This window comes from Gilliamella sp. HK2 (assembly GCF_001690265.1).
In the GTDB taxonomy this organism is placed as follows: domain Bacteria; phylum Pseudomonadota; class Gammaproteobacteria; order Enterobacterales; family Orbaceae; genus Gilliamella; species Gilliamella apicola_C.
The window spans coordinates 1-57,671 of the sequence record NZ_LZGV01000043.1; the positions used below are offsets into that span (position 1 = coordinate 1).

Genomic DNA, 57,671 nt, shown 5'->3' on the forward strand with positions numbered 1-57,671 from the left:
TCATCGTAATAGTGACTGAATGATTTTTTTGTAGTTGCTGCGCCCACGTTTTACGTACCTTTGTGGGCACTAAAGCTTTTTTATGATTTCTTCCTGAAGCTGGGATTTTAAGCTCAGTTCGGCAAACATCTGCTTAAGCTTGCGGTTTTCCGCTTCGAGTTCTTTTAGACGTTTGATGTCTGAAGTTTCCATACCGCCATATTTTCCCGCCATTTATAAAAAGTTGAATTACCCATGCCATATTTACGGCACAACTCTTTAACGGGAATACCTGCCTCTGCTTCTTTTAAAATAGCGACGATTTGATGTTCAGTCATTTTTTTCATCATTAAATCCTCTTTTACTTTTATCATAGAGAATTTTCTACTTTTTTGCTGTACTATTTTAGGGGATAGTTACACGTATAATGAATACAGCAATCCAATCGGGTATGGAAGTAGACTGTTTTTTCCATCTCCACTGCCTCTTTTGCCTATGCGTGCCTGTGGTTTGTAGTTGCTTCCGGTCTGTGTAGATATACTGGCTGCTGTGCTGATTCTAGCTGGTTTTCTGAATCATTTTTAAGCTATTCCATGGGAAGCGAGTACGGTTGTAGGGTTGGTCTTCGTTGTGCCTAGCTGATGTTTTCGATACAGAGGCATAAAGTGTCGTAGGTATAATCGTAACGCTAGCTGTGATCGGATTGTTTGATGTGTGTTTCACTTAAGCTTAATTTTATCTATTATAAGCTAGTGGCCGATTTTATTATTTGGTGTCGATATTCTTTGCTTTTATTAACAGTTAATAGCATTGGAATATTATGTAATTCAATATCTTCATTGCTCTACCCTTATCACTGTTGATAAATTTTCAACTTCAATTAATAATTTAGTATCTTTATACAAATATTTTTATTTTTTAATAAGGTATATGTGTTTTATTAATTGGAACAAAATCACTTAATCCTATTCTCCATCGTTGTTCAATATATTCTAATAATTCATCGAAATTAGAAAAAACATATTGTTCAAATGAAGTTATTGATTGATTGAATGCATTATCATTATCAGTTAATGCAGGATCTGCATAATATGTACGGAGCTTATATAAAAAAAACACTTCTTTCTCATCTATTATTGGTCTTATAAGTTGATCTATATAAAGCGAATACAAGGAAAATTCCCATTCGTCGTCATCCCCAGGTTTTGCATATTCAATAGAATAAATCTCAATAAAACGAGTTTTATTTTCTTCTAATCTTTCAAAGAATTGCCCTTTCATTTCATAGGGAAATGGATGGTAAGGATTATTGTATTTTTTCTTATTCATAAAATATTCTAATAATTCGACTGTTATAGATGTGAATTAGCAAATGCGCACTTTCAGAAGCATGATCTCTAATTTTCTCATTTGGATTAAATTCATCCCAATGATAAGCTCCTTTTTCTACTAAATGGACGAGGTAATCAGTCAGATGCATCTTTTTGTGGGCAAAATGTTCTTGATTTAGTGGTATCCATATATCCTTTGTGTTGAGGATGTTTTTCGTTCGCGGAAATTAACGCTCTCAATATTTCTTCTGCATCAGCTTTATTTCGTACTCTTATAAGAGCTTATTTTCCTTTAGTTAGCTGCTTTTTAATGTGCTTAATTGCCTGTAATAAATTGCAATTCCTCCTACGGAACGGTCTAAGCCAACCCATTAGGCGCATACTGATACCGATTAAAGCCACCTAGTAACCCAATCAGGTCTGGCTGGGTAAATCTACTATATCCGAATCATAGCTCCTGAACATATTGTAATATAAACCAGTTTCCCTGTCTAAATATTGTTCCTGATATCTGTGATTTTGCTCTATTGATTCTTGCTCAATTTCCTGAAATCATTTACCCCATAGCTGACAGCTACATTTCCACAATATTTCACCGTTTGCATCGTTAAGCTCTTCCGAGAACGGTTAAGGTCGGTGTGGTAGTAGGCTATTTCTTCATCTTCGCTGCCTCTTTTATCTATGCTTGCTCGTGGTTTGCAGTTGTTTCTGGTCTGTGTAGATATACTAGCTACTGTGCTGGTTCTGGCTGGTTTCCTGATCATTGTTAAGCCATTCCACAGGAAGTGGGTACGGTTGTAGGGTTGATCTCCACTTGTGTCTAGCTGATGTTTTTCGATACGTCGACCTAAGGCGTCGTAGACATAGCCGTAACGCTGGTTGTGGCCTGAATGTTCGATGCGTGCTTTGCTTAGGCGATGTTCGGCATTGTAAGCTGTAGTGCTGGTTACGTCGTTGTTTTGTTTGCTTTTGACGCTGCCATACGGGTGATAGCTATAGCTCTGATCTCTGAATTTAAGTAGATGATTAAAACGCATCAGGTTGTGGTTGCGGCAGTCTTAATTTACGTCCGTAAGTTTACATATTCTTCAAAAAAACATCTGAATGACGGTGCAAGGACGTTTGATATTTTTCTTGAGAAGAGATCATAATTAACTATTTGTCCATAAGTATTTTTCCTACAATCAACACAGCAACATACATCGTCATCTTTAAAATAAATAACTGCCATATCTAATGGTAATGAGTATTCATTTCGACATTGACAAGTATCATAATAGATAGCTCCTCCAGACTCAGCCAAGGCATTATTATCAACTATGCCTGATATTTCTTCACCAACAACCCCTCCGCCACCAACCAATAAAATAAATTCTTTTAATTCATTTGGTAATGACAAATTTAGCTTATTTTCAAGTATATTAATTTGTGATTCATCACAAGCTCCAAGCCAATATACTTCGTCTTGAGCGCCATGATTTAAACGCGTAACAAGATTTTTAATATCACCCATATAGCTATTACCTCACATAAAATCCAATGCCTTAATTTACAATATTCTTTTATTTTTCATCATTAAAAAATAATTAAAATTCTGCTGACATTATATTCTTTAATCTTTATGATTCCAGATAGATAAAGCCGAAAAATACTTTAGCTTTCTTATGTCAATATGAGCAAAGGTAATTTAGATATGACAGGTTTGTTGAAAAATTTTAATTATAAACTAAATTGATAATAAGTATCTGATAATATTATCTTTTGTTACCTTTTTAAGGATTACCGCATATTCATCTTTAAAATACCCTATATCAGATATTTGATCTTCTGCATCTTGAATAAACCGTATCGGATCATAAAAATTGAATGTGTATGTATTTCCATTTACTGTAACTTCAAAATTTAATACAACTCCTTTAGATTCGCATTCAAGTTGAAACAAATTGTCATACCAATCAGGAAATATAATATTCATTAATCTAATACCTGTATTTTTGATAGCGCAACCTGATAATTTTCAAATTATCGCTAATAGTAGTCATATCATATTTTATGAGGAATAAACCCTTTACTAGATACACTAGTAGGATTATCAAAAACAGAAATACCGCGTGTTGTCTTTACTAAACGCTGATTTACCAATTTTATACTCTCCTAGTTTTGCTTTAAAAGAAACAGGTTCCCCTTTTTTGAACCCCTGAAATAACAAACAACTCCACCCAAGAGGATCAACCTAAGCCAATCCATTTGGTGCATAGTGACACAGATTAAAGTCACCAGCTAATCCTATTGGATCCAGTTGGGTAAAGCGTCCTATATCCGGATCATAGTACCTGAAGATACTATAGAGTAATTTAATTTATTTTTAGAACATCAATTTTTCCATTTTTCACCTCTGACATAACTTATTAGTTCATTTTTATTTTTTGGTTCATTAGGAAATTTCAAAATTGAATCATAACTACAATGACCAATAATCGATGATTTTATGTCATCCAAATAGTCAAAAGCGGCCTCGGGAATGTTATCGTAATCTGAATCGGATAAATTATTTTTTATATATAAAAATGCAAATTTATATATCTTTTCTCTATCCCATTTAGATTGTATTAATTTCCTTAAAAATAAATCTATTAATTTCTGTGATGTATTGTTTTCATTCACATCCCATGATTGCATTATTCTTTTCAAATCTGCAAATGCCTCTTTTTCATTAACAATAAGTTTTGTCATTTATAAGCTAATCCCATTTAATTTGATTAAGCAATTTCTGATATTCATCAAATGTCATGTTTTTGCTTGAATATATGAGAACCATGATCATTAATCGCTGCAAGTCTATTAGGCAATTTATCCAAGTTTGTAATAGTATTTACAAATACCTCGTTTGGGTCAACAGGTAAAGGAACTTGACTGCCACTTAAACTTTGTTTGCCTGTTTAACTTGGATTAATCATATCAGTTGCATTATTTACTTCACTAAAATCATAGAACTTAGGATTTCCTGATGCTGTTTGTATCGATAAGCTCTTTCTGATAACCGTTCAGGTTGGTGTGGAAGTATATTACCCTTTGTGGTTGATTACTTCGTTTATCTCTACTTGCCAGTGATTCGTACTTTGGTCGGTATAAATATACAGGCTACTGTACTGATTCGGGCTGGTTTCCTGAATTATTGTTAAGCCGCCCCATAGGAAACGATTACGATTATAGGGGGGAGGTGTTGTAGCTGTAGTACTGAGTAGCGCCGTTGGTTTGTTTGCTTTTTAATGTCGACAGTTATAAATTATTTTTTCTTTTTGCCTCTTTTAAATAAAAGTTTATATATTTTTTTTGCCTTTCCTGGAATGCTCGCGCTTTACCATATTTATAAGCCTCATCAAAGTATTTATATGCTTCCTCTAACTGGTCTAATTCATAACAAACCATTCCTAGATTAATTAAAGGCCCCGTATTTATATTAGATCCCCTTATTTGTAATGAAATTACACCCCATTTTTTAGCAGTAATAAAATCTGATAAGTCAAAATAAGCACTATATATACATTTTGAAATCCAGCTAGCTATTTCCCAATCTAGCTTTGGTTCGGGAAGTAATTGCCAAGCATCATTATATTTATTTAAGGCATTGGTAAAATCTTTCTTGTCATGATATTGATTACCAATTTCTACTATAGCAATTATTTCTTTTTCCAATTTATTATCAGATAGTGTTTTCATCTTTATAACCTTACTTGTTAAAAATGCTCCTTGAGAAGGATTATGACCAAAATATTCTAATTTATAATTATCTAAATCTCTCATGAATGATCTTACTTTCTTAGATTTAGACCTATGACACTTACCTTTCTGATTCCAATATTTAACGGCATCTTTTAAATGTGCCATATCAGCATCTTGAACATAATACCATTGGTTATTAGTTGAATTTTTGAATTTCATGTTGTTACCGCTATCACGAATGCGACCCTTAGTGAGCATTCTTTCAATAACTTCCTGTCCTGTTTTGCTTTTCTTGCTTGGTATTCTTCCCATGAATCTAAGATGGTAACTACTTAATCCCCCCAAGCTAATCTGTAGTGCTCGTCATAGCGGTAATTGGTCTGTTTTTATTTGCTGAGTTTTTGATTCAAGCTAAGATTAATTTCTGCTATTACTAGCCATAGAATAAACAGCAAATAAAATCGGAAAGATTTTAAATATCAATCCTGATTTTAATAACTATTTGTAGCTTACTTCACATTGGCCAATAACATCAAAAACATGATCATAAGTACTTAAAATATAATGCTCATCTTTCTCTTTATCGAATATTTTATCGAAGCATGATATCATCATTGGCTGATAACTTGATTCATCAATCATTGTAATATTTAAGCTCTTTATATTTTCAAATTTAAAATAAATTAAAGCCTCTCCTTCTAGTCCTTTACTTGGTTGGCAAAGCGATAATTCCAAAGAAGCTATTACCTTTAATTCTAGGGGAAACATATTTAATATGACGTCTTTTAATATTAAAGCGTCTCTTCCATATATTTCTCCATATATTGTCTCAATAGCCTGATTATGTACTGTTAGCATCTTACTTTTATCTCTATCCCACCAGTTGTTGTTGAAAATATATTGTTTAAGTTAATTGACTTCAAATCAGATTTAGTTGCCCAAACCGCAGGCATACGTTTTATACTGTAACTAACTCATAAAATAGTACAGCAAAAAAGTAGAAAATTCTCTATGATAAAAGTAAAAGGGGGATTTAATGATGAAAAAATGGTTGAACATTAAATCGTAGCTATTTTAACAGAAGCTGAGGCTGTATTGCCTTAAAGAACTGTGCCGTAAATACCGGTAAGTTTTAATTGCTATTGTTTAAAAAGAAAACTCTTTTTTATCGTAAATATTTTCAGACAATAAAATTAAACAGATTATTTTAGTGATAATCCAAAATCAATAAACCCTTCAGAACTTATAACAAGGCACCATTTATTTGAAGAATCAAAAAAATAATGATGTTGAGGAATATTTTCTATAGCAAGAGCAAGGAAACTATCAAATTGATTAAATTTTAAATGTACTGCAAAATTTAAAGAGGAATCATTTATATAGTAAATATCCCCGCTTTCTCTAATTTTAGTAAATATATCATTATCTACAATAAATTTTCTTATTGTGGATAACCAACTGGAATAACTTCCAAAAAGTTGATTGCTTTTGTGTTTAAGAGTTTTTGACCAATCAATTTTGGTTCCTTTCCAGTCAAAAGAGCTGGATAATTTATGTGCAATATTTTCCCAATTATCAACCAGTTCTGGTGGTTCTGATAATAGCGAAAGTTTCATTTTTATTTCATCATCAAGAGTCATGAGTCTCTCCGGTGCTTAGAAGCAAGATTAAATAGGTCTTGAAGTTTAGTTACTATTGGTTTTATAACATCAAATAAAAAATGTTCTCCTTTCTTTTTTCCACTAAATACGCTTATATTAGCACCACTTCTTTCATCATACTCAATCCTAAATCCAGTTTTTCCATCAGCAGAAGTCATTCCAATGGGCTTTTCTTTTGTAGAATCAAATCTTCCCATATTAAATTTTTCAGCTTTAAAAACCTCTTTTTTCCTGTCACTTCAAGGCGTTATTTCTTGCTTGTTGATATCAATCTTTAGTTGATCCACTAATCCCTCATCACGGATCAACCCAATCCATTAGGTGCATACTGATAAAGATTAATATTGTCGGCTAAACCTATCGGGTCTAGTTGGGTAAAGTAGCTATATCCGGATCATAATAGCTGAATGTATTGTAATGTAAGCCTGTTTTTCTGTTTAAATATTGTCCCTGATATCTAAGGTTGTGTTGTATTGGTATGTGTTCGATTTCTTGAATCTGTTTCATCCCCCAGAGCAGATAGTTGCATTCCTAGATGATGTCATTGTTTGCAGCGTACACTCTTGTCATCTCTTAAAATATGAAAAAACATTATTTGGTAACTGGATTTTCTTATTATTCGATGCCACCGATAGTTTATTTCCATCAATATTTGATAAAGGTAAAAAAGCTAAGATCATATTAATTACTCTAAGTCTATAGAGTATATCGGATATTGCATTTCATATATTTTTATTTAAGACAACAAATTAATGAATTAAGCATATTTAACATACTCATTAATATCAGATTCTAGACATAAGCTAAAAGTTTTATTTATATCATCTATATCTTCACATTCTGTATAACAATAAACTTTCGGATCATCTATATTTCTATTAGTAAAGAACAAAGTGGTATATCCTTGGTGCATTAAAAAGGCAAACATATTTTTAGGTGGAATTATTTTATTTTGATGCATTAATTCTATAGTTTCTTCATTAATATCATCAAGATCAGAATAAAGTATCCATGTATCAGCCTTAAAATCACCAGCATAACATCCTAATTTTTCAAGATATAATTTATAAAACTGAGGAAGCTTTCCATATTTTTTTTCCAGTTGCGCTATCTGCTCTACATTACAGCCTAAAACAGAAATCCCTTTTTTTTCTAAAAAAGAAATAAAACTATCAATCATATGAATGTATTTGTTTTTATTCATTTAATCACCTGTAAGCCTATTTGTTTTTACGCTTGGGAACCTAGTTTCAAACTGTTTAATGCCTCCTAGGCATGATTTACATGTTGGAAGTTATGAGAAAAGATCAATGGTTCCTTTAGCATTGGGGTTTATCTTGCTACCAATATGTTCAAGAGCTTTTACTTCTGAATCAAAAGCACGTGGATGGTTAACTGTTGTAAACAATCTATTATTTGAATCTGGTATATTAACAAAACCTGATATAGATCTCTGACCACTAATTGCATCGGCCATGCCATTAAGGGATCTTCCATTAACATCGATATTGTAATTTGATGTGGCTATATTTCTGCCTTTGCCTATTTAACCAGAATTTCTTCCAAGAGCTTTTCTATATGCCTTAGCTAGATTTGCCGGATTGCTAATAGCATTACAACTTAACCCCAAAAAGCAATCCAAATCAACTCATTAGGCGCATACTGATACAGATTAAACCCGCCCAGCAACCCAATCGGATCCGGCTGAGTAAATCTACCTATATCTGGATCATAATACCTGAAAGTATTGTAATGTAAGCTGGTTTCTCTGTCCAAATATTGTCCCTGATATCTGAGGTTTTGTTCTATGGATTCATGTTCGATTTCATGAATCCGTTTTCCCCATAGCTGAAAGCTGCATTCCCTCAGTATTTCGCCGTTTGCATCGGTAAGCTCTTCCGGTGCACCGTTCAGATCGATGTGGAAATACATGACTTTTTCGGGGGCATTACCCCTTTTTATCTATATGTGCCAGTGGTTCGTAGTTGTTCTGGCCGGTGTAGATATACAACCTGTTGTGCTGATTCGGACTGATTTTCTGAATTATTTTTAACACGTCCCACAGGAAGCGGGTACGGTTGTAGGGTTTGCCTGCATTGTCTAGCTGATGTTTTTCGATATGCCTGCCAAGGGCATCGTAGACGTAGCCGTAACGCTGGCTGCGGCCTGATTGTTCAATGTGTGTTTCGCTTAAGCTTAATTTTATCTATTCTTTAATTCTCTAATTTTAGCTAAACCTTTTTCCAGACGGCTGATATTTTCAAATTTATTTTCTGCTACACTTCTATCTAAATAAAGAAACCAACCTTGTACGTCTTTCTTAAATAATTCAAAACCATCTTCTGTAACAGATGATTTCATTAGTACAAAATCAGTTTTCAAATTTCCCTCTAAATCAAATGGTTCAACATTAATTAATAATTGATTCTCTTTAAAAAAATTTAATAAGCTAGTAGCCGATTTTATTATTTGGCTTCAATATTCTTTACTTTTATTAGCATTTAATAGCATTGGAATATTATGTAATTCAATATCTTCATTATTCTGTCCTTATCACTGTTGATAAATCTTCAACTTCAATTAACTCTTTGGTACTTTTATTCTTCACAAAAGTACCACTATTACCACGTACTCGCGCCTTTTTTGCTAATTGCTGTTGCTTAGAAGCAGTTTTGCTGGTCACCTCATAAGGATGCCATTTCCCATCGTACTTTTAAACCACAAAGTCGACTCTACGTCGTTCACCTGTTATAGGATTTTAACTGGTTTGGCACCCGTTCATTTTTTAGAATTTGATGACAGAATCAACCGCTACCTTTAACTGGCAAATACACAAAATAATATAGAATGGGTCTTTCAATTTTCTATCTAAATACTAATCTATTTATTTAATCTATCAATATCTATTCCTATCCATGATAATTCATTTGGATCTATATACCTATTCTGGGGATCAATATATCGAGGTAGCAATAAATCCTTTGCGGCATAATAGTATAAAATAGTTATAATATTTTTTTGTATTTCTTTTAAAGCTTCCTTATTCTCGCAACCAGTAATTCTGTAAATGTCCTCATCACTACAATTTTCTAAGACATAGTTAATACATGACTCATAAATCATTAATCCATCTTCAGAGACATCAATATGAAATTGATTTACAGTTCCTGAAGGATTTATATGTTCTAATAAATACATTTTTTCTCCCTAAAACTTCACATAATCACCAAATATATTTTTGAACCCATCAAATTCACTTTGCGTTAATGTTTGCCACCAGTTAGTATTTCGATTCATTCTATGCTGAACGTTTTTCTTAGATATCTCTCTTATCGAAGTAATAATCTCAGAACCATCTTTTCCTATTATATGAGCTCTGCCCTTTGGTTCTAATATAACCCAACGACCATCAGATTGTCTTAATATATCACTCGGGCGGGCATTTTGAAGATCATTAATAGTTTGGCCTACAGGTCTACCTTCTTTATGACGTTGAAGAGCATGCTTAGATTTCTTTGGTTTACAACTCCACCCCCTCCACGGATCCACCCAAGTCAACCCATTAGGCGCATACTGATACAGATTAAAGCCACCCAACAGTCCTATCGGATCAGGCTAGGTAAAGTGGCCTATATCCAGATCATAATACCTGAAGGTATTGTAATGTAAGCCGGTTTCTCTGTCTAAATATTGTCCCTGATATCTGAGGTTTTGCTCTATGGGCTCGTGTTCGATTTCATGAATCCGTTTCCCCCAGAGCTGAAAGCTGCATTCCCACAGTATTTCGCCGTTTGCACCGGTAAGCTCTTCCGGACAGCCGTTCAGGTCGGTATAGATATACAGGTTGGTGGGGTGATTCGTGCAGGTTTCCTGAATCATTCTTAACCCGTCCCACAGAAAGAGGGTACGGTTGTAGGGTTTACCTGCGCTGTCTAGCTGATGTTTTTCGATACGTTGGCCAAGGGCGTCGTAGACGTAGCCGTAACGCTGGCTGCGGTCTGTTTGTTCGATGCGTACTTCGCTCAGACGGTGTTTGGCGCCGTAGTGGTAGTGCTGGGTTGCGTCGATGGTCTGTTCTGTTTGGGTTCGGTCGTACTGGCCGTAGCTGTATTGGTTTCCTCTGAAATTCAGGAGCTGGTTACAGCGGATCAGATTGTGGTTGCTGTATTCTTCTCTGTATTTGCGATCCAATATGTTTGCGGTGACATCATATTGCAGGGTTTCCCGTATCTTTGATTGCGACAGCCTACAATTTTTCCGGTGCGATCATAATAGTAATCGGTCTGCCCGTGTCTGCTGTGTTTTTTGCTCATCAGTCGGTTGAGGTTGTTACATTAAGAATTATGCTAATCATTAGAGTTTGAGCTAGTACATACAATTATCTTATTGGAACATTATCTTTTAGTTTTTCGAATTTTAGCTAAACCTTTTTCTAGGCGGCTTATATTTTTATACTTATCGGGAACTGTACTTTTAGCGAGATATTTATACCATTCATCTACTGTAGTTTTGAATAATTCTAAGCCTTCTTGAGTAACGTTTGACATTTTAATAACAGTATCAGTTTTTAATTTTCCTGTATCATCAAAAGGTTCAAGACCAATTAATAATTCATTATTTTTTAAAAAGTTTAATAAGGCTGTTGAACTTTGAATAATATCCTCTTGCCATTGCTTACTTTTATTTCTCGTAAGTAATAATGGAACATTATGTAAGGTAAAATCAATTTTGCTCATTACTTTACTCCAATAACAGTTGATACATCATCTAATTGTGTTAATTGATTGGTATTTTTATTTTTCACAAAATCACTCCAGCTTCGCCGATCTTGAATAGGTTACACTAATTCATACAACTTGGAATGGCAACACCTATTCAAAAAACAAAATTGCGGTTTGATGTATTTGGTAACGTTTAACTGTACACTTAGATGTCAATGATAGTGACTTCATTACCCGAACAATGTGACAACGCGAAACGCAGATGGCTAATTGTTCTCAGGCAAAATGAATTCACCTAGAGCTATAAGATTGACAGCTACAATTGTAGGCCGTCAATATTTCTTCTGCATAATATGAGGTAGGTTTATATTTTGTAGCTTTGCACTGATATTAGGCATGATGCCTTGATATTCCTAAGTAGCGACATAATGACACAATAGGATAACGATGTTGATTATTTTTTAGAATTTTGATTTTCGCGCTATTGTTAGTGCAGCCTGCTTTAGGATTTCGTTTTCCATACGCAGCTGTTTAAGCTTTTTGTGTAAGGCCATTAATTCATTTTGTTTTGGAGTGCGATTACCCTTAGAGCTAAATGAGTTACTTTTACTAGATTGATTTATCCAGCGTTCTAAAGCAAATGGTGTGAGATCCTATTTTTTGACCAAATCATTGCGTGATTTCCCCTTGCAGATAACGTTTCATCATTCGCGATTTGAAATCAGCGCTGAAAGTTTGTCTTGGGCGTTTTTGTTGATTCATATACTTTGCCTTTTTTGGAGTTAAATTTATCTTGCCCCTTAAAAAAGTTATTTGAATGAGCATAGCCTATCCAATATCAATTATTTTCAATAACACTTAATTTATCCGATAAGATCCTTATCTTGCATCATGCTGGGCATAGTTATATTATGGATGTAGAGTCATATTATTTAAGGAATAAGTTATGTTAAAGTCAATTGATCCAACTACGACCCATTCTTGGAAATCTCTTCAAGCTAGCTATGAAAAACATCACAGCAAAACAATTGCGCAAATATTAAAAGAGGAAGCTAAACGAGTTGAAAATCTCAGCATTCCTTTTGAAGATGAGTTTTTGGTTGATTTATCCAAAAATAGGATAACGCAAGAAACGTTAGAACTACTCTATAAATTAGCTGATGAATGCGATCTAGCTGGTGCAACTAAAGCTATGTATAGTGGTGAAAAAATTAATCGTACAGAGGATCGTGCTGTATTGCATGTCGCACTTCGTAATGTATCAAACACCCCAATTTATGTTGATGGTAAGAATGTGATGGATGATGTTAATGCAGTATTGGCAAAGATGGAATCATTCAGTAAAAAAATCATTAGTGGCGAATGGAAAGGTTATACTGGAAAAGCGATCACTGATGTTGTAAATATTGGAATTGGTGGTTCAGATCTTGGTCCTCATATGATTACCGAAGCGTTACGCCCCTATAAAAACCACTTAAATATGCATTTTGTTTCTAATGTTGATGGTACCCATATTGTTGAAGCGCTTAAAAATTTGAATCCTGAAACCACATTATTTTTAGTAGCATCTAAAACTTTTACCACTCAAGAAACCATGACTAATGCTCAAACGGCACGAGCATGGTTACTTGATGCAGCTCAAAATGATAAAGCCGTTGCTTTACATTTTGTTGCGCTTTCAACTAATGCTAAGGAAGTTGAAAAATTTGGCATCGATACCGCTAATATGTTTGAATTTTGGGATTGGGTGGGCGGACGCTATTCATCATGGTCGGCTATTGGCTTATCAATTGTATTATCAATTGGATTTGATAATTTTAAACAATTTTTAGCTGGAGGCCATGCTATGGATAAGCATTTCCAAAGTACGCCAATCGAGAAAAATATACCTGCATTATTGGCACTAATTGGTATTTGGTACAATAATTTTTGTGGTGCTGAAACTGAAGCAATTTTACCTTATGATCAATATATGCATCGTTTTGCTGCTTATTTTCAACAAGGGAATATGGAATCAAATGGTAAAAGTGTTGATCGAAATGGTAATAAAACTGCCTATACTACTGGTCCAATTATTTGGGGTGAGCCAGGTACGAACGGTCAGCATGCGTTTTATCAATTAATTCATCAAGGGACTAAACTGATTCCTTGTGACTTTATTGCGCCAGCGATTAGCCATAATCCTATTGGTGATCATCATCCAAAATTATTGTCCAACTTTTTTGCACAAACTGAAGCTTTAGCTTTTGGTAAAACAGCACAGCAGGTTGAGCAAGAATTTATTGCTTCTGGCAAAAATCTTGATGAAGTGAAATCCGTGGTACCATTTAAAGTGTTTGATGGCAATAAACCTACCAATTCAATTTTAGTCAAAAAAATTACGCCTTATTCACTTGGTGCATTAGTTGCGATGTATGAGCATAAGATCTTTACCCAAGGTATTATTTTAAATATCTTTAGTTTTGACCAATGGGGGGTAGAACTTGGTAAGCAATTAGCTGGACGTATCTTACCTGAGCTAGCGGACAATAAACCAGTGAGCTCTCATGATGAGTCGACAAACAACTTAATTAACCAATATAAAAAGTGGCGTTAAGAAGTCTCAAGAAATAAAGTGCTTGAATATAAAGAAAAAACCTTCAGTTTCCACTGAAGGTTTTTTTATCAATAATGATTATTACTTTTTAACTCGCATTATCGGTGTTTGACCCGCTTCAACTGAGCCTGATAACTTAGTTAGTTCGGCAACAGTTTCCATGTTTGAAATAACCACAGGTGTTAATACTGATTTGGCTTTACTTTCAAGTAGAGGTAGATCAATCTCAATAATTGTATCACCAATTTTAACTTGCTGGCCTTCTTCGGCAACACGAGTAAAACCTTCACCTTTTAGTTCTACTGTATCAATACCAAAGTGAACGAAAAGCTCAATGCCTTCGTCTGATTCAATAGCAAAAGCATGATTGGTTTCAAATATTTTGCCAATTTTACCATTTAATGGCGCAACAATCTTGTTACCAGAAGGTTTGATTGCAATACCATCACCAACGATTTTTTCAGCAAAAACCACATCTGGTACATCTTCGATTTTGACAATTTCGCCACTTAAGGGGGCAATAATTTCGATGCCATTTTTATTATCATCGGATACGAATTGTTTAATTTTATCGAATAGACCCATTATTGTCTCCTAACAAATTTGCTTTTCAGCAGTGTAATTTTCAATTAAATCAATAATTTCTTTGGCGGTTGCTTTTTCTAATGCAGTATCAGCAAATTTTTTCGCCTCTTCATAATTTGTATTACGAATTAATTTTTTAATTTTAGGAATTGATACTGCGCTCATACTAAATTCATCAAGCCCCATACCAAGTAATAAAATTGTCGCTCTTTCATCACCAGCAAGTTCGCCACACATACCAGTCCATTTTCCTTCTTTATGAGAAGCATCTATAACATTTTTGATTAGTGTTAGTACTGAAGGTGAAAATGGATTATAAAGATGAGAAATCAATTCATTACCACGATCAACGGCAAGCGTATATTGTGTTAAGTCATTGGTTCCAATACTAAAGAAATCGACTTCCTTGGCTAAGTGATGCGCAATTACAGCGGCTGCTGGCGTTTCAATCATTACACCAATTTCAATATTTTTATCAAACGCTTTACCTTCAGCATTTAATTGTTCCTTAAGGATATTGATTTCAGACTTTAATATGCGGATTTCTTCTACAGAAATAATCATTGGGAACATAATGCGCAATTTACCAAATGCTGATGCACGTAAAATTGCACGTAATTGTGCATGAAGCACTTCTTTACGATCTAAACAGATACGAATTGCTCGCCAACCTAAGAATGGATTTTCTTCTTTTGGTAAATGCATATATGGGACATCTTTATCACCACCAATATCCATGGTGCGTACAATCACAGATAAGCCATTGGTTGATTCAGCTACTTCTTTATATGCTTTAAATTGTTCTTCTTCGTCAGGATACGCTTCACGATCCATAAATAAGAATTCTGTGCGGTATAAACCAACACCTTCATAACCATTACGTTCAGCACCAGCAATATCCCGTACTGTACCAATATTGCCACAAATTTCTACTTGGTGACCGTCAAGGGTTACAGCGGGTAGATCTTTTAATTTAGCAAGTTCTTCTTTGTCACTAAGGTATTTAGCTTGAACTTGTTTTAACTTTTCTTGAGTAGTGTGATCTGGGTTGATATAAATAGCATTATTGATCGCATCTAGAATAATGAAATCACCTTGTTTGATTGCTTGAGTTGCATTAGATGTGCCAACGATAGCAGGGATTTCTAAAGAACGAGCCATAATTGAGGTATGTGAGGTGCGCCCACCAGCATCAGTAATAAAACCCAATACCATTTCTAAGTTTAGTTGAGCTGTTTCAGACGGCGTTAAGTCAGTTGCAACTAAAATACATGGCTGGCTAATAGCACTTAAGTCAACAATTTCAATACCTAAAATATTTTTTAGTAATCGTTTACCGATATCACGAATATCTGCAGCGCGTTCTTTTAGATATTCATCATCTAGATTTTCGAGCTCTTTAGCTTGAGTTTCAAAAACAGATTGAACAGCAGCATCAGCGCTTGAGTGCTTACTTTGAATACGAGAAATAACTTCTTGTTCAAGATCTTCATCTTCAAGAAGCATAATATGCCCTTCAAAAATGGCCGCTTTATCTTCTCCTAATGTTGATTTCGCCCGTTCCATGATCGCATGAAGTTGTTTGCTTGATTTTTCTCGAGCTTCCTTAAAGCGCTCAATCTCAGCGTCAATCTTGTTATCAAGAATTTGTCTATTGCTAATAACAATAGGTTCTTCTTTTAATAATAGCGCTTTAGCAAAAGCGATACCTGGGGAAACAAGTGTACCTGATACCATAACATTTAATCCTTATTCAATTTTAAAACCATTCATAGCTAATCGGGAGTTATTTATTCCAACTCAGGAATTAATTTTACTAAGTGATCAACAGCTTCTTTTTCGTCTTCGCCTTCAGCTTCAATAGTAATAGTTGTGCCTTGTGATAAAGCTAATGTTTGTAATTTAAATAGGCTTTTAGCGCTTGCACTTTTGCCATTAGATGTGACCGTGATTTCTGCGTTAAAGTTTTTGGCTTCTTTAACAAATTGTGCAGCAGGGCGGGTATGAAGACCGTTAGATGCTGTAATGGTTACATCTTGTTTATACATATTATTTTACTCCCAAAATATTTTCATTCTAGCGACCAATATAAATAAAAACAGCCTGAAAGGCTAGTAAGATTTCATATATCTTTTATATTAGGTCAATCGTATTATCTTAATTTATTAAGATAGTCATATTTGATCAATACTGATAGATACGCGTGATCTTATCACTGCATTTTTTAAATTCTACCTGTCCATGAATCCCATGTTTTATATTTTCAAAAACCATTTCTTCACTACCATCAAGCTGTGATGCTCGTATCTCTTCTCTACAGAAAGTTTCAAATCGTTGTAATTCTTGCTCACTATCACCTAATTTATAAGCTTTAGGTAAATCTTGACCTGTTACATTAGTATGTATTTTGTTTCGCACATCAAGGACAATCATACCTTTATTTGATAGAAATAAGCCACAGGCAGTTAATGATAATGATAATCCTACAAAAAATAATAGCTGCAGAAACAATTTCATGGTTAATTCTACAATGTTCAAAATAATTCCTTTATAAAGTGCAGGAACCTGTTTATTATTTATAATTATATACTAATAATCAGAGAAAGTGCAGAGTACATTTTTTTATGATGCAATAAGACTAAGGTGAAGTTTATGTCAAATGCGATTAATTATGACGAATTTAATGGTCAACTAATTCAAAATAAAATAGGTATTACCGCAGCCGAACTGCACGGTTTTCTTTCAGGCATATTAGCTGGCGGTAATTTTGATGAAAGTTGGCATCCATTGGTTGAAGATATGTTAAACAATGGTCAAAAAATGCCCGCATCATTAGATGAAAAAATAAGCCATCTTTATACGCTTACCAAACAACAATTCTTTGAAGAAGATTTCAGCTTCCAATTATTACTAAGTGATAAGGATTTATATGCGCAGCTTGATGATCTAGTCGGCTGGGTGAATCATTTCTTGCTTGGCATTGGACTTGTACAACCTAAAATTAACCACATCAAAGGTGATGTTGGTGAGGCTATTTATGATCTTCGCCAAATTGTTAAATTGGGTTATGATGAAAATGAAGATCAGCAAGAACTTGGTTTTGCTTTTGAAGAAATAAAAGAGTATGTTCGCATAACTTCGATGCTATGTTTTGATGAATTTAATGAGCCAGATATTCGCCCAACAATCCATTAATAATAGTAATTACATACCTCAAGGCCATTATAATGATAAACACCGATATCAAAACAGAACTCTTGGCACGGCGAGAGAAATTATTAGCCGAAATGGTGCCAAATAGTATTGCTCTTTTTTTTGCAGCTCCAGAAGTTGTACGTAGTAATGATACGCATTACCCATATCGACAAAATAGTGATTTTTGGTATTTTACTCTTTTTGCCGAACCAGAAGCGGTTTTTGTGGTCATTAAACAAAAGGATAATACACCGAAATATGTATTATTTAACCGCAAAAAAGATGCTTTGGCAGAAATATGGACAGGTTACCGTTTAGGGCAGCAAGCCGCATTAAAGACTATATTTATTGATGAGGCATATTTATTTGATGAAATTGATAGGATATTACCTGATTTATTAAATGGTAAAACGGCAGTTTATCATGCTGATCAACAGTATGCATATGCAGATGGTATTGTGGATCATGCGATTAACACCTTACGACAAGGTAGTAGAATGAATTTATCTGCGCCTAATTGTAAAATTGATTGGCGTCCTATCGTCCATGAAATGCGCATGGTTAAATCAGATTTTGAAATAGAACTTTTACGTCAAGCTTGCAAGATTAGTGCAAAAGCTCATATTAGCGCTATGCAAAAATGTCAACCGAATATGCATGAATATCAATTAGAGGCCGAAATTTTACATGAGTTTGCTTGGCATGGCGCCCGCTCACCGTCTTATAATACTATTGTAGGTAGTGGTAATAATGGTTGCATTTTACATTATGAAAATAACAGTGATCAGTTAAAAGATGGTGATTTAGTTTTGATTGATGCGGGTTGTGAATACCAATACTATGCAGGAGATATTACACGCACTTTTCCGATTAATGGTAAATTTAGCCAAGCTCAGCGTGAAATTTATGACATTGTTTTAGCATCGCAATATCAAGCTATTAAATTATTTAAGCCAGGCACATCAATTATGGATGTGAATAATCATGTTATTAGAACGATGGTAGAAGGTTTAGTTAAATTAGGTATTATGCAAGGAGATATAGATACTTTAATTGCTAACAAAGCCTACACTCACTATTATATGCACAGTTTAGGACATTGGTTAGGCATAGATGTGCATGATGTTGGTAGTGATCGCAACCGCATTTTAGAGCCTGGTATGGTATTAACAGTTGAGCCAGGGCTTTATATTAACCAAGATGCAAATGTGCCGGCACAATATAAAGGCATAGGTATTCGGATTGAAGATAATATTTTAATTACTGAGTCAGGCAATGAAGTATTGACCTCTGATGTGCCCAAAGATCCAGTAAAAATTGAAAAATTGATGGCAAACAAATTTGCTTATTAGTTGTATCGTTGCCATAATTTCTTAATTGAAGTTATGGCTTTTCTATCGACATCATTATTAACCTAGACTAATTGATTTATCGCGATTAAAGATAATTTTTATTTTTAAATCTTTGCTAGCAATTGGTTGATACTTCCAACTTTTCATGGCGTTGATTACTGAACGATTAAAAATATTATTAGGATTAGCCTCTATTATCCGAATATTTTCAACCCGCCCATCTTTGTTAACATCAAACATAGCAATCACATAACCTTCTAAACGCATATCAAGCGCTCGCCGTGGGTATTCGGGTTGATTTCGTCTAATTGGTGAAGGGTTGCCTGAATATCGCTGACTATCTGAAATCTTTGGAGCTACGGAAGTATTAGCGACATTTTCACTGGCAACCTCTTGCCTGACTTGTTGACGTGAAGCTTTTGGGGCTGGTGAGCGTTGTTTCTTCTGTTTTGATTCTTTTTTCACCACGATGTTCTTTTGGGAATCTACAGTAGGTTTGTTAGGTATTTTTTCAACAATAGGAGCGGTTGTTTCTTCTTTAACAACTTCTGGTTCAACAACTGGATCAGTGGGAATTTCTTCAATCGGTTTATTATCAATAAGTTCGCTATTTTCCACACCTTTAATATCGGGGGTATTTTCTACTAATGATTGCTCGGGAGCTGCCAATTGCGATAAATCGATCATAACAGCTTTAATTGCATTATCGCCTTCATCAATAACAATATTTTCAGCAAATAAGGCCGAGCTAAACAGTAGTGCAAATAATACAAGATGTGACACTACGGAAGCCGATGTACATATATAGCGACTCTTAGGCTTCTTTTTCGTAGGGCTCAAAGGAGCTTTAGCATTATCTATGTCTATATCAAAGTTAATCTTCATAGCAATAATCATTTTTAACTTAAGTTAAGTATTCTAGATGAAAATGCTTATCATTTGTAGCATTTTTTGAAATATGATAGATAAGACCTTGTTGCATCATGATATTTATCAGATAATAGAAAATAGATATCTATTATTTGTAATGGTTAGGCTGATGAACACTCCGTCAATGAATCAAATACTCGATCTTGTTAAAGACGATTTAATAAAAGTAAATCAAGCTATACAAGCAGAACTTAGTTCTGATGTGGCTTTAATTAATCAGTTAGGTAATTACATCATTAGTAGTGGTGGAAAGCGCATACGCCCTGTTATTGCATTATTAATTGCTAAAGCACTTCACTATCAAGGCGATAAACATATTATCACAGCAGCTTTTATTGAATTTATTCATACTGCCACTTTATTGCATGATGATGTTGTTGATGAGTCTGACTTACGCCGTGGTAAATCGACCGCTAATGCAATTTTTGGTAATGCTGCAAGTGTGCTTGTTGGTGATTATATTTATACACGTTCTTTTCAAATGATGGTGCGTACAGAATCTTTTAAAGTATTGACGATCATGTCGGCGGCAACAAATGTGATTGCTGAAGGTGAAGTACAACAATTGATTAATTGTAACGATCCTGATATCACGAAAGAACAATATTTAGATGTTATTTATCGTAAAACCGCACGTTTATTTGAGGCGACCGCGCATTCTGCTGCGGTCTTAGCTGGTGCAAACGAGCAACAAGAGATTGCTTTGCAAGAATATGGCAAATATTTAGGTACAGCTTTTCAAATCATTGATGATCTACTCGATTATAGCGCTGATAGCAACCAAAAATTAGGTAAAAATTTAGGCGATGATCTTAACGAAGGTAAACCAACCTTACCGCTTTTACATGCAATGCGCCACACTAAAAATGCTCAAGATGCAACTTTAATTCGTCAAGCAATAGAGCAAGGTAATGGGCGAAATTTATTAGATCGTATATTACAAATCATGGATGAATGTGGTTCGCTAGATTTTACGTTACAAACCGCTCAAGAAGAGGCTCAAAAAGCGTTTGATGTTGTCGCTATTTTACCCGATTCACCCTATAAACAAGCATTACAAGATCTTGCCTTATTGTCAGTAAAAAGAGAGAACTAATTAACAGATAAACTAGTCTGTTATTAGTTAATTTTATGTTCAAGTGCATGCCTACTTAAAATGCTTTGTCACCCGTTGTATATGCAATAATTTCAAAATTCAATTATGGTAATTCTGTATGCTTAGAAGATTTTTGCCTATTTTTTTTATTTTAATTTCAATGATTTCGGTTCAAGGTAGCGCATCTATAGCCAAATATTTGTTTCCTATTCTCGGGCCTCAAGGAATGACTGCTTGGCGGTTATTTTTTCGGCAATTTTGTTAGTTTTGATATTTAAACCATGGCGCAAAGTCATGACCAAAAAAGCATTGAAATACATTTTTTTATATGGCATATCAATTGGTTGTATGAATTTAGCTTTTTATAACGCGATTGCAAGAATTCCGATAGGTATTGCTGTTGGCATTGAACTCACTGGACCTATTGTAGTGGCAATGTGCTCTTCTCGAAAAGTGCTTGATTTTATTTGGTTAGGTGTTGCCATTGTCGGCCTTGCTATGCTTTTGCCTATTCATCAAGCATCAAACCATTTAGATCCCATTGGAATTTTATATGCGCTATTAGCAGGAAGTGGTTGGGCATGTTATATCTTATTTGGGCGTAAAGCTAGCGCCCTTCATGGTTCATCAAGTGTCGCAATTGGGTCGGTTATTGCTTCGTGCTTTTTATTTCCTATCGGTATCTGGCAAACTGGTAGCGCCATGTTTTCATTAGAACTTATTCCGATGGTTTTTGTCGTTTCATTATTAGCATCGGCAATTCCTTATGGGTTAGATATGATGGCTTTGCCTAAATTACCGGCTAAAACATTTAGTACATTAATGAGTTTATCGCCCGTTTTTGCAGCACTTTCTGGACTAATTGTGTTACATGAACAATTAACCTACTATCAGTGGTTAGCAATTGTTTTTATCATTATATCGTCGATGGGGACAGTACTTGCAATCAGTCAACCGACAAAGCTTAAATCGACTAGACCAAGCAATTAACGGTAATACCGTGCTGTTGCGAGCACGGTAATCTTTGCAGAAAACTTTTAGTTAAAGATAGGACAAGCTATTTTTTAGCTAAAAACAGTGTATATGGTGATTTAACGAGGTGGGAATCCCATGCCTCCTCCGCCCATTAATCCTTTCATTTGGCGCATCATTTTCATCATGCCTCCACCTTTCATTTTCTTCATCATTTTTTGCATATCTTCGAACTGTTTTAATAGTTTATTGACATCTTGAACTTGAGTTCCTGAACCATTTGCAATGCGGCGTTTGCGCGATCCTTTAATAATTTCAGGGTTAGCGCGCTCTTTTAATGTCATTGAACCAATAATTGCTTCCATTTTTATGGTAATTTTATCATCCATTTGAGCTTTGATGTGATCTGGAAGTTGACCAACACCCGGTAATTTAGCCAGCATTGCTCCCATTCCGCCCATATTACGCATCTGTTTGAGTTGATCTTGAAAATCGTTAAAATCAAATTTGTCGCCTTTTTTTAGCTTTCTAGCAATTTTTTCAGCTTTTTCGCGATCGACATTACTTTGTAGTTCTTCAATTAAAGAGATGACATCTCCCATCCCCAAAATTCGCGAAGCAATACGGTCTGGGTAAAATGGCTCTAACGCATCAGTTTTTTCTCCCATCCCTAAAAATTTAATTGGTTTACCTGTGATATGGCGAATAGATAATGCTGCCCCACCACGAGCATCACCATCAACTTTGGTTAAAATCACACCAGTGAGTGGTAAAGCATCGTTGAATGCTTTAGCTGTGTTTGCTGCATCTTGCCCTGTCATAGCATCAACCACAAACAATGTTTCAATTGGATTAATTGCTTGATGTAGTGCTTTGATTTCATCCATCATGTCATTATCAATGTGCAAACGACCAGCGGTATCGACAATGAGCACATCAAAAAATTGCAATTTTGCATGGGAAATTGCTTTATTAACAATATTAACAGGTTTTTCAGTAATATCAGATGGGAAGAATTCGACATCAATCGCTTTAGCCAGTGTTTCTAACTGTTTAATTGCAGCGGGTCGATAAACGTCCGCAGACACAACTAGCACTTTCTTTTTTTGTTTTTCTTTTAGGAATTTAGCTAGTTTAGCGACACTGGTTGTTTTACCTGCACCTTGTAATCCTGCCATTAACATGACAGCGGGAGGCTGGGTTGCCAAATTAAGTGAACTATTGACTTCCCCCATTGCGCTTGTCAGCTCGGCTTGAACTATTTTAATGAATTCTTGACCAGGTGTAAGACTTTTGCTGACATCTAAGCCAACAGCTTTTTCTTTAACTTGATTAATAAAGTCACGAACCACAGGCAGTGCAACATCAGCTTCAAGTAATGCCATACGTACATCGCGTAGTGCATCTTTGATATTGTCTTCAGATAATCGCCCACGGCCACTGATATTGCGGAATGTCTGTGATAAACGGTCGGTTAAATTCTCAAACATATTAACTCTCGTAATAAATAAAAAATTACGATTATCATATCAGAAAATTACCATAAGTCCCACGATCATAATTTTGCGTTGACTTGACACCAAATTGTGTTCCTGTTGAAATGAGGGAAGAGAAAAAGATCACATTGATTATTTTAATAATTAAAAAAGCAAATAATAGATTAAAAAGGAGAAAATCGAATATGGCAAAAGTAATTAGCACTGACAAAGCACCTGCGGCTATTGGCCCTTATGTTCAAGCTGTCGATTTAGGTAATATGTTATTTGCCTCAGGGCAAATCCCACTAAATCCAACAACAGGTGAAATGCCAAGTTGTGTGAAAGAGCAAGCGAAACAGAGTTTAGCTAATGTTAAAGCGATTGTCACAAAAGCAGGTTATCAAGTGAATAATATCGTTAAAACCACTATTTTTTTAGCCGATATGAATGACTTTACCGCTGTAAATGAAGTATATGAAGCATTTTTTACTGAAAATAATGCTTCTTTCCCTGCTCGTTCATGTGTCCAAGTTGCACGAATCCCTAAAGATGCTAAAGTTGAAATTGAAGTTATTGCCGCTAAATAAATTACTTATCTGATTAGCACCAAAAGGTGCTAATGTTTGTCAAAAACTTTCAGTAAATAAAGCGTTTTAGTATAAATTGCACTAAAAAACGTTACATTTTGAGTTATTTTAACCTTTAATTCTTTTTAGCAAAAAAGCTGCAAATTTCTAACCAAAAATCAATTTAATTATTTATTGTTAACCTGTTATTTAGTGATTGATTGCTGATTTAGTTGGTGCAATAATCTACAATAATTTATTACTATTTTTTGTGTCAATTTGGATTGTAAATATGTTTGAAAAAGTAGAGCCATATGCAGGGGATCCTATTTTATCATTAGTAGCTGAATTTATTAATGATAGTAGAGATAATAAAACTAATTTAAGTATTGGTTATTATTATGATGAAAACAGCATAGTTCCTCAATTACAATGCATTAAAACGGCTCGCAATTATGTCTATCACCATAACCAAGATGCTCAGTTGTATTTGCCGATGAGTGGTTTACCCGCTTATTGCCAAGCAATTCAATCATTATTATTTGGTGACGACCATGTGGCTTATCAAAACAAACGTATTGCAACGATACAAACATTAGGCGGATCTGGTGCACTTAAGGTGGGGGCAGATTTTTTATATCGTTATTTTCCAAATTCGCAAGTCTGGGTCAGTGATCCAACATGGGAAAATCATATTGCTATTTTTAATGGCTCAGGTTTTAAAGTAAATAAATATCCATACTTTGATGCACAATCCTGTGGTGTAAAATTTGAAGCAATGCTTGAAACATTAAATCAATTACCTGCCCAAAGCATTGTTTTACTACACCCTTGTTGCCATAATCCAACTGGTGCTGATTTAACGCAAGCACAGTGGGATAAAGTGATAGCGGTTTTACAAACACGAAATCTTATTCCATTTATGGACATAGCTTATCAAGGTTTTGGTCAAAGCATTGACGATGATGCTTACGCGATTAGAAAGATGGCTGATGTTGGCTTGTGTGGATTTATCAGTAACTCCTTTTCAAAAACATTCTCACTTTATGGTGAACGCGTTGGCGGGCTATCTGTTTTATGTGATAACAGTAAAGTAGCTAGCCACGTATTAGGGCAGTTGCAAGCAACTGTCCGCCAGAATTACTCTAGCCCAGCAGCTTATGGTGCGCAGTTAGTTAGTTATGTTTTAAATAATCCAGAACTTAAAACACAATGGCTTAAAGAACTCGATGCAATGAGAAATCGAATTGCAACAATGCGATCTACGCTGGTTGAATTATTAAAAAAAGCTGCTCCTGAGCGTAATTTTGATTATTTGGTTAAACAGCGAGGCATGTTTAGTTATACCGGTTTTAGTAAAGAGCAAGTTACACAATTGAAAGATAATTTTGCTGTTTATTTGGTGGGCAGCGGAAGAATGTGTGTAGCGGGTTTAAATCACCATAATATCGACCGTGTGGCAGAAGCATTTGCTACATTAAAATAATCATATTACTAAAAGGAGTATATTTTATGTTCCGTAAAATGCTAATTCTAATGTTAGGTGTGGCGATGACAACTCTTATTGTTGGATGTAACACTGTTAAAGGTGTTGGCGAAGATGTTGAATCAGGTGGAAAGGCCATTTCGCATACTGCTGAAAAAGTCAGTGATAAAATGTAATTAAGGATATAGATATGCCTATAAACATTCTAACATCTGGAATATAGTTAGAATAAAAATGTTACGTATTTTATCTATAGTGATATTTTTTTTACTTGTTGGGTGTGGTTCGTTAAAATTTCGAACTACACCTTTAACTATGGAAAATTGCCAATACTCAAACCTATTTGGCATTGAATTTATATTAAATCCCCTCCCTGCAAATATACCAATTTATCAGCGTGTTTATATTACCCAAAGTCGAGAAGGTAAACATTTACCGAGTAGTTATGCAGGAATAAAAGGTAAATTAACAGATCAAATTTTTATCCGCGATTATCCCAAAGAAACATTCTGGCGAACACCTAACTTATTTGAAAGATCTTCTCTGTACGATGATGGTTATGATGATCTTTATATTAGCAAAGCGCAAAAAGAAGCACGTGATCGTAAAGCCAAATTTGTAGTAAGACAAGCCATTTTACAAAATTGCCAAATCGTTTATATCGCTATTGATTCTTTAGCCAAAGACAGGGATAATCTTTCGCTAATTCAATCTAGCGATTTATCAATCATAAAATAAGAGCAAAATTGTCAAGGAAATAGAGCTGAAAAGTCTGTTGCTAATGTTAGTTAGGCCAGTTATAAGTTTTATTCACTTTGCTGATGTTATTTTTATACGTTAGATATGATTGTATCGAGTGATATGTAGTCACAATGAATCGATCCAGAAAGCGACATAACCAATTTTAGCTATTTTTTAAAGTGGCTATACAATATTAGGATTGTTTATGCAGTTTTCACATTATTAAATACAGAGTTAAGCCTTTTAATATTGCAATTTTAATTTTTCTGATATGAAAGTTGCTATTAAGGCGATTATTTATACCTGTATATTTATCCTTTATATATTAAAGTCAATGCGAGTTAAAAACACATATGTTAATGGCACTGCAGCCAAGGTATCTGTAGTACCATTATTAGTTAATTTGTTTTAAGGAAATAAAATGACATTAAATTTAGACAGTTCAACCAATAAAAAAGTCAAAAAAGCCGTTATTCCTGTTGCTGGTTTGGGTACACGCATGTTACCTGCAACAAAAGCAATTCCCAAAGAGATGCTTCCGGTTGTTGACAAACCACTGATTCAATATGTGGTTAAAGAGTGTATTGCAGCTGGCATAACTGAGATTATTTTTGTAACCCACTCATCAAAAAACTCAATTGAAAACCATTTCGATACCAGTTTTGAATTAGAAGCCATGTTAGAGGCTCGTGTTAAACGTCAGTTATTGCAAGAAGTACAAGGTATTTTACCTAAACATGTCACAATAACCAGTGTTCGCCAAGGTTTGGCTAAAGGGCTGGGTCATGCAGTGTTATGTGCTTATCCTTTGGTGGGCGATGAACCATTTGCTGTCGTTTTACCTGATGTGATTATTGATGAGTATGAAAGTGATTTAACCAGCGATAATTTAGCCGCAATGATTAATAATTATCATGAAACCAAACATAGCCAAATCATGGTTGAGCCAGTGCCCAAGGAATTAGTCTCTTCTTATGGTATTGTTGATTGCCGTGGTGAAGTATTATCTGCAGGCAATGTTGCACAAATGTATAGTGTTGTTGAAAAACCCTCTATTGAAGATGCACCATCAAACCAATCTGTGGTCGGGCGTTATGTTCTATCTGAAAAGATTTGGCCGTTACTTGCTAAAACACCATTAGGTGCTGGTGGTGAAATTCAGTTAACTGATGCCATTGCCATGTTACTTGAAGAAGACAATGTTGATGCTTATTGCATTAAAGGCCGTAGCCATGACTGTGGTAATAAACTGGGCTACATACAAACATTTGTGCAATACGCAATGCGCCACAAAAGTTTAGGTAGCGATGTTAAAGCGTGGTTAAAAACCATTTAATTTTATTAGGATAGACTCGAAACCGAAAAGGGTACTGTTTGCGCCCTTTCGGTTATATAGTTTACTTTTTGTATTAGCTTTCTGACGGCTCATTTTCAAAAGTAACATTAGGATCGTTATACACGGTCATATTCATAAGCCCTACTTCTCGATCAGTTACAACAGCCGCTGTCATTGCACCAGATACATTGGCTAAAGTTCGTGCCATATCGATAATTGGATCGATAGCTAACACCATACCAATTAAAGGGAAGTATTCAGCCATACCCATGCCAGATAAGACCACCGTTGCGGCAACCGTTGCTGTACCGGGAATGCCAGCGATGCCGATTGAACCAATAACCACCACAATGACAAGCATAATATAAAACTGGATATTAGTCTCAATACCAACCATGTGCGCTACCATCACGGCAAGTAAAGCAGGGAAGAAGCCAGCACACCCATTCATTCCCATGGTGCTACCAAGCGAGCCGACTAAATTAGCAGTGCCAGTATTTACCCCCATTCGAACGGTTAACGTTGAGATAGTCATAGGTAATGTGCCGACTGATGAGCGACTAGTAAAGGCTAATAGCCATGTTCCTAACGCTTTTTTGATAAACATCGTTGGCGAAATACCATGGATCAAGACAATCGTAATATGCATAATTAGCATAATCGCTGTTGCAATATAGACTGCAACAACAAAGTTTGAAACCTGGATAATTGCTGGTATTCCATTAGAAATAATGGTGCGAGCCAGTAAAGCAATGACCGCGTAAGGCATGTATTTAATAACAGTCATCGCAATTGACATGACGATTTTGTAAAGTGCTTCGATAAATGTTTTAAATAACGCAATGGGCTGTGGGTTTTTCTTTTCCATTCTATTAGCGGCAAGCCCCATTAAGGCAGAAAAAATGACTAAGCCCACAATGTTTTCGTTTACCATTGATGCAATAATATTGCTAGGTATTAGATTGATAAAGGTATCAATAATATTGGTGTATTGTTTTGCGTGAGCTTGATGTACAGAGTTTGAGCTCATTGTACCTAAGGCAAATAGATTCGCTAACAAAATACCGACTATACAGGCAATAGCTGTTGTAAACAGCAACCAAAAAATCCCTCTAAATGCGATTTGCGGTAGATTTTTTTTACCAGAAAAATCGATGATGACTTTAACAATAGAAACAAAAATGAGTGGTATCACTAACATTCGGATAAAGGCAATAAAAGCACGACCAAAAAGCCCATACCATGTTGCGGTTTCCTGCATCCAGATTGTTGATATATCTGGGAATCCTGCTACAGCTTGGATCCCTAAGCCAAGCACTGCACCAAGTATTAGACCAACTAACATGCGAATTGAAAAATTAACTTTTTTATCTTGTAGCGGTTTCATCACCGCAAAAAAACAAATAAGTAATAGTCCAATACTAATGAGCGTTTGATAATGGGTAATTACTAAGAACTTTTCAAAAAAAGCTCCCTGAAAAATGGCACCTGGCATAATTAGCCTCTCTTTTGATAATTCAATTATATGGTTAAAAATCGACCTTTAATAATATTGCTTATATAGATAAGCAAGTATTTTTATTTTGCTATAGATCCGGCAATATTTAAAATATCCCATGGTCTTGAAAATGGTGGCGCATACAAAAAATCCATCATGGCAAACTCATCAATTTTTAAATTTGCCCATATTGCAGTTGCTAACGTATTTACTCTTAATGCCGCACCACTTCCACCAACTATTTGCCCTCCTAAAATCTCGCGAGTATCGACATGGTAAATCAGTTTTGCTGTTACACTTGTTTGCCCAGCAACATAGTTGCTATGGTTTTTATCTTTAACCATTACAGTTTTATAAGGAATTTTGGCTTTTTTTGCTTCGCTTTCGGTTAAACCAGCTCGCCCTGCCTCAACATCAAAAACCTTTAGGGCTGATGTGCCAATAGTACCGGGGTATTCATTATGCCCTCCGCCTAAATTTTCGCCTGCGATTTTACCAAGCTTGTTTGCGCCTGTAGCAAGCGGAATATACACCATTGATTGGCTAATTCTATGGTGAAGTGCGGCACAATCTCCAGCGGCGTAGATGTCAGTAATATTGGTTTGCCCAAAGCGATTCGTTATGACTGCGCCGTTTTCAAGTGTGTTGATCCCCATGTTTTTATAGATAGCACTATTGGGTTTTACACCTGTTGCAATGATAACAACATCTGCTGGGTATTGTGATTTATCGGTAACCACATGAGTGACTGTATGAGCCCCTTCAAAGCCTAACACGCGTTCTTGTAAGTGTAGGTCACAATGTTGTTTGATGTTTTCTTCTATCAATTCGGTAATTTGCTCATCAAAAGCATCAACAAGAATTCTATCATCTAGCTGAATAAGTTTAACTTTTTTTTGTAGGGCAACGAGTGATTCGGCTATTTCAAGCCCAATATACCCAGCACCAACAACAATAACATTTTGGGTATTTGGATTGGTTAACGCTTGTTTGATTGCTAGCCCATCATGTAGATCGCGTAAGGTGAAGATATTTTTTAATTGATTATTTTTAAAAGGCGGAATAATGGGGCTAGCACCAACCGCGAGTAGTAGTTTATCGTAGTTATCATCAAAGCAATTGCCTGTATTGAGATCTTTAATGGTTAATTTTTTTTGATTAACATCAAGTGCAATAACTTCATGTTGTGTCTTGATTTCAATGCCATCTTTTTGGAATTGTGCTGGTGTTCTGGATATCATTTCATTGGCATCAGTAAAGTGGTTACCAATGAAATAAGGTAACCCACAAGCACCAAACGATACAATATCCGATTTTTCATAAATACGGATGGTGGCTTCAGGGTTTGTTCTTTTGGCTTTTGCCGCAGCACTTGCGCCTGCGGCTTGAGCGCCAATGATGATTATTTTCACTTAATTTTCTCCTTAGTGCTCAAAAACAGAATTATTCAATACTAGCTTATCATACGTTATCAATCATACGGGTGATAGATAACTGCTTGGTTTTAATATTTGTTAGTTTAAAATTTGAATTATTTGAAAGATATCTGCTTTTTTATTTTATTAATCGTATTATGTTGTAAAAACGTTTCAAGTTACTGTGTTTTTGAATATCAGTTTTTAAGTTTAACTGGTTGAATATAATTTATTAAATCTATAATTAAATTAATCTGTAAATGAGTGTCATTTAATGCAGGAATATAATAAAAGTTTTTGCCACCTGCATTTAAAAAAACTTCTCGATTTTCTTCGTCAATTTCGTAAATGGTCTCAATACAGTCTACCGAAAATCCTGGGCAGATGACTTGCACATTTTTAACGCCTCTTTGAGCTAAAATTTGTAGTGTGCTACTGGTGCTTGGTGTAACCCATTTACCTTTGCCAAATTTGGATTGATAAGCCATTTGAATGGGGATATTTATACCATTTTCTCGACATTTTTTGACTAATAACTGCGTGGTCATTTCGCAACGTTGTATATAATCATCATTGCGGTTATGGATATAACGCTCAGGAATGCCATGATAAGAAAGCACAAGCACGTCAGGTTCGCCTTGGTGGTGAAAAGCCTGTTTAATTTGTAGATAAAGTGCATTGATATAGCTTCGATGATCGGCATAATCTCGAATATAGTCAATATGATCAATGATATTGAGCGAAGTTATAATTTGCTTGATTTTATCAAGTACTGCGAGTGTAGTGGTTGTTGAATATTGTGGAAAGAGAGGTAATACTGTAATTTTTGTGCATGATCGCAGGTTATTTAACGCAGATTGCAAATTGGGATCGCCATAAGTCATGGCTAATTCACATTGAATATTAGGTAAATGGTGTTGTAATTTATCACATAATAATCGGCTATAATGCAATAAAGGCGAGGCGTTATTTATCCAGATTTTTTGGTAATGATTAATAATATAAGGCACTCGTTTAGGTATTACGCGGTACTTTAAAATTGGATACCAAAGCAGTTTTGGCAAATCAACTACATGCCGATCAAGCAAAAACTCGGTTAGATACTGCTTTATTGCATCTGGCGTTGCCGCATTTGGTGTGCCTAGATTAACTAGCAATAATCCTTGTTTTTTGTCCATAAGCGAGCCTTATTTGACACAAAAATAAGGGTTGATAACATCAAGAAGCCTACCTAGTGCGCCTTGATTTTGTTTTAATACTTGATAAGCATTTTCGCCAATCTGTTTACGATTGGTGTTATTTTCTAAAAGATCATTAATTGCTGAATAAAGGGAAGCTGGGGAGCTATCACAAATGATCATCCCTTTAGCTGCAATAAGCTGTTCACAAATAACTTTAAAATTGAAAAAATGTTCGCCACTAATGATAGGAATATGGTGGAGAGCTGGCTCTAATGGGTTATGCCCACCATGTTTCACTAAACTACCGCCAACGAAAGCGATATCGGCAAGACCGTAAAGCGTGGCTAACTCGCCCATTGTGTCGCCTAAAATGACTTGCGTTTGTTTAGTAGGAACTTGCTTACTACTACGGTTTATATAAGTTAACCCGTGATCATTAATTAATTTTTCAACTGCTTTAAAACGCTCTGGATGGCGAGGAACAATAATTAATAGTAAATCAGGATGTTTGGTTAACAAAAGTTCAAAGGCAGCTAGGATGATTTCATCTTCACCATGATGTGTGCTTGCAGCGATAAAGACAGGTTGGTTTAATTGCCATTGTTGCTTTAGCTTTGTGGTTGTTTGCCGCTGTTGATCCGTTAAATTAATGTCAAATTTGATACTACCTGTTATCGCTAAATGATCGTTTGGCAACCCCAATGCGACAAACCGTTCGCCATCTTGTTTATTTTGAGCTGCCACTATACTGATTTTTGACAATAATTTACCAATAGCCGATCCTAGTTTGTGATATCTGTTAGCAGAGCGTTGCGATAATCTAGCATTGGCAATAACCAATGGAATATTTCGTTTATGGCACTGGCAAATAAAATTAGGCCAAAGCTCCGTTTCCATAATGATAACTAACTTAGGCTGGGTCGTTTTTAAAAAACGATTTATCGCGCAAGGTAAATCATAAGGTAAATATACATGATTGACACTATCGCCGAGCAATGCTTTAACTCGCTCAGATCCTGTTGGCGTCATGGTAGTAACAGTAATAGGTAAATTAGGGTATTGCTGTTGTAGCGCTTTAATGAGTGGAATCGCAGCAATCGTTTCACCGACCGATACGGCATGCACTAAAATACTATTAGCTTTCACTTTATTTTTACAAAAACCATAGCGCTCACGCCACCGCTTTCGATAAGCCGGAGCTTTACGACTGCGCCAAAGTAACCTTAGCCACACTAAGGGCTGAATCAAATATAATAAAACGGTATATAAAATTTGCATATCAATCAATTATCTTGATAGATCAAAAAAGTGCTGACGATAATAAGCCAGCTCGGCAATTGAATCACGAATATCATCAAGCGCTTGGTGTGAGCTCTGTTTGCTAATTCCTTTTAATATTTCAGGCTTCCAACGTTTGGCTAATTCTTTGATGGTACTGACATCTAAATAGCGATAATGAAAATAGCTTTCTAAATTAGGCATGTAGTTGAATAAAAAACGGCGATCTTGACCAATGGTATTACCGCAAATAGGTGAGCAGTTTTCAGGTACCCACTGTTTTAAAAATTCGATAGTCTGCTGTTCGGCTTGTTGTTCAGTGATAGTGCTTTTTCGAACACGTTCAATTAATCCTGATTTACCGTGGGTGTTTTGGTTCCACTCATCCATCAATGCTAATTGCTCATCAGATTGATGAACCGCAATTACAGGTCCTTCAGCAAGAATAGTTAAGTTAGAATCAGTCACAATAGTTGCAATTTCAATAATACGATCGGTTATTGGATTAAGCCCCGTCATTTCAAGATCGATCCAAATAAGATGACTACTGTTAATTTGTGGTTGGTTGTTCATAATTTTTGATAGAAATTTTCTTTTTGATACGCAGTAGTGTAGCATAACTGACAATCTGTTTTAGCAAAAAATGAGTACTATGGCAAAAAATCGACTTTCCAATAATCAAAAAAGACGTGTGGCGGCAAAACATCAACAACGATTAGCCATAAGGCAAGATGAAAACCTAGCAAGTTTTTCATCACCTCGTGATGGTGTGGTGGTAAGCCGTTTTGGTAAATCGGCTGATGTTGAAGATAGTGGTGGGCTTATTTATCGGTGTAGTATTCGACGTACGTTACCTTCGTTAGTGACAGGTGATAAAGTGGTGTGGCGTGAAAGTTTAGAGCCAAACACCAACGGTATTATTGAAGCCGTTCACCCTAGGCATTCTGAACTTGTTCGACCTGATTTTTATGATGGGGTAAAACCTGTTGCAGCTAATGTTGATCAAATCGTGATTATTTCCGCTGTTTTGCCAGAGTTATCACTTAATATTATCGATCGCTATTTAGTCGCTTGTGAAAGTACTGATATACAACCTATTATTGTTTTAAACAAAATTGATTTACTCAATGATCAGCAACGCGCTGAGGTTGAAAAACAATTGGCGATTTATACTCGTATTGGTTATCAAGTGTTGTATGTTTCATGCCAACCTCAACAAGGTATTGCGGTATTACAAGATATCTTGCAAGGTAAAGTTTCAATTTTAGTTGGTCAGTCTGGTGTGGGTAAATCAAGCATTATAAATTTGCTATTACCTCATCAATCACAATCGGCGATGACTGGTGGTATTTCAGAAATATCTGGTCTTGGGCAACATACAACAACCTCGTCAAGGCTCTATCATTTACCCAATGGTGGCGATATTATTGATTCACCAGGAATACGTGAATTTGGCTTATGGCATCTAGAGCCTGAACAAGTGATAAGTGGCTTTAAAGAATTCGATAACTATCTTGGCGGTTGCCATTTTCGTGATTGTAATCACTTTGATACGCCAGGTTGTTTGCTACAAAAAGCCGTGCAAGACGGTAATATTGCACCATCCAGGCTTGCCAACTATCATCGAATTTTACAAACAATGCAAGAAGTAAAAGCGAAAACCAACAAAAGCTATAAATAATTAGCTATTTTTTACAATAGCAACGCTTTTGCTGGCATTAAAATATGCAAAAAAAACTAAATATAATTAAAAAATCATCTACTTATAAATAAGTGGGTTACTAGGTTGTAACAGCGTAGACTAGTTAAACCAAGCAAAAAACTTCAATAAAATCAATGGCTTTTCTGAATGATTTTTAAGGGTAGTATGCATACAATTTGTATATTCGCAATTTGTATACCTACTGAAAGTGATTATTGTCGCTATTTTGTATGGGAATGCGCCAATACCTAAAGTAAATTGCCTGCTTAAAATATGAAAAGGTCGTCATAAGAGATTGTTTTTGCATGTAACGCTCTAAATATTTAACTATTTTAAATAAAAATTAATGCTTTAACCAAAAATTAAAAAACTAAAAACCTAAACGACATTAAACATTGATCTGCTCACAATCAGTGGCCACCGCTAATGGCAAATAGCTTGATTGTGAGCAGTGAATGAACCTATTTACTATTGATGGTCTTTAAAGCAAAACCAATAGCGACATATGCCCAACCTTGGAAAATAAGATCAATACCTAAAAACATACCTAAAACGTAAAGGCTGTCGTATGGCCAACCAGTGATAATCATAAATCCTAAAATGAGGGTGATAATACCTGATGTGAGTATCCACCCCCAACGAGGTAAATCACGGTTATTCATAGCAGCAAATATTTGCGTAAAACCACTCATAATTAATAAAAAGGAAACCACTAAAGTTAAAGCGGATGAAACGGTAACAGGTTGGAAAAATGACATTAAACCAATAAAAATGTATAGTACCCCCATTACAGCCCATAGTGCAGATTGACCGAAACGTTTAACCTGAAATGAATGTAGTGCTTGGATAATACCAGCGATCAAAATTAATGAACCAATAACATAGACCGAAAAAACAGTTGCAATGAACTGATAACCTAATGCGAAGCCTCCTAATATAATTAAAATAACACCCACTAAAATAAACCAGTTTGATTTTTGTTTAAGACCGTAAAAATTATTTTGGTTAGATATCATATTACTTTCCTATTTTATAAGTTAAATTTGGGTTTGAAATTAAAATCACTTTTAAGACAGGTGGTTTTGTCACAAGTGATTAATCAGTGAAAAGAAAGGCTGTGATACAATTCATTGCACAGTAATTGTTTTATCAAAACAATTACTGTGCATATAAATTAGACAATATAATAAAACTAAATTTACAATTAATCTTTATCTTTCAGTGCTTCGTCTAATGTTGAATAGAACATGAGTTTGTTAGAAATAGGAACAATTTTAGCTCTAGCTAATGTTTTTAATGGCTGAAATTGTAACTCACAGATTGATAAATCAACATTTTCAGGCAACTCATCAATAAAATGTATTAAAGCATTAAGCCCACCAGCATCAAGTATGGGTACCGCATCCCATTGTAGTATTATGTGTTGATATCCATTAATCTTTTGATAAATTTCTAAAAAGGTACGTTCAGCAGCAGCAAAAAACAGCGGCCCATTAATACGAAGTACTAAAGTTTTGTCATTACTGCGATTAAGTTCAACTAAACGCGTCATTCGGGCTATTCTGCGCATAAATAGAATTGATGCAAGCACGATTCCCAATGTAATAGCTATCACCATATCAAATAGTACGGTTAGTGACATACAAAGCAACATAATTAAAATATCGTCTTTAGGTGCACATTTGATAATATAAATAACACGTTGAACCGCACTCATATTCCATGCCACGATAAGTAATAGCGCAGACATAGCCGAAAGTGGAATAAATGATAATGCTGGCGCAAAACAGATAAGTGCCAGTAAAACAACCAAGGCATGTAACACCGCCGCAATCGGTGAAGTTGCTCCCGCTTTGACATTAGCTGCCGACCGCGCGATAGCAGCAGTTGCTGAAATTCCACCAAAAAACGGCGCAATAATATTACCTAACCCTTGGCCAATGAGTTCACTATTTGAATGATGTTTGGTATGCGTCATTTCATCTAATACCACTGCACACAATAACGATTCTATAGCGCACAACATCGCCATGGTAAGTGAAATCGGTAATAAAGCGCTAAGTGTTGACCAATCCCATTTAAAATCAGTATGTTGCCAAGGTAAAGCAAATTCTGGTAGCACAGAGGGTATACCATGCCCTAGGGTATTATCGGCTAATGTATAGGTAAAACGTGAACCAATTGTTTCAATTTGATAGCCAAATTGATTAAAGATAAACATGACTATAATACCGGCAACGAGTGCAGGTAAGTGGCCAGATATTCTTAATTTAAGCCTTGGCCACATAATTAATACTATTAGTGTTACAGCTCCGACTAAGGTGTCTGCTATATTGATGGTAGGTAGTGCTTTAGTTAGCTCAATCACTTTACTAATATAACTTTCTGGCATATGTTCGAGCTGCAAGCCAAAAAAATCTTTAATTTGCATAGTTGCTATCGTGATAGCAATACCGGATGTGAAGCCTAATACAACAGGTAATGGTATATATTCGATTAATCTACCTAAGCGAATTATTCCCATTAATATAAGAAATATGCCAGATAGTAGTGTTGCAATGAGTAATCCTGATAATCCATATTGTAATGATACGGGGTACAAAATAACGACAAATGCGGCAGTAGGGCCAGAAACACTAAAGCGAGAACCACCCGTTAATGCAATAATAAAGCCTGCTATAATTGCGGTATATAGCCCATGCTGCGGTGGCACGCCACTTGCAATTGCTAATGCCATTGCTAAAGGGATAGCAATAATACCAACCGTAATTCCAGCAATCAAATCCTTGATAAAACGAGTTGTATTATAAGGGGTCGTTATACATGCTGATATAAATGCAATGCTAATTTTGGTACGAGAAAGGCTATATAATTTCATTGTGTTTAATAGACTTATGGGGAATTGTTTGAGATGCTTAATAAGATAATCTTTTTTACAAAAAATAAAAGAGTGTTACAAAAATAATCATCTTTTTTATAAATTAGATAGGCTATACTCAGTAACTTGAGAAAAAAATCAAAGATAAAAATTTACTTATAAAAATCAGCATTGGAAATAAAAGCCTGTTACATTCGTGGCGTTGATAGCATTAAACCGATATAATATGACTATCATGTTACTATATCGTTATCATCTTATTTTTTAGTGGATTTTAAATCATATAGTCTAAAGATTGTGCAAATTTGCTAACGATTGAACGATAACAGTATATACTTAATTCATTGCTTATCTTGATGCCCCAAAAGAGCACTATGTCTGTTTACAAGCAAAATACTTGCTTGTGGTGGGTTGATGGGTAAACAATTAATGTCAGTTAAGTATATCAATAACACAAAGGTATGAGGTTTATTTTTTATGTTTTCTTGGTGGGCTAAAGCTTATTTTTTTCTTATCCAAATCTTGGTGAAACTTTTTGTGAAAAGTAAACCTGTTCCTACCGATCCAATAATAGAATTAGACCTTGATACCGATAAACCAATTTTATATGTCTTACCTTATAACTCTCAAATCGATTTGATGGTGTTGCGATCGCTTTGTTTGCAATATAATTTACCAGATCCACTAGCTGGCTTAGATATCAATGGTAAAAACATTCCTGCTTACATCTATATTGATAAAGGACCTGGTATTTTTGCCTCTAACCAACAAAAAAATAAAGCAATTGAAATTTTAAGAGATTATATTTCAGCACATCAACAAAATCATGATCTTGATGTCCAAATGTTACCTGTTTCGGTTATGTTTGGTCGCAAGCCTGATATCGAAGGGAAGAAAAAACTATCATTACAGGTACTTGGCGCAACTAGCAAATTTTTAAAAATCATCACGTCAGGCAGAGATTGTTATACTCGATTTTCTCGTACAGTTTCATTTAAAGATATTCATGTTGATAAACAGCAAGATCTTCCTATTTTAGCGCATAAACTAGCACGCGTTGCACGCATCCATTTCGCCAAACAACGTATGGCATCCATCGGACCTAAGCTTCCTGTTCGTCAAGCGATGCTAAATAACTTACTAAAAAAGCAAGTAATTAGCGAAGCAATACAAGAAGAAGCAAAAAGTAAAAATATTGACCTTGATAAAGCAAAGAAAAACGCATTAGCGATTTTAAATGAAATTGCCGCTAATTTTTCTTATCGTATGCTACGAATAACCGATTTTGTGCTGACCTGGGCGTGGAATAGGCTTTATCAAGGTCTTAAAGTCACTAATGCCGATCCTGTTCGAGAGCTAGCCCAAAATGGGCATGAAATTGTCTATGCTCCTTGCCACCGCAGCCATATGGATTATCTATTACTCTCTTATGTGCTTTATCGACAAGGATTAGTTCCTCCTCATATTGCTGCTGGCATTAACTTGAACTTTTGGCCAGCAGGACCTATTTTTAGGCGATTAGGCGCCTTTTTTATTCGCCGTTCATTCCGAGGTAATAAACTTTATACATCAGTTTTTCGAGAATATTTAGCGGAACTTTTTATCCGTGGTTATGCTGTTGAATATTTTGTTGAAGGTGGACGATCTCGTACAGGTAGATTACTCGATCCTAAAACAGGTATGTTAATGATGACAATTCAAACATTATTACGTGGTGATGCAAGACCCATTACCGTTGTTCCTGTTTATATTGGTTATGAGCATGTGTTAGAGGTCGCTACCTACGCCAATGAGTTACGAGGAGCAAAGAAAGAAAAAGAAAGCTTGTGGCGTACTCTAAAAGCATTTTTAAAATTAAAAAAATTGGGATTTGGCTATGTGAATTTTGGTCAACCAATACCGTTAAATCAGTTTTTAAATCAACAAGTTCCAGAATGGCGAGATGCAATCGAACCGACTGGTACTCAACGCCCGCAATGGTTAACACCAACAACCAATTTACTTGCTAAACAAATTATGGAGCACATCAACTCTTCAGCTGCAATCAATGCAATGAACTTATGCTGTTCAATATTATTAGCGGCAGATCAACGTGCATTAACGAAAGTTAGATTAATTGAACTGATTGATTATTTGTTAAAATTATTAAAAAATATTCCTTATTCAGAGTTGATAACCATTCCAGAACAAACGCCAGAAGAATTGTTTGAGCATGCCAAAGAAATGGGCAAATTTGTTATTACCACAGACGAAGCTGGCGAAATTGTTGGTTTAACTAACGAACAAGCGGTTTTAATGACTTATTATCGTAATAATATTCAGCATTTACTGATTATTCCAGCTATTGTGGCCAGAATTTTACTCAAACATAACCGGATTTCATCGGATGAAGTTTTAGAACAAGTAAAACGACTTTTTCCGTTAATCAAATCAGAGCTATTTGTTTATCACAATGATGAACAACTCACTGAATATGTAGATAAAATTATTAAAATCTATGCCGAATTAAACCTAATTTGTTATTCGCCAGATAAATTAACACTAAATTACTTAAAAATGTCGGAATTACAATTAATTGCTTCATCATCTAAAGATACATTGCAACGTTATGCTATTGCATTTTCTTTATTGCAAAAAGATCCAACAATTAGCCGTGCAACACTAGAAAAAGAGGCTCGACTCATTGCCGAACGATTATCCATTTTACATGGTATTAATGCCCCTGAATTTTTTGATAAAGGCGTATTTTCCACATTAGTTGCATCACTAAGAGAGCAAGGTTATTTAGATGATAAAAATGGCTCAAACTTAGCTAAAATTGAAACGATGAACAAAACACTTAAGCCTTTAATTACAACTAGAGTAATGCAAACTATCGATGATATAAACCCATTAATCAAATAATTCAAAAATACGCTAATTCGGAGATAATTTTAATGAAGTGCAATATTATTTGTTCATTGTAAGCTAAAGGCTATAACATGGTAGTTAACATCATTCTGCAAGAAACAATCAATGAGCAAGATTTTATCTTGTTGGCTAACAAATGGCAGCAAAATGCATCGGTTATCATTGAATCATTATTAGAAAATAATGAAGCTAAAAACCGTATTTTTAATCTTGCTCTAAACTATATTCCAAATTCATTTGCCGAAGCTGTCATTGATATTTTTCTTGAAGATAGTACTTTTATTATTCGTGATGATGATCTGCTAAAATGTGCAAAGCAAGGCTCTATGGGTTTAAAAAAGAGCATTTGTTATCGTAAAAATGTGCCTCAATATATTATTGATTTATGTAATTTTTATTAATCAACATATTATCTACGCTAGGAAATATAAAATATGTTAGATTTTTCCTATTTATCGGATCAAGATGGCAGTAAATCATCTCTGGTTTTAAATGATAAAAAAGCCCAATTGCTTGATCACGCTTTTACTTATTTAAGACAAAAAACTGGCATTATGATTGATCCTTATGGCCAAACAAGAATCTATCCAGACCATCAAAAAATATTAATCAATTTGTTACATCAGCATAATGACAGCGAGATCCAAAAACTCGTTTTGCTATTTAAGCAAGCATCCAGTGAGGATGAAATAATTCTTGCTGATGGTGATTAAATGAATAAATTATTTATTTAGCCATAATGACACTTACCTCAAGTTGCATTAAACTAATGCGTATTTATTACAAATGCTTATTACAAACGCAACAATATCATGCAAGTTATTTAGGAGGAATTTATGGATTTTATCGCTATACGTGATGTGCTTTCTAACATAAAGGATATGCCAAATCATTTTTTTTATCTTCCTGCTGATCACTCCTCTTGGACACTTGATACACAAGGTCGGTTTTTGGATGATGATGCGTTAAATAATTTTGATTCAGGTCTTTCCCAAAAAGCAATAGAAGAAGACTGGATCCCAACGCTAGAAAAAGCCGATATTGAAGATATTATTGAAGTTGCTAACAATGAATTAGGTAATCCAACATTAGAAGATTTATTTAACTCTTTTATTTTCTATATTGAAAATGACGCTTTTTTACAATATGCTGATTAAACATAAATGGCATATGTTTTTTACACAATATGCTTGTTTAACACAAATAGTACTAGCACATAAATTATGTTATAGCATTTAAGCATGGTGATGTCTTCTAATAAAAAAGTGATCGAATTGATATCACATTTATCAACTCAACTTAATCAATTAGGCATTTTATTACAAACCAATATTGCTGATCAATTTACAGTACATAATATGGCTAGCTATGTACATATTGATATCTTAAAACACCGAATTTATCTTCGCTTCAAATTATCAATTAACGGCATTGAGCTATTTGATAACGATATCATCAATATTCAAATCACAGAGGGTATAATACATGCCACTTGCACCGTTTATTCAAATTATGGTATCGATAATGTAATGAAATACCAAAACGATCTAGATGATTTTGAGCTGGCAATCTTCGACAAAATTTTCATAGAATTATTGTCATGTATTACATCACATATTAGCTTGCTGACCCAAAGCAACTAAATAGCTTAACCCACGAAAATGATTTAAGTAACTTAACAACTTTCACTAAAGGCCGACTGATATAAATGGACATTACCCAATAATGAAGACTAAAAAAATTTAATTAAAGTATATGATTAGCTACTATTATTTGATAATTTAAAACTGCATAATTTGGGATTAAACTTTAGAGTATCATTTATAAGTAAACTATAAGTGAAGGTAGATAAACAATAAATAGAAAAGCCAATAGAAAATGAGCCATATACAAAACATCACTCAATTGGAAAACGCCATAATCCATCAAGCCCAAGCAGAAGATGAACAATCATTTTTGTATCAATTGCATGAACTAAGTTTTTTTGATAAATCAACATTTAATCAACTATTAAATAATTGCCAAGCCTTAGCAAAAGCCTATCAACAGTTAGGAAAAACGAATAATTATAACGAGGTAGTAAAAGGCATTTTACTGATTTTTGAATATACACTATTTTCATTTTATTGCCATCATGCTGAGCATGATTACTTTCATATCAGCAATTATGGCGATGAACTAACCACCAATGACATATCTGACTATTATGATAAAATCAGATTAATCACACAACAAATCATCTTATAAACGCATAAAATAATCACTTACATGACCAGCTAAATAAGGTATTTAAACAAATGGGATTAGATTTTATTATCCACTTTGATAATCAACGGCAGGTACAATTTGTTATGAACGAAGAGCTACATAGTAAAATATTTAGCAAATCAACAAATTGGCGTAGCTTTAAACAATTAAAAAAATCAGTGATTATTACAAAACTGATGCCGTTTTTAATAGCAACGAGCTAACAACATTAATAGCAGATTTGATGCAAATCACCCAACAAATCGATGATTTTCAAGATGAATTACAACAGCTCATCACTAAACTGCGTCAGAAAAATGCCAAACTATTACGCGTTACTAGCGATTAGTCATACTTAGATTACTATCCACTCATCCCCATAGCTCTATCAATTTTATCATGAATGACATAAATTGAGGCAAACTGTACAATATACAATTTATCTGGCTGACTGGTTTTGATAATTATGTCGATAAACAATCAAACTGATAGCAAAAAATGAGACAGCAATGTGCAAACGTCAGGATGGTAATCAATGATTGATTTTACTGCTGATATTATTAGTTATAAATCAATGGCTAATATTCAAATTGGTGATAACATTCTTTCTTATCTCGATGAAATGTATCAATATTTTGATGTTAACTACCAAGAACACGAGCTTCATTTTTCAATGGGTGAGATGACTAGACAGAGTTTCTATTCATTAAATGATGATACATTGACGCTAACAACCACATTTGATGGCGATATCATTGGCATAGGATGCAACCAAAACTACCTAGGTAAATACCAAAATCAATATAAAAATGAATTATATGCTGGTATTACCATGGAAGAGCTATGCTCTTTGAGCAAATTTCAGAAGATTGTATATGGCACACTGATTGTTGATAACGATTATGGCTTATATTTTACGTTACCCTCGCCTTATGACGAAATTGCCGACACGCTAAAAGACATCCCCTATGATTTAAAGCTAAATGAAATTTACGTAGCGGATAATTCCAGCTGGCAGCTTAAGCCACAAAAAAAGAAAAAGCCTAAAAAGCGCAAAATTGCCAAACCTTATTCTTATTTTTAATATTAATAAGCAATAATCTAATATGCATTACTAATTAGGTGCTGTGACTTAACTATATCCACTTAAAACACTGCTAAAGTGCCCATTATTAGATAGGGATGCACGAAAGAAAGATCTGACTAAACCATTTAGTTAATATTTTTAACTTGTCATAATCAAATCGAAAGCTTGTCAAATTAAGGTGTATATTTTACCTACAACTTATTTATATCAATATGATTTCCTTTTCATCTTTTCGGCAATTAAAACGAGCATGAGCTTATTTTTTGACATATGTCAAACTTTGGTAATTCATACTGGCATTTTCCTTTATTTCTGCATAAGAAACGATTATTATTGATATAAATAGGAAAGTTTATAGCTTTAAAAATATAATAAATTAAATAATGTAATGTCAGTTTTCTAAGGAGTCCATATGCTATTTAACCGTAGACAGTTCTTTAAGATCTGTGCTGGTGGTATGGCAGGAACAACCGTCGCCACATTAGGACTCGCTCCAAATGTGGCGCTCGCACAAACTCGCCAATTTAAATTACTCAAATCAAAAGAAACCCGTAATAACTGTACCTATTGTTCTGTTGGATGCGGAATGTTACTTTATAGTCGTGGAGATGGTGCAAAAAATGCTGAATCATCTATTTTTCACGTAGAGGGCGATCCCGATCATCCTGTCAGCCGAGGATCACTTTGTCCGAAAGGGGCAGGTGTACTTGATTTTATAAAAAGCGAACAACGTGTTAAATACCCAGAATATCGAGCCCCAGGCTCAGATAAATGGCAACGCATTAGTTGGGATGAAGCGATTGACCGCATCGCTCGTTTAATGAAAGAAGACCGAGATAAAAACTTTATTGAAAAAAATAAAAATGGCACCACAGTAAATCGCTGGACAACCACTGGTTGGCTTGTTACATCAGCGGCTAGTAACGAAACGGGTTGGTTAGCATTTAAAGTTGCTCGCGCTTTAGGTATGTTAAGCCTTGAAACCCAAGCTAGGGTTTGTCATGGTCCTTCTGTATCAAGTTTAGCTGCCACCTTTGGTCGTGGCGCTATGACCAACAACTGGAATGATATCAAAAATGCTAACGTTGTTATCGTGATGGGAGGAAATGCTGCAGAAGCTCATCCTGTTGGTTTTAAATGGGCAATAGAGGCAAAAATTAATAATGGTGCAGAATTAATTGCAATTGATCCGCGTTTTCATCGAACCGCTTCGGTTGCAGATCATTATGTCCCCATTCGTGCGGGCTCTGACATTGCATTTTTGCTCGGTATTATTAATTATCTTATTACTAATAATGAAGTTAATTTCGATTATTTAGTCACACACAGTAATGCTAGCTTAATTGTGCGTGATGATTTTAATTTTGACGCAAATAGTGGTTTATTTAGTGGCTATGATGCAACTAACCGCCAATATGATCAAAGCAGTTGGGCATATCAAAAAGATGAAAATGGTTATGCCCTTCGGGATAAAACACTAAGCCACCCTCGTTGCGTTTGGAATCTATTAAAACAGCATGTTAGCCGTTATACCCCTGAAATGGTAAATAAGGTCACTGGTAGCCCAATTGAAGGGTTTTTACATGTTTGCCGTTCACTCGCTAGCACAAAAACCCATGATAGAGCCGCAACCTTTTTATATGCATTAGGTTGGACTCAACATACTTATGGCACACAAATCATCCGCACAGCGGCGATGATCCAACTAATCTTAGGCAATATAGGTGTCATGGGGGGGGGAATTAATGCGCTACGCGGGCATTCAAATATTCAAGGATTAACCGATGTCGGCTTGTTATCCAATCGTTTACCAGCCTATCTTGATTTGCCAAAAGATTCTCAAGTTTCACTTACTCAGTATCTGGAAGAAAAAACACCAAAACCACTTGGTCCAAGTGAAGTGAACTTTTGGGGAAATTACCCAAAATTCTTTGTCAGTTTTATGAAGTCGATGTATGGTGATAAAGCGACTATAGATAATGATTGGGGATTTGATTGGTTACCCAAATGGGATAAAACCTATGATATCTTAAGATTCAGTAAAATGATGCGTGATGGTCAGGCTAATGGCTTTATCTGCCAAGGTTTTAATCCTCTTGCTGCACTCCCAGATAAAAATAGCATCCGTGACGGCTTATCTAATTTAAAATTTTTAGTTAACATTGACCCAATGCCAACAGAAACGGCTGAGTTTTGGAAAAACCATGGTGAATCCAATGATGTTGACTCTAGTAAAATTCAAACAGAAGTCTTTAGATTGCCGTCAAACTGTTTTGCTGAGGAAAACGGAACAATAGTGAACTCTTCTCGCTGGCTACAGTGGCATTGGGCAGCAGCTCGCCCGCCTTATGAATCTTTATATGATCCTGAAATTATTGCTCGTATCTTTTTAAGAATCAAAGAACTATATGCTCAAGAAGGGGGAGCCTATCACGATCCAATTGATAACTTAGTTTGGGACTATGAAGATCCTCAAGGGCCAGCGGCTGAAGAATTAGCCAAAGATTACAATGGGCGTGCGCTGGCTGATATCACTGATGCCAATGGCAATGTGATTCTTAAAAAAGGACAGCTACTCAGTGGCTTTTCACAATTAAAAGCAGATGGTACAACCTCATCAGGCATTTGGATATTCTGTGGATCTTGGACTGAGCAAGGCAACCAAATGGCACGACGCGATCCAAGTGATCCATCAGGTAAAGGCATTCATGCAGGTTGGGCTTGGTCATGGCCGATGAATCGACGCGTACTTTATAATCGCGCTTCAGCAGATGAAAACGGTAAGCCGTGGGATCCTAAACGAGTTTTAGTAAAATGGAACGGTTCAAGCTGGGTTGGTAATGATGTGCCTGATTTTACTGCAACATTATCACCAAATACAGGGGCAGGCGCCTTTATTATGAATAACGATGGTTTAGGTGGATTGTTTTGCTTAAACCGATTAGTCGATGGCCCATTCCCAGAACATTATGAACCGTTTGAAACACCAATTACTAATAATCCATTACATCCAAATCAAGTAAGTAGCCCTGTAGCACGTGCATTTAAAGAAGATTTGGAACGCTTAGGAAAGGCGAGCGAATTCCCTTACGTGGGCACGACGTACAGCATTACTGAGCATTTTCATTTTTGGACGCAACATGCAAGGCTGGCTTCAATTACTCAGCCCGAGCAATTTGTTGAACTAAGTGAAAATCTTGCAAATAAAAAAGGCATAAAGGTAGGTGATACCGTAAAAGTGACGTCATACCGAGGTTATATCAAAGCGAAAGCCGTTGTCACTAAACGACTTCCGACATTAACTGTTGATGGTAAACAAATCGAAACCATTGGAATTCCAATTGTTTGGGGATTCACTGGTCAGACAAAGAAAGGATTTTTGGTTAATGAATTAACACCACATTTAGGTGATGCGAATTCACAAACACCAGAATATAAATCATTTTTAGTCAATATCGAAAAAGTCACCACAGCGGCATAAGGGAGGAAAACTATATTATGTCATTACAAACTCAAGATATTATTCGCCGCTCTGCAACCAATACATTAACTCCAGCGCCACGGGCTCGCGATTATCAACAAGAAGTAGCTAAATTAATTGATGTGACAACGTGCATTGGCTGTAAAGCTTGCCAAGTAGCTTGTAGCGAATGGAACGATCTTCGAGCTGAAGTTGGTAATACCGTTGGTGTTTATGATAATCCTGCAGATTTAGAACCCAAAGCATGGACTGTCATGCGATATTCAGAAGTTGAAGTTAACGGCAAATTTGAATGGCTTATTCGCAAAGATGGCTGTATGCACTGTTCTGATCCTGGGTGCTTAAAAGCTTGCCCATCAGAAGGTGCTATTATTCAATATGCTAATGGTATTGTGGATTTTCAATCTGAACATTGTATAGGTTGTGGTTATTGTGTCGCAGGTTGCCCATTTAATATTCCCCGAATTAGTAAAGAAGATAATCATTCATATAAATGTACTTTATGCGTAGACCGTGTGGCAGTTGGGCAAGAACCTGCTTGTGTAAAAACATGCCCAACTGGCGCCATTCATTTTGGTACAAAACAAGATATGATTCGCCATGCAGAGAATCGAATTATAGACTTGAAAAAACGGGGATTTGCACAGGCTGGGCTTTATGATCCACAAGGCGTAGGCGGCACTCACGTTATGTATGTTTTACACCATGCAGATCAACCTGAACTTTATCATGGCTTACCTAAAGATCCGCAAATTAGCGAAGTGGTTAAATTCTGGAAAGGTATTTGGAAACCGCTATCGGCGGCAGCATTTATTGCAACATTTGGCGGCTTACTATTCCATTATATGGGAGTGGGCGCAATTGAGGTAGATGAACAAGACATTGAACAAGAAAAAGAAGCCGATAACCAAGCTCGAAAACGCCTAGGTTTACCCATTTTTCGGCGTAAACATAGTTCCCCATTGTCACAACAGGAGAATCATCATGAATAAGCAAAACATGATATTAAGAACCCCTCTTCTTGTTCGCTTCTGTCATTGGTGCATGGTTTGCCTTTTCATTTTAACGGCACTATCGGGGCTATCCTTGTTTTTCCCATCCATTAAATTATTTGGGTTGGTACTCGGCACTCCACAGTTAGTCAGAGCATTACATCCCATTATTGGTTGTATTGTCTTTGTACTGCTGATGTTTATGTTTTTAAAACTTGCTCATCATAATATTCCAAATAAACAAGATCTGTTATGGATAAAAAACTTTAAAAAAGTGATTATGGGTAAAGAAGAAGGTATTCCCATTGGTAAATATAATGTCGGTCAGAAATTTTTATTCTGGTGCATTATGAGCTTAATTTTGGTCTTGTTTGTAACTGGAATGATCATGTGGCGACGATACTTTTCTGATTATTTTCCAATACCAGTTGTGCGTATTGCGATATTCTTTCACTCGCTTGCTGCTATTGGCTTAATTTTACTTGCTATTGGTCATGCTTATATGGCAATTTGGGTTAAAGGATCTATTAAAGGAATGATAACAGGCTATGTATCACGAGCTTGGGCTCGCAAAAATCATTCGGCTTGGTATGAAGAAGAAATGGATAAAATTTATCAAAATGAACTCAATACAAAAGCAAAGTCTGAAGTAGAATCAGCGGATGTTAAACATAAACCAGCATGATAACACTCTCTATCTCTAATTGTATTTACCGCTGATAGTTACTATCAGCGGTATTATTTTAAAAGCAAAAAACCAGTGACAATCGAAAATCACAATCAATGAGCATTTATAATGAATATAAAAATCATTCCTCAAGATCAACTTGAACAACAAGCAAGTAGCTCCGTTATTCGGCAAATTCCATTACTTTTATATCCATCACCTAAAACACTTTATACACATCGAGCTGAGCGTTTGAAAAGCCTTGCAAACAATAGCCCAATTAGCGATTATTTAAACTTTTGTGCAAAAATTGTTGAACAACAAGCCGATTTACTCAAGCAAAAACCAATAGATATTGATGTAGCATGTTTATTAAATAGTGAGCATCCCCCGCTAAGTTTAGATAATTTACCACTTACAAATACGTGGCAAGATTACTTAGCATCATTGTTGGACTCATGTGCCAACACAACAGAGCAAATTACTTTAGTCATCGAGCAACTAAAAAAAAATAGCTCTCAAGCGTTGCAAAATAAAGCAATACATTTACTTACAGGTGAATTTGATCAAGTTAATGGCGATGAAACAATTTTTATTTGGTCAGCTTTATCGGTTTACTACTGCCAACTGGCCAGTCAAATCAAAGGCAAAGCCATCGCAGAAAATATAGACAAACTTTGGTTGTGCCCAGTTTGCAGAAGCATGCCCTCAGCCAGTGTTATTCAATTAGGTAGCCACAGTGGTTTACGCTATTTACATTGTAGTTTATGTGAAAGTGAATGGTACGTACCTAGAATTAAGTGCACCTGTTGCGATAATATGAAGGATATACAATATCTGTCACTAGAACAGGAACTTGCAGCAATTAAAACGGAGTGTTGTGACACTTGCCATAGTTATTTAAAAATATTTGATCAAGATAAAGATCCCCATATTGAAGTCATCGCTGATGATATTGCCTCATTGATTTTAGATATAAAAACAGAAGAAGAAGGTTTTGCTAAAAGTGGCGTTAATCCGTTTATATTTGCTCAACAGCAAGATTAATACACAAAAAACTAAAAATTAAGATTTCTTAATGAATATAAAAATAGCAGCAAAACGGCTGGGTGAATGGTTTATTGTTACAATATTATCGTTGATAAGCTCATTTATTAATAAAATACAACTTCACTTTTTAGCTTGATAAAGTTAAACTGGCACCATTGTACTAGTTTGTGAGTTCTTATTATGAAACGCTTTTTGTTATCGCTAATAATTCTTTTAGTTACCCCTTTTTTTAGTTTTGCAGATACAATAAAAAATGTCGCTATTACCGCGATTGTAGAACATCCATCTTTAGACCAAATCCGTGATGGTGTTAAAGATGAATTAACAGACAATGGCTATAAGTTAAACGAAAATTTAACGGTTCAATACAAAAGCGCACAAGGCAGTAGCGCAACTGCTGCACAAATTGCCAGACAATTTGTCGCAGCAAAACCTGATGTTATTGTCGCAATTGCCACACCGAGTGCTCAAGCAACTGCGGCTGCCACCAGACAGATCCCGGTGGTTTTTGCCGGTATTACAGATCCAATTGCAGCCAAGTTAATTAAAAACTGGCAACCTACAGGTACAAACATCACTGGCGTTTCAGATTATCAAGAAATAGGGCCACAAATCGACTTTATAAAAAAAATCGTACCCAATGTTAAATCGGTAGGATACATTTATAGCCCAAGTGAAATTAACTCAACTGTGGTATTAAAAAACCTACAAGCGCTTTTATCGCAACAAAATATCAAATTAGTTGCGGTACCTGCTCAGCGAACCGCTGATATCTCAACTGCCGTCAATACATTAAAAGGAAAAGTTGATTTAATCTACACAACAACCGATAACAATGTTGTTTCAGCTTATGAGTCATTAGTAAAATTTGCTAATGAAAATAAAATCCCGCTGTTAGCCTCTTTCCCTGATGCAATTGAACGAGGCGCTGTTGCCGCATATGGCATGAGTTACTATGATGTGGGACGCCAATCAGGCAAACTTGTTGTTCGAATCTTACAGGGTGAAAAAGCAGGTAACATTGCTCCAGAAATAGGACAATCATTACGTCTTGCCATCAATATTGGTGCTGCTAAAAAACAAGGTGTAACATTGTCTCCTGAAGTTATCCAATCCGCTTACAAAGTCATAGACTAATAATTAATTCCAATCTATTGTAACCAACAAAACTTTGCTCATTTCGGTGGGCAAAGAGCTAGGTTATACATAATTAATTTAAGGTCAATAATATTACCGACAGCCTCGGGCTAATAAAATAACAAAATTTTATCCACACAACAAAGTGTACTTTAGTTTCATCAATCAACATTTAATGTAAAAAAATGTTTACATTTACAGCTATTTTTTAACTCTAGAAAATTATCTAAATTTGCTTTATAGTAGCTTGGAATTTATCTTAGTTGTAAATAAAATATTACAGGAGTGCCATATGCGTAATTCTATTATAAAATTTTTTATGCTACTTAGCTTATCATTGGCAGTATTTAACTCTTCAGCAGATCCTAAATCTGAGCAAAAATTTGTGGCTATTACCGCAATTGTTGAACATCCAGCATTAGATAATGTTCGTCGAGGTGTTGAGGATGAACTAAAAGATAGCGGTTATATTGCTGGCGAAAATTTAAAATTACACTTTGCAAGTGCACAAGGTAGTAGCGCTAATGCAGCGCAAATCGCTAAACAATTTGTAGCTAACAAACCTGATGTTATTGTTGGCATTGCGACACCAAGTTCACAAGCTTTAGTTGCGACAACCAAACAAATTCCAATTGTTTTCACTGCCGTTACCGATCCTGTAGCAGCAAAATTAATTCCAAGTTGGAATGCATCAAAAACCAACGTAACTGGGGTGTCTGATGCGTTATCATTAGATGCTCAAATTGACATGATGCTAAAAATTAAACCTGATACTAAAAATATTGGTTATGTTTATAGCCCAAGTGAAATAAATTCAACAATTATACTAAAACAATTACAAGTTGAGTTAGAAAAACGAGGTATGAAAATAATAGCTGCCCCAGCTCAACGTACTTCGGATATATTAACAGCCGCAAGAAGTTTAAAAGGTAAAGTTGATATGTTTTATACCACGACTGATAACAATGTGGTTTCTGCCTATGAAGCGCTAGTAAAAATAGCAAACGAAAGCAAGATACCTCTTTTAGCATCAAACCCAGAATCAGCAGAACGTGGGGCGATTGCTGCTTTGGGAATGAGTTATTATGATCTTGGTCGTCAGGCAGGTAAAATTGTTATCCGCATACTGAATGGTGAAAAACCCGGTGATATCCCATCACAAGTGGGCAATGTTACTCAACTAACGATAAATAAAAAGGCGGCTGAACGCCAAGGTGTTACGTTATCTGATGATATATTGAAATCAGCGGCAAAAATTGTCGAAAAATAATGTTACTCTTTTATAACTATGCCGCCATTTTGGCGGTTAACTTGAATGGATTTTTTCATGTCTTTTGAATTTTTATTAGGCTCAATTGGAATTGGGCTTATTTATGCCTTAGTGAGTTTAGGTGTATTTATCTCATTTCGTTTACTTGACTTTCCTGATCTGACGGCTGATGCCAGCTTCCCTCTTGGTGGCGCAATTTGTGGATTATGCATTTATATCGGTATCGATCCTTGGATTGCGACGTTATTCGGTATGCTTGCTGGTTGCCTTGCTGGCGCAATGACAGGCATACTGTATGTTAAGCTCAATATTCTACAATTACTTTCGAGCATTATTGTAATGATAGGGCTTTATTCTATTAATTTAAGAATATTAGGTCTTGCACCTTATATTATGGATGAAACACCAAGAATGGCGGGTTCACCTAACCTTTCTTTACTGGATGCCAAAACCATATTTTCACCATTTATTGCTGATGATTACAGTAATCAATATATTATACAACCGCTTTTGGTGCTGGGATTTGTCATTGTGTGTTGGGCATTACTCAATTTATTTTTGAAGACCCAGATAGGATTAGCATTAAGAGCGACGGGAACCAATCAACGAATGGCAAAATCCCAAGGCATACCAACTGGAGGAATAACCATCCTCGGTATGGCAATATCAAATGGCTTAATTGCACTTGGTGGATCGTTATTTATACAAACTCAAGGTGGCGCAGATATTACCATTGGTGTTGGAACAATTGTCATCGGGCTTGCTTCAATTATCCTGGGTGAAAGCATCTTTCCAACAAAACGTATCTGGCTTGTTATGCTTTCAGTTATTTTAGGCTCTATTTTGTATCGCTTATTTATTGCTTTTGCATTAAGCAATGAATTCCTACAAACAATCGGCGTTGGAACAGAGGATCTAAATCTGATTACCGCAATATTGGTTGTGCTAGCTCTTGTGGTACCAAAACAACTAAAAAAACACGCTAAAAGAAGAGGGAAATAAGCATGATTAAAGTTGAACAATTACAATTAACTTTTAATCAAGGTACACCAATTGAAAATTATGTGCTACGAGGATTAAACCTAAAAATTAGTGAAGGCGAATTTGTTACCATAATTGGTAGTAATGGTGCAGGAAAAAGCTCGTTGCTCAATGTCATTAGCGGAGATCTATTTGCTGACTCAGGTAGTGTTGTTATCAATGAACAAAATGTAAGCCACTGGCCAGCATGGAAGCGGGCTAGCATGGTGGCACGAGTATTCCAAGATCCTATGGTTGGAACTTGTGAAAACTTAACCATCGAAGAAAATCTTGCTATTGCTTACAATCGAGGCCATCGTTTTACTCTCGCTTCAGCACTTAATAACAATATCAGATCAATATTTAAAGAAAAACTGGCGACTTTAAATTTAGGGCTTGAAAATCGATTATCGGATATGATGGGCTTACTTTCTGGTGGTCAAAGACAAGCTATTAGTTTGTTAATGTCAACATTAAAACCCTCTAAAATATTATTGCTTGATGAACATACCGCAGCACTTGATCCTAAAACAGCACAGTTTGTTTTAGATCTGACTGATAAAATTGTTTCAAAAAACCATTTAACGACGATGATGGTAACCCACTCAATGAAACAAGCATTGGAATATGGAAATCGAACAGTCATGCTGCATCAAGGTCAAGTTGTACTTGATGTATCAGGTGAACAACGCGCAAAATTAACCGTAACCGATTTATTAGATATGTTTGAAAAAACACGCGGTGAAAAAGTGACTGACGATGCATTGCTTTTAGGTTAATAATAAATAAAAAAGTAATATTTCAAGCAGAAATATTGCTTTTTGTTAATTAGATTTGTTAGTTCTGACGTAACCTGCCTGTGTTAGCTCAAACCTAATCTGACAGCTACTAGTTTTTATTTTGTGTCTGTCAGATTAAAAAGTTTATGGATAAATTCGACCGACACCTTGTAAATTGCCAACATAAAACGTATTTTGTGAATCAAGTTATCCTTGCCAAAGTATTAGACAAAACTCACTGCTATAAAAGTGTTATTTAGGTCATACGACTTTTCATATTGCTTAGGCGATACCCAGTTATTAACTCCGTGTCGGCAAACCTACTTATAATCGGTTTTGATATAGGCGAATAGGCTTTATTGGCTTCTTCCTTGTTTTGTTATCATCATGAATCATGGGTGTTAACGGATGGAAAAACTTTCAGCAATGGCATTATTTCAACAATTGCCCGTTTGCTTCAGACTTTGGCTAAGTCCATACTGTAACACTAATCTGTAACACTAATCGCTTAAAATTAGCGTTGCAATATTGGTTTTTTGGGCCACTAGGTCGTCGCTTTCCTTTGAGAAATGGACGACAAAATAAGGTATTTTGGAGCGTGGTACAAACTAAATACTGATCAATATACTTAATGTATTAATCAGTAAACCATAAGATACAGCTTGCAATAAAAGGATTAATGTTATTATTTTTTTTAAATAAAAACTTTAATAAAATCAATGGGTTTTCTGACTGATTTTTATTGTGCTAGAACTTGATTTGAATGGGCATACCGTATCGGTTATCTCAATACCGTTTAAGATGACCTAATCATATGAATAGGTTTGTTATGTATTTTTCAATGCAAATAATCTAACAACTCGTTTAATAATTTTCATTGGTTTATCCTTTTTTATCATCAATTTCTTTGACTTCTTTATTTAAACCCGAAGAACACAAATAAAGCTCTTGTGCATACCAGATACACTTACTTTCAACTGACAACAGACCGGCAGTGCCAGATACGATGACAACGGTTGCTTCATATATTGGTACTTCACCGTCTTGGGTGGTTGATGAAGTACACATGCGCTTTTTTAGCATTTCATTGGCTATTTTTAGTGCTTTGTTTTCTGTTTTTAGCGCGATAATTTTTGGTGGCTCATTAGTTAGCTCACGGTTACTGGTTAGGATTAAGTTGCTTAACCCATTTATCCAGCGTTGATTTACCAATACCTAAATGATTAACGATTTCAGCTAATGAAAGACGGGCATTAGATAAAGCATAATTCACCGTCTGCTGTTTGAACTTTGCACTCAATTTTTTGTGCCATAATGTGTTCGCTTATGATTGTTCGTTATAGCATATTCGTTATATTATAAAGGTGACATTTGCCGATTTTAGGGCGAGGATCAACATCATGTATTGGTATGCTAATTTGTTAGGTGCTAAAGATAAAGTTCACTTTAAATCTGTGGAGTAACTTCGACAGGAGACCAAACTGAACATTTCCACTGTATAAAATGATTAGTTAGAATTTGTTTGATATAACTTTCAAATTCAGAATTAAAATATTCATCAGATATTATTGTTATTTCAAGCGTATAATGCTCATCACACAATAATTCACTAAGCATATCAATTTTGTCTATAACGGCTATGCTAAAATTGGCCAATTCAGCTCTGGCAATATAACGACCTTTTTCATCTTTACAGGATAATTTACATTGAAATGCCGATGCTATCTTAGCCTGTATTTCTTGGAATGATTCATTATTATCAACTAATACAAAAGTTAACCACCTTGTATTTATATTCATAGAACTATCAACCTTACCAGCCAATTTAATATCACAGTATCAACTTCAACTATGATCTTATAAAAATATTCCATTCTTGCCACATCACAAGATCCATTGTTTGTATGTTAGCAAGTTTTTTTAATATTACCAATGTGTTGTTTAATATCAAAATGGATCTATCTTAACAGACCACCTTGGCGTAAAATTAGGCATCTTAATTGCCTACTTATCATATTAAGATGCGATATTACTTCAGCTAGATAGATTTGTGCTTTTAATCCATCTTACTTATCTCGGCGACGGCTTGTTAAGCTTTTGGGCTAGCTCCTCTACACATTCCTGAGCTATTTTTTTGTATTTTATCGCATTTTCTGTAGAAAAATTTTCATCAATCATTTTATAAAAGCCATCAACTGTGCCAAAAAAGCCATTTGCTTGAATAGCAAATCCCCCATTAGCCCAACAAGCAAAAATGGTTGTTAAGTTGCCTTGGTTGCTTTTGCGATAAACTATATTCTGTACTTTATCTACATCTAAATATATACCACAAGCAACGGATAAATTTTCAGGTAATAATTTGATTTTGGTTGACTCTATATTCAAGCGACCACCAATAAATAAATTTTTAGGCAATACTTGAATGTCTGTATTAGCAACACTTAAATATCCTCCTACCGATAAATTTTCTGGTAATGTTTTTATTCTGGTATTTCTTAAATTTAGATAACCGTTAACAGAAATTTTTTGAGGTAATTGTTTGATATGGGTATTTCTTAGATCAAGATCTCCCCCAACAGTTAAGTTTTCGCCTAATAATTGAATATTGGTATTTGCTATGTCTAAATCACCGCCAACCGATAAATTTTCAGACAATCTATTAATTTGGCTATTTATTAAATATATGTCACCACCAACCGATAAGTTTTTGGGTAATGTTTCGATATCTGTATTTGCTAGATTTAAATTGCCACCAACCGATAAGTTATCCGGTAATGTCTGAATCATTGAATAGGTAAGATCTAAATTGCCGCCAACTGATAAGTTATCTGGTAATGCTTTAATCATTGAATAGGTAAGATCTAAATTACCACTAATTGATAAGTTTTCAGGTAATGATTGAATATCTGTGTGAGCTAAATTCAAATCACCACCAATAGCCAGATTTTCAGGTAGCGCTTTGATGTCTGTAAATTCTAAATACAAATTACCACCCACAGATAAATTATCCGGTAAGACTTTAATTTTAGTGATCGATAAATTTAAATCCCCACTAATTGTAAAATCATTCGGTAAGGCTTGGATTTCGGAGTCTGTTAAATTCAAACTACCATGAATAGCCATATTTTTTGGTAGTATTTGTATTTTTGTTTTACTTAAATTTAAATCACCATGGATAAGTAAATTGTCTGGCAAGACACTAATTTCTTTGTTTCTTAAACGCAAATTATCATTAATGATAACTTTATTATCTTGAACAACGTGTTTTACCCCTTTTTTAGTTAGTAATTCGAGAAATTTTTCCATAGGTTATTTCACCAATAATAAGCAC

The 57,671-nt window shown here is 35.2% G+C and carries 60 protein-coding genes and 4 pseudogenes; 27 read left to right on the plus strand and 37 right to left on the minus strand.

All coding sequences use genetic code 11. The features are described from left to right. Positions 1-75: 75 nt before the first annotated feature. The 21 genes and pseudogenes from A9G45_RS14710 to A9G45_RS03630 all read right to left on the minus strand — a co-directional run. Positions 76-329: pseudogene (locus A9G45_RS14710) on the minus strand (transposase); the annotation flags it as partial. A 568-nt stretch (positions 330-897) separates the two neighbouring features. After that, positions 898-1,308 (minus strand): hypothetical protein, encoded by a 411-nt coding sequence (locus A9G45_RS03555; RefSeq protein WP_065567334.1) that lies wholly within the window; start codon positions 1,306-1,308, stop codon positions 898-900. 416 nt (positions 1,309-1,724) lie between these two features. Continuing rightward, the gene (locus A9G45_RS14905) at positions 1,725-1,853 is read right to left on the minus strand and encodes an RHS repeat-associated core domain-containing protein (RefSeq protein ID WP_218057027.1); all 129 of its coding nucleotides are present in this window, start codon (positions 1,851-1,853) and stop codon (positions 1,725-1,727) included. A 520-nt stretch (positions 1,854-2,373) separates the two neighbouring features. Next, entirely contained in the window at positions 2,374-2,823 is a 450-nt protein-coding gene (locus A9G45_RS03560) for an SMI1/KNR4 family protein (protein WP_065567335.1), read from the minus strand. 213 nt (positions 2,824-3,036) lie between these two features. After that, positions 3,037-3,285: a hypothetical protein gene (locus A9G45_RS14335; RefSeq protein ID WP_065567336.1), complete on the minus strand. Its 249-nt coding sequence runs from the start codon at positions 3,283-3,285 to the stop codon at positions 3,037-3,039. A gap of 264 nt (positions 3,286-3,549) precedes the next feature. Next, positions 3,550-3,663 (minus strand): annotated as a pseudogene (locus A9G45_RS14910) (RHS repeat-associated core domain-containing protein); the annotation flags it as partial. Positions 3,664-3,683: 20 nt separating this feature from the next. Further along, entirely contained in the window at positions 3,684-4,043 is a 360-nt protein-coding gene (locus A9G45_RS03570) for a hypothetical protein (protein ID WP_065567337.1), read from the minus strand. A gap of 546 nt (positions 4,044-4,589) precedes the next feature. Beyond that, positions 4,590-5,345 (minus strand): GH-E family nuclease, encoded by a 756-nt coding sequence (locus A9G45_RS14570; RefSeq protein ID WP_218057019.1) that lies wholly within the window; start codon positions 5,343-5,345, stop codon positions 4,590-4,592. Positions 5,346-5,531: 186 nt separating this feature from the next. Continuing rightward, the gene (locus A9G45_RS03580; RefSeq protein WP_065567338.1) at positions 5,532-5,891 is read right to left on the minus strand and encodes a hypothetical protein; all 360 of its coding nucleotides are present in this window, start codon (positions 5,889-5,891) and stop codon (positions 5,532-5,534) included. A gap of 344 nt (positions 5,892-6,235) precedes the next feature. Next, positions 6,236-6,673, minus strand: coding sequence for a type IV secretion protein Rhs (locus A9G45_RS03585; protein WP_065567339.1), 438 nt, complete (start codon positions 6,671-6,673; stop codon positions 6,236-6,238). Further along, positions 6,670-6,891, minus strand: coding sequence for a hypothetical protein (locus tag A9G45_RS14575; protein WP_065567340.1), 222 nt, complete (start codon positions 6,889-6,891; stop codon positions 6,670-6,672). Before A9G45_RS14575 ends, A9G45_RS03585 begins: the two co-directional genes overlap by 4 nt. Before the next feature lie 110 nt (positions 6,892-7,001). After that, positions 7,002-7,168 (minus strand): annotated as a pseudogene (locus tag A9G45_RS14915) (RHS repeat-associated core domain-containing protein); the annotation flags it as partial. A 283-nt stretch (positions 7,169-7,451) separates the two neighbouring features. Next, positions 7,452-7,898, minus strand: coding sequence for an SMI1/KNR4 family protein (locus A9G45_RS03595; protein ID WP_065567341.1), 447 nt, complete (start codon positions 7,896-7,898; stop codon positions 7,452-7,454). Between the two features lie 90 nt (positions 7,899-7,988). Continuing rightward, a complete protein-coding gene (locus tag A9G45_RS03600) occupies positions 7,989-8,171 on the minus strand; it encodes a hypothetical protein (RefSeq protein WP_065567342.1) in 183 nt (60 codons plus the stop codon). Between the two features lie 143 nt (positions 8,172-8,314). Then, complete coding sequence (locus A9G45_RS14585) at positions 8,315-8,626, minus strand: RHS repeat domain-containing protein (RefSeq protein WP_065567343.1); 312 nt, start codon at positions 8,624-8,626, stop codon at positions 8,315-8,317. A 270-nt stretch (positions 8,627-8,896) separates the two neighbouring features. Continuing rightward, on the minus strand, positions 8,897-9,076 hold the full coding sequence (locus A9G45_RS14590) for a hypothetical protein (protein ID WP_218057021.1): 180 nt from the start codon (positions 9,074-9,076) through the stop codon (positions 8,897-8,899). 157 nt (positions 9,077-9,233) lie between these two features. Continuing rightward, a complete protein-coding gene (locus A9G45_RS14345; RefSeq protein WP_176701628.1) occupies positions 9,234-9,377 on the minus strand; it encodes a hypothetical protein in 144 nt (47 codons plus the stop codon). Positions 9,378-9,574: 197 nt separating this feature from the next. Next, complete coding sequence (locus tag A9G45_RS03615; RefSeq protein ID WP_065567344.1) at positions 9,575-9,892, minus strand: hypothetical protein; 318 nt, start codon at positions 9,890-9,892, stop codon at positions 9,575-9,577. Positions 9,893-9,901: 9 nt separating this feature from the next. Next, the gene (locus A9G45_RS03620) at positions 9,902-10,291 is read right to left on the minus strand and encodes a hypothetical protein (protein WP_081297809.1); all 390 of its coding nucleotides are present in this window, start codon (positions 10,289-10,291) and stop codon (positions 9,902-9,904) included. Positions 10,292-10,309: 18 nt separating this feature from the next. Further along, positions 10,310-10,885 (minus strand): RHS repeat domain-containing protein, encoded by a 576-nt coding sequence (locus A9G45_RS14060; RefSeq protein ID WP_141673592.1) that lies wholly within the window; start codon positions 10,883-10,885, stop codon positions 10,310-10,312. 203 nt (positions 10,886-11,088) lie between these two features. Continuing rightward, positions 11,089-11,430, minus strand: a complete 342-nt coding sequence (locus A9G45_RS03630) for a hypothetical protein (protein ID WP_065567346.1) — start codon at positions 11,428-11,430, stop codon at positions 11,089-11,091. 931 nt (positions 11,431-12,361) lie between these two features. Between A9G45_RS03630 and pgi the strand changes: the two genes are divergently transcribed. Then, on the plus strand, positions 12,362-14,011 hold the full coding sequence (gene pgi / locus A9G45_RS03635; RefSeq protein ID WP_065567347.1) for a glucose-6-phosphate isomerase: 1,650 nt from the start codon (positions 12,362-12,364) through the stop codon (positions 14,009-14,011). A gap of 81 nt (positions 14,012-14,092) precedes the next feature. On the opposite strand, the gene crr is transcribed toward pgi, so the two are convergent. The 4 genes from crr to A9G45_RS03655 all read right to left on the minus strand — a co-directional run bounded on the left by crr (position 14,093) and on the right by A9G45_RS03655 (position 17,113). Then, entirely contained in the window at positions 14,093-14,596 is a 504-nt protein-coding gene (gene crr, locus A9G45_RS03640) for a PTS glucose transporter subunit IIA (protein WP_065567348.1), read from the minus strand. 9 nt (positions 14,597-14,605) lie between these two features. Beyond that, on the minus strand, positions 14,606-16,333 hold the full coding sequence (gene ptsI, locus A9G45_RS03645; RefSeq protein ID WP_065567349.1) for a phosphoenolpyruvate-protein phosphotransferase PtsI: 1,728 nt from the start codon (positions 16,331-16,333) through the stop codon (positions 14,606-14,608). Between the two features lie 53 nt (positions 16,334-16,386). Further along, the gene (gene ptsH, locus A9G45_RS03650) at positions 16,387-16,644 is read right to left on the minus strand and encodes a phosphocarrier protein Hpr (protein ID WP_065567350.1); all 258 of its coding nucleotides are present in this window, start codon (positions 16,642-16,644) and stop codon (positions 16,387-16,389) included. Positions 16,645-16,780: 136 nt separating this feature from the next. Beyond that, on the minus strand, positions 16,781-17,113 hold the full coding sequence (locus A9G45_RS03655) for a hypothetical protein (protein ID WP_065567351.1): 333 nt from the start codon (positions 17,111-17,113) through the stop codon (positions 16,781-16,783). 135 nt (positions 17,114-17,248) lie between these two features. Here A9G45_RS03655 and A9G45_RS03660 point away from each other — a divergent pair, with 135 nt between their 5' ends. Both A9G45_RS03660 and pepP read left to right on the plus strand, forming a co-directional pair. Next, positions 17,249-17,791: a UPF0149 family protein gene (locus A9G45_RS03660; RefSeq protein ID WP_065567352.1), complete on the plus strand. Its 543-nt coding sequence runs from the start codon at positions 17,249-17,251 to the stop codon at positions 17,789-17,791. 35 nt (positions 17,792-17,826) lie between these two features. Further along, a complete protein-coding gene (gene pepP, locus A9G45_RS03665) occupies positions 17,827-19,143 on the plus strand; it encodes a Xaa-Pro aminopeptidase (protein ID WP_442903025.1) in 1,317 nt (438 codons plus the stop codon). Positions 19,144-19,200: 57 nt separating this feature from the next. Here the strand turns inward: pepP and A9G45_RS03670 are convergent, their stop codons facing one another. Beyond that, entirely contained in the window at positions 19,201-19,926 is a 726-nt protein-coding gene (locus A9G45_RS03670; protein WP_176701629.1) for a TonB family protein, read from the minus strand. Between the two features lie 256 nt (positions 19,927-20,182). Here A9G45_RS03670 and ispB point away from each other — a divergent pair, with 256 nt between their 5' ends. Further along, positions 20,183-21,169, plus strand: a complete 987-nt coding sequence (gene ispB / locus A9G45_RS03675) for an octaprenyl diphosphate synthase (RefSeq protein WP_065567355.1) — start codon at positions 20,183-20,185, stop codon at positions 21,167-21,169. Between the two features lie 294 nt (positions 21,170-21,463). Further along, positions 21,464-22,159 (plus strand): EamA family transporter, encoded by a 696-nt coding sequence (locus A9G45_RS03680; RefSeq protein ID WP_218057022.1) that lies wholly within the window; start codon positions 21,464-21,466, stop codon positions 22,157-22,159. A gap of 101 nt (positions 22,160-22,260) precedes the next feature. Here A9G45_RS03680 and ffh read toward each other — a convergent pair whose 3' ends face one another. Then, on the minus strand, positions 22,261-23,631 hold the full coding sequence (ffh, locus tag A9G45_RS03685; RefSeq protein WP_065567356.1) for a signal recognition particle protein: 1,371 nt from the start codon (positions 23,629-23,631) through the stop codon (positions 22,261-22,263). Between the two features lie 191 nt (positions 23,632-23,822). On the opposite strand from ffh, the gene A9G45_RS03690 reads away from it, so the two are divergent. From A9G45_RS03690 to galU, 6 genes and pseudogenes are all read left to right on the plus strand, one after another. Beyond that, positions 23,823-24,206: a RidA family protein gene (locus tag A9G45_RS03690; protein ID WP_065567357.1), complete on the plus strand. Its 384-nt coding sequence runs from the start codon at positions 23,823-23,825 to the stop codon at positions 24,204-24,206. Between the two features lie 271 nt (positions 24,207-24,477). Next, positions 24,478-25,671: an amino acid aminotransferase gene (locus tag A9G45_RS03695; protein ID WP_065567358.1), complete on the plus strand. Its 1,194-nt coding sequence runs from the start codon at positions 24,478-24,480 to the stop codon at positions 25,669-25,671. Positions 25,672-25,697: 26 nt separating this feature from the next. Further along, complete coding sequence (locus tag A9G45_RS03700) at positions 25,698-25,847, plus strand: entericidin A/B family lipoprotein (RefSeq protein WP_081295683.1); 150 nt, start codon at positions 25,698-25,700, stop codon at positions 25,845-25,847. Positions 25,848-25,905: 58 nt separating this feature from the next. After that, complete coding sequence (locus A9G45_RS03705) at positions 25,906-26,409, plus strand: hypothetical protein (protein ID WP_065567359.1); 504 nt, start codon at positions 25,906-25,908, stop codon at positions 26,407-26,409. Positions 26,410-26,680: 271 nt separating this feature from the next. Then, positions 26,681-26,824 (plus strand): annotated as a pseudogene (locus A9G45_RS14920) (hypothetical protein); the annotation flags it as partial. A 9-nt stretch (positions 26,825-26,833) separates the two neighbouring features. Beyond that, the gene (galU, locus tag A9G45_RS03710) at positions 26,834-27,748 is read left to right on the plus strand and encodes a UTP--glucose-1-phosphate uridylyltransferase GalU (RefSeq protein WP_065567360.1); all 915 of its coding nucleotides are present in this window, start codon (positions 26,834-26,836) and stop codon (positions 27,746-27,748) included. Between the two features lie 73 nt (positions 27,749-27,821). Here galU and A9G45_RS03715 read toward each other — a convergent pair whose 3' ends face one another. The 5 genes from A9G45_RS03715 to orn all read right to left on the minus strand — a co-directional run bounded on the left by A9G45_RS03715 (position 27,822) and on the right by orn (position 33,693). Further along, positions 27,822-29,243 (minus strand): cation:dicarboxylate symporter family transporter, encoded by a 1,422-nt coding sequence (locus tag A9G45_RS03715; RefSeq protein ID WP_065567361.1) that lies wholly within the window; start codon positions 29,241-29,243, stop codon positions 27,822-27,824. Between the two features lie 83 nt (positions 29,244-29,326). Beyond that, positions 29,327-30,658: a CoA-disulfide reductase gene (locus A9G45_RS03720; RefSeq protein ID WP_065567362.1), complete on the minus strand. Its 1,332-nt coding sequence runs from the start codon at positions 30,656-30,658 to the stop codon at positions 29,327-29,329. Positions 30,659-30,858: 200 nt separating this feature from the next. After that, complete coding sequence (hemH, locus tag A9G45_RS03725) at positions 30,859-31,839, minus strand: ferrochelatase (RefSeq protein WP_065567363.1); 981 nt, start codon at positions 31,837-31,839, stop codon at positions 30,859-30,861. A gap of 9 nt (positions 31,840-31,848) precedes the next feature. Continuing rightward, positions 31,849-33,120: a lipid IV(A) 3-deoxy-D-manno-octulosonic acid transferase gene (waaA, locus tag A9G45_RS03730; RefSeq protein WP_065567455.1), complete on the minus strand. Its 1,272-nt coding sequence runs from the start codon at positions 33,118-33,120 to the stop codon at positions 31,849-31,851. 9 nt (positions 33,121-33,129) lie between these two features. Beyond that, positions 33,130-33,693: an oligoribonuclease gene (gene orn / locus A9G45_RS03735; RefSeq protein WP_065567364.1), complete on the minus strand. Its 564-nt coding sequence runs from the start codon at positions 33,691-33,693 to the stop codon at positions 33,130-33,132. Between the two features lie 79 nt (positions 33,694-33,772). Between orn and rsgA the strand changes: the two genes are divergently transcribed. Then, complete coding sequence (gene rsgA, locus A9G45_RS03740; RefSeq protein WP_065567365.1) at positions 33,773-34,801, plus strand: small ribosomal subunit biogenesis GTPase RsgA; 1,029 nt, start codon at positions 33,773-33,775, stop codon at positions 34,799-34,801. A 482-nt stretch (positions 34,802-35,283) separates the two neighbouring features. On the opposite strand, the gene A9G45_RS03745 is transcribed toward rsgA, so the two are convergent. Together A9G45_RS03745 and dauA are read right to left on the minus strand one after the other, a co-directional pair. After that, entirely contained in the window at positions 35,284-35,838 is a 555-nt protein-coding gene (locus tag A9G45_RS03745) for an HdeD family acid-resistance protein (RefSeq protein ID WP_065567366.1), read from the minus strand. A 188-nt stretch (positions 35,839-36,026) separates the two neighbouring features. Then, on the minus strand, positions 36,027-37,700 hold the full coding sequence (dauA, locus tag A9G45_RS03750) for a C4-dicarboxylic acid transporter DauA (RefSeq protein WP_065567367.1): 1,674 nt from the start codon (positions 37,698-37,700) through the stop codon (positions 36,027-36,029). A 477-nt stretch (positions 37,701-38,177) separates the two neighbouring features. On the opposite strand from dauA, the gene plsB reads away from it, so the two are divergent. From plsB to A9G45_RS03825, 15 genes are all read left to right on the plus strand, one after another. Then, positions 38,178-40,604 carry a glycerol-3-phosphate 1-O-acyltransferase PlsB gene (gene plsB, locus A9G45_RS03755; RefSeq protein ID WP_065567368.1) on the plus strand — a complete coding sequence of 809 codons (2,427 nt, stop codon included), beginning with the start codon at positions 38,178-38,180 and terminating at the stop codon, positions 40,602-40,604. Positions 40,605-40,681: 77 nt separating this feature from the next. Continuing rightward, a complete protein-coding gene (locus A9G45_RS03760) occupies positions 40,682-41,011 on the plus strand; it encodes a hypothetical protein (protein WP_065567369.1) in 330 nt (109 codons plus the stop codon). Between the two features lie 33 nt (positions 41,012-41,044). Further along, the gene (locus A9G45_RS03765) at positions 41,045-41,323 is read left to right on the plus strand and encodes a hypothetical protein (protein ID WP_065567370.1); all 279 of its coding nucleotides are present in this window, start codon (positions 41,045-41,047) and stop codon (positions 41,321-41,323) included. 123 nt (positions 41,324-41,446) lie between these two features. Next, positions 41,447-41,767, plus strand: a complete 321-nt coding sequence (locus tag A9G45_RS03770; RefSeq protein ID WP_065567371.1) for a DUF7716 domain-containing protein — start codon at positions 41,447-41,449, stop codon at positions 41,765-41,767. Positions 41,768-41,851: 84 nt separating this feature from the next. Beyond that, positions 41,852-42,253: a hypothetical protein gene (locus A9G45_RS03775; protein WP_065567372.1), complete on the plus strand. Its 402-nt coding sequence runs from the start codon at positions 41,852-41,854 to the stop codon at positions 42,251-42,253. A 235-nt stretch (positions 42,254-42,488) separates the two neighbouring features. Continuing rightward, on the plus strand, positions 42,489-42,857 hold the full coding sequence (locus tag A9G45_RS03780) for an Imm41 family immunity protein (RefSeq protein WP_065567373.1): 369 nt from the start codon (positions 42,489-42,491) through the stop codon (positions 42,855-42,857). 535 nt (positions 42,858-43,392) lie between these two features. Then, on the plus strand, positions 43,393-43,941 hold the full coding sequence (locus A9G45_RS03785) for a hypothetical protein (protein WP_065567374.1): 549 nt from the start codon (positions 43,393-43,395) through the stop codon (positions 43,939-43,941). Between the two features lie 415 nt (positions 43,942-44,356). Then, positions 44,357-47,425, plus strand: coding sequence for a formate dehydrogenase-N subunit alpha (gene fdnG, locus A9G45_RS03790; RefSeq protein WP_081297811.1), 3,069 nt, complete (start codon positions 44,357-44,359; stop codon positions 47,423-47,425). 17 nt (positions 47,426-47,442) lie between these two features. After that, entirely contained in the window at positions 47,443-48,417 is a 975-nt protein-coding gene (fdxH, locus tag A9G45_RS03795; protein ID WP_081295828.1) for a formate dehydrogenase subunit beta, read from the plus strand. After that, entirely contained in the window at positions 48,410-49,102 is a 693-nt protein-coding gene (locus A9G45_RS03800) for a formate dehydrogenase subunit gamma (RefSeq protein ID WP_065567375.1), read from the plus strand. Before fdxH ends, A9G45_RS03800 begins: the two co-directional genes overlap by 8 nt. 111 nt (positions 49,103-49,213) lie before the next feature. Next, complete coding sequence (fdhE, locus tag A9G45_RS03805; RefSeq protein WP_065567376.1) at positions 49,214-50,131, plus strand: formate dehydrogenase accessory protein FdhE; 918 nt, start codon at positions 49,214-49,216, stop codon at positions 50,129-50,131. Between the two features lie 183 nt (positions 50,132-50,314). Beyond that, positions 50,315-51,271: an ABC transporter substrate-binding protein gene (locus A9G45_RS03810; protein ID WP_065567377.1), complete on the plus strand. Its 957-nt coding sequence runs from the start codon at positions 50,315-50,317 to the stop codon at positions 51,269-51,271. 292 nt (positions 51,272-51,563) lie between these two features. After that, positions 51,564-52,541, plus strand: a complete 978-nt coding sequence (locus A9G45_RS03815) for an ABC transporter substrate-binding protein (protein ID WP_065567378.1) — start codon at positions 51,564-51,566, stop codon at positions 52,539-52,541. A gap of 57 nt (positions 52,542-52,598) precedes the next feature. Then, positions 52,599-53,543, plus strand: coding sequence for an ABC transporter permease (locus A9G45_RS03820; RefSeq protein WP_065567379.1), 945 nt, complete (start codon positions 52,599-52,601; stop codon positions 53,541-53,543). Between the two features lie 2 nt (positions 53,544-53,545). Next, positions 53,546-54,340 (plus strand): ABC transporter ATP-binding protein, encoded by a 795-nt coding sequence (locus A9G45_RS03825; RefSeq protein WP_065567380.1) that lies wholly within the window; start codon positions 53,546-53,548, stop codon positions 54,338-54,340. Positions 54,341-55,222: 882 nt separating this feature from the next. On the opposite strand, the gene A9G45_RS03830 is transcribed toward A9G45_RS03825, so the two are convergent. The 3 genes from A9G45_RS03830 to A9G45_RS03840 all read right to left on the minus strand — a co-directional run bounded on the left by A9G45_RS03830 (position 55,223) and on the right by A9G45_RS03840 (position 57,646). Then, positions 55,223-55,552, minus strand: a complete 330-nt coding sequence (locus tag A9G45_RS03830) for a hypothetical protein (protein WP_065567381.1) — start codon at positions 55,550-55,552, stop codon at positions 55,223-55,225. 234 nt (positions 55,553-55,786) lie between these two features. Next, positions 55,787-56,140 carry a hypothetical protein gene (locus tag A9G45_RS03835; RefSeq protein WP_065567382.1) on the minus strand — a complete coding sequence of 118 codons (354 nt, stop codon included), beginning with the start codon at positions 56,138-56,140 and terminating at the stop codon, positions 55,787-55,789. Positions 56,141-56,410: 270 nt separating this feature from the next. Beyond that, positions 56,411-57,646 (minus strand): hypothetical protein, encoded by a 1,236-nt coding sequence (locus A9G45_RS03840; protein ID WP_065567383.1) that lies wholly within the window; start codon positions 57,644-57,646, stop codon positions 56,411-56,413. Between the last annotated feature and the right edge of the window lie 25 nt (positions 57,647-57,671).

Bases quoted from the DNA above. Each gene is read 5' to 3' on its own strand.
- ffh (WP_065567356.1), bottom strand. From the start codon at position 23,631: ATGTTTGAGAATTTAACCGACCGTTTATCACAGACATTCCGCAATATC.
- orn (WP_065567364.1), bottom strand. From the start codon at position 33,693: ATGAACAACCAACCACAAATTAACAGTAGTCATCTTATTTGGATCGAT.
- A9G45_RS03560 (WP_065567335.1), bottom strand. From the start codon at position 2,823: ATGGGTGATATTAAAAATCTTGTTACGCGTTTAAATCATGGCGCTCAA.
- fdhE (WP_065567376.1), top strand. From the start codon at position 49,214: ATGAATATAAAAATCATTCCTCAAGATCAACTTGAACAACAAGCAAGT.
- A9G45_RS03835 (WP_065567382.1), bottom strand. From the start codon at position 56,140: ATGAATATAAATACAAGGTGGTTAACTTTTGTATTAGTTGATAATAAT.
- A9G45_RS03780 (WP_065567373.1), top strand. From the start codon at position 42,489: ATGAGCCATATACAAAACATCACTCAATTGGAAAACGCCATAATCCAT.
- A9G45_RS03770 (WP_065567371.1), top strand. From the start codon at position 41,447: ATGGATTTTATCGCTATACGTGATGTGCTTTCTAACATAAAGGATATG.
- A9G45_RS03760 (WP_065567369.1), top strand. From the start codon at position 40,682: ATGGTAGTTAACATCATTCTGCAAGAAACAATCAATGAGCAAGATTTT.
- A9G45_RS03690 (WP_065567357.1), top strand. From the start codon at position 23,823: ATGGCAAAAGTAATTAGCACTGACAAAGCACCTGCGGCTATTGGCCCT.
- rsgA (WP_065567365.1), top strand. From the start codon at position 33,773: ATGGCAAAAAATCGACTTTCCAATAATCAAAAAAGACGTGTGGCGGCA.
- A9G45_RS03555 (WP_065567334.1), bottom strand. From the start codon at position 1,308: ATGAATAAGAAAAAATACAATAATCCTTACCATCCATTTCCCTATGAA.
- A9G45_RS03585 (WP_065567339.1), bottom strand. From the start codon at position 6,673: ATGACTCTTGATGATGAAATAAAAATGAAACTTTCGCTATTATCAGAA.
- A9G45_RS03765 (WP_065567370.1), top strand. From the start codon at position 41,045: ATGTTAGATTTTTCCTATTTATCGGATCAAGATGGCAGTAAATCATCT.
- hemH (WP_065567363.1), bottom strand. From the start codon at position 31,839: ATGGACAAAAAACAAGGATTATTGCTAGTTAATCTAGGCACACCAAAT.
- A9G45_RS03680 (WP_218057022.1), top strand. From the start codon at position 21,464: ATGACCAAAAAAGCATTGAAATACATTTTTTTATATGGCATATCAATT.
- A9G45_RS03825 (WP_065567380.1), top strand. From the start codon at position 53,546: ATGATTAAAGTTGAACAATTACAATTAACTTTTAATCAAGGTACACCA.
- A9G45_RS03695 (WP_065567358.1), top strand. From the start codon at position 24,478: ATGTTTGAAAAAGTAGAGCCATATGCAGGGGATCCTATTTTATCATTA.
- A9G45_RS03800 (WP_065567375.1), top strand. From the start codon at position 48,410: ATGAATAAGCAAAACATGATATTAAGAACCCCTCTTCTTGTTCGCTTC.
- A9G45_RS03630 (WP_065567346.1), bottom strand. From the start codon at position 11,430: ATGAGCAAAATTGATTTTACCTTACATAATGTTCCATTATTACTTACG.
- galU (WP_065567360.1), top strand. From the start codon at position 26,834: ATGACATTAAATTTAGACAGTTCAACCAATAAAAAAGTCAAAAAAGCC.
- fdxH (WP_081295828.1), top strand. From the start codon at position 47,443: ATGTCATTACAAACTCAAGATATTATTCGCCGCTCTGCAACCAATACA.
- A9G45_RS03840 (WP_065567383.1), bottom strand. From the start codon at position 57,646: ATGGAAAAATTTCTCGAATTACTAACTAAAAAAGGGGTAAAACACGTT.
- A9G45_RS03705 (WP_065567359.1), top strand. From the start codon at position 25,906: ATGTTACGTATTTTATCTATAGTGATATTTTTTTTACTTGTTGGGTGT.
- A9G45_RS03815 (WP_065567378.1), top strand. From the start codon at position 51,564: ATGCGTAATTCTATTATAAAATTTTTTATGCTACTTAGCTTATCATTG.
- A9G45_RS03775 (WP_065567372.1), top strand. From the start codon at position 41,852: ATGGTGATGTCTTCTAATAAAAAAGTGATCGAATTGATATCACATTTA.
- dauA (WP_065567367.1), bottom strand. From the start codon at position 37,700: ATGAAATTATATAGCCTTTCTCGTACCAAAATTAGCATTGCATTTATA.
- A9G45_RS14570 (WP_218057019.1), bottom strand. From the start codon at position 5,345: ATGGGAAGAATACCAAGCAAGAAAAGCAAAACAGGACAGGAAGTTATT.
- A9G45_RS03745 (WP_065567366.1), bottom strand. From the start codon at position 35,838: ATGATATCTAACCAAAATAATTTTTACGGTCTTAAACAAAAATCAAAC.
- waaA (WP_065567455.1), bottom strand. From the start codon at position 33,120: ATGCAAATTTTATATACCGTTTTATTATATTTGATTCAGCCCTTAGTG.
- ptsI (WP_065567349.1), bottom strand. From the start codon at position 16,333: ATGGTATCAGGTACACTTGTTTCCCCAGGTATCGCTTTTGCTAAAGCG.
- A9G45_RS14575 (WP_065567340.1), bottom strand. From the start codon at position 6,891: ATGGGAAGATTTGATTCTACAAAAGAAAAGCCCATTGGAATGACTTCT.
- ispB (WP_065567355.1), top strand. From the start codon at position 20,183: ATGAACACTCCGTCAATGAATCAAATACTCGATCTTGTTAAAGACGAT.
- fdnG (WP_081297811.1), top strand. From the start codon at position 44,357: ATGCTATTTAACCGTAGACAGTTCTTTAAGATCTGTGCTGGTGGTATG.
- A9G45_RS03810 (WP_065567377.1), top strand. From the start codon at position 50,315: ATGAAACGCTTTTTGTTATCGCTAATAATTCTTTTAGTTACCCCTTTT.
- A9G45_RS03600 (WP_065567342.1), bottom strand. From the start codon at position 8,171: ATGGCCGATGCAATTAGTGGTCAGAGATCTATATCAGGTTTTGTTAAT.
- A9G45_RS03785 (WP_065567374.1), top strand. From the start codon at position 43,393: ATGATTGATTTTACTGCTGATATTATTAGTTATAAATCAATGGCTAAT.
- A9G45_RS14335 (WP_065567336.1), bottom strand. From the start codon at position 3,285: ATGAATATTATATTTCCTGATTGGTATGACAATTTGTTTCAACTTGAA.
- A9G45_RS03655 (WP_065567351.1), bottom strand. From the start codon at position 17,113: ATGAAATTGTTTCTGCAGCTATTATTTTTTGTAGGATTATCATTATCA.
- A9G45_RS14585 (WP_065567343.1), bottom strand. From the start codon at position 8,626: ATGTATTTCCACATCGATCTGAACGGTGCACCGGAAGAGCTTACCGAT.
- ptsH (WP_065567350.1), bottom strand. From the start codon at position 16,644: ATGTATAAACAAGATGTAACCATTACAGCATCTAACGGTCTTCATACC.
- A9G45_RS03615 (WP_065567344.1), bottom strand. From the start codon at position 9,892: ATGTATTTATTAGAACATATAAATCCTTCAGGAACTGTAAATCAATTT.
- A9G45_RS03580 (WP_065567338.1), bottom strand. From the start codon at position 5,891: ATGCTAACAGTACATAATCAGGCTATTGAGACAATATATGGAGAAATA.
- plsB (WP_065567368.1), top strand. From the start codon at position 38,178: ATGTTTTCTTGGTGGGCTAAAGCTTATTTTTTTCTTATCCAAATCTTG.
- A9G45_RS03715 (WP_065567361.1), bottom strand. From the start codon at position 29,243: ATGCCAGGTGCCATTTTTCAGGGAGCTTTTTTTGAAAAGTTCTTAGTA.
- pgi (WP_065567347.1), top strand. From the start codon at position 12,362: ATGTTAAAGTCAATTGATCCAACTACGACCCATTCTTGGAAATCTCTT.
- A9G45_RS03660 (WP_065567352.1), top strand. From the start codon at position 17,249: ATGTCAAATGCGATTAATTATGACGAATTTAATGGTCAACTAATTCAA.
- A9G45_RS03595 (WP_065567341.1), bottom strand. From the start codon at position 7,898: ATGAATAAAAACAAATACATTCATATGATTGATAGTTTTATTTCTTTT.
- A9G45_RS03820 (WP_065567379.1), top strand. From the start codon at position 52,599: ATGTCTTTTGAATTTTTATTAGGCTCAATTGGAATTGGGCTTATTTAT.
- A9G45_RS03570 (WP_065567337.1), bottom strand. From the start codon at position 4,043: ATGACAAAACTTATTGTTAATGAAAAAGAGGCATTTGCAGATTTGAAA.
- A9G45_RS03700 (WP_081295683.1), top strand. From the start codon at position 25,698: ATGTTCCGTAAAATGCTAATTCTAATGTTAGGTGTGGCGATGACAACT.
- crr (WP_065567348.1), bottom strand. From the start codon at position 14,596: ATGGGTCTATTCGATAAAATTAAACAATTCGTATCCGATGATAATAAA.